Annotated in this window: 60 protein-coding genes, 3 tRNA genes and 1 pseudogene (2 of these 64 only partly in view); 19 read left to right on the top strand and 45 right to left on the bottom strand. The window is 71.4% G+C overall.

Annotated features, from left to right (window positions below):
• The 4 genes from ACZ68L_RS12770 to ACZ68L_RS12755 form a co-directional block, all read right to left on the bottom strand.
• Nucleotides 1-328 carry the 5' portion of a hypothetical protein gene (locus tag ACZ68L_RS12770; protein ID WP_469576575.1) on the bottom strand. It extends 50 nt beyond the left edge of the window, so 328 of the gene's 378 nt are visible here — the first part of the coding sequence; it begins with the start codon at nucleotides 326-328; its stop codon lies beyond the left edge, outside the window.
• A gap of 79 nt (nucleotides 329-407) precedes the next feature.
• Nucleotides 408-1,154: a hypothetical protein gene (locus ACZ68L_RS12765; protein WP_469576573.1), complete on the bottom strand. Its 747-nt coding sequence runs from the start codon at nucleotides 1,152-1,154 to the stop codon at nucleotides 408-410.
• Between the two features lie 64 nt (nucleotides 1,155-1,218).
• Nucleotides 1,219-2,103 carry a hypothetical protein gene (locus tag ACZ68L_RS12760; protein WP_469576571.1) on the bottom strand — a complete coding sequence of 295 codons (885 nt, stop codon included), beginning with the start codon at nucleotides 2,101-2,103 and terminating at the stop codon, nucleotides 1,219-1,221.
• A 146-nt stretch (nucleotides 2,104-2,249) separates the two neighbouring features.
• The gene (locus tag ACZ68L_RS12755) at nucleotides 2,250-2,528 is read right to left on the bottom strand and encodes a hypothetical protein (RefSeq protein ID WP_469576569.1); all 279 of its coding nucleotides are present in this window, start codon (nucleotides 2,526-2,528) and stop codon (nucleotides 2,250-2,252) included.
• A 12-nt stretch (nucleotides 2,529-2,540) separates the two neighbouring features.
• Between ACZ68L_RS12755 and ACZ68L_RS12750 the strand changes: the two genes are divergently transcribed.
• Complete coding sequence (locus ACZ68L_RS12750; RefSeq protein WP_469576567.1) at nucleotides 2,541-2,885, top strand: PRC-barrel domain-containing protein; 345 nt, start codon at nucleotides 2,541-2,543, stop codon at nucleotides 2,883-2,885.
• 221 nt (nucleotides 2,886-3,106) lie between these two features.
• Here ACZ68L_RS12750 and ACZ68L_RS12745 read toward each other — a convergent pair whose 3' ends face one another.
• The 19 genes from ACZ68L_RS12745 to ACZ68L_RS12655 form a co-directional block, all read right to left on the bottom strand.
• A complete protein-coding gene (locus ACZ68L_RS12745; RefSeq protein ID WP_469576564.1) occupies nucleotides 3,107-3,274 on the bottom strand; it encodes a hypothetical protein in 168 nt (55 codons plus the stop codon).
• 41 nt (nucleotides 3,275-3,315) lie between these two features.
• Nucleotides 3,316-3,603 carry a hypothetical protein gene (locus ACZ68L_RS12740; RefSeq protein WP_469576563.1) on the bottom strand — a complete coding sequence of 96 codons (288 nt, stop codon included), beginning with the start codon at nucleotides 3,601-3,603 and terminating at the stop codon, nucleotides 3,316-3,318.
• Nucleotides 3,604-3,748: 145 nt separating this feature from the next.
• The gene (locus tag ACZ68L_RS12735) at nucleotides 3,749-3,940 is read right to left on the bottom strand and encodes a hypothetical protein (RefSeq protein ID WP_403961365.1); all 192 of its coding nucleotides are present in this window, start codon (nucleotides 3,938-3,940) and stop codon (nucleotides 3,749-3,751) included.
• Complete coding sequence (locus ACZ68L_RS12730; protein ID WP_469576560.1) at nucleotides 3,937-4,152, bottom strand: hypothetical protein; 216 nt, start codon at nucleotides 4,150-4,152, stop codon at nucleotides 3,937-3,939. Before ACZ68L_RS12730 ends, ACZ68L_RS12735 begins: the two co-directional genes overlap by 4 nt.
• A 79-nt stretch (nucleotides 4,153-4,231) precedes the next feature.
• Nucleotides 4,232-4,573, bottom strand: a complete 342-nt coding sequence (locus ACZ68L_RS12725) for a helix-turn-helix domain-containing protein (protein ID WP_469576558.1) — start codon at nucleotides 4,571-4,573, stop codon at nucleotides 4,232-4,234.
• Nucleotides 4,574-4,664: 91 nt separating this feature from the next.
• The gene (locus tag ACZ68L_RS12720) at nucleotides 4,665-5,195 is read right to left on the bottom strand and encodes a single-stranded DNA-binding protein (RefSeq protein WP_469576557.1); all 531 of its coding nucleotides are present in this window, start codon (nucleotides 5,193-5,195) and stop codon (nucleotides 4,665-4,667) included.
• A 103-nt stretch (nucleotides 5,196-5,298) separates the two neighbouring features.
• Complete coding sequence (locus tag ACZ68L_RS12715) at nucleotides 5,299-5,670, bottom strand: hypothetical protein (protein WP_469576556.1); 372 nt, start codon at nucleotides 5,668-5,670, stop codon at nucleotides 5,299-5,301.
• Entirely contained in the window at nucleotides 5,667-6,374 is a 708-nt protein-coding gene (locus ACZ68L_RS12710) for a zinc finger domain-containing protein (protein WP_469576554.1), read from the bottom strand. The genes ACZ68L_RS12715 and ACZ68L_RS12710 overlap by 4 nt, the downstream gene beginning before the upstream one ends.
• A gap of 6 nt (nucleotides 6,375-6,380) precedes the next feature.
• Complete coding sequence (locus tag ACZ68L_RS12705; protein WP_469576551.1) at nucleotides 6,381-7,199, bottom strand: helix-turn-helix domain-containing protein; 819 nt, start codon at nucleotides 7,197-7,199, stop codon at nucleotides 6,381-6,383.
• 12 nt (nucleotides 7,200-7,211) lie between these two features.
• Nucleotides 7,212-7,427, bottom strand: coding sequence for a hypothetical protein (locus ACZ68L_RS12700; protein WP_469576549.1), 216 nt, complete (start codon nucleotides 7,425-7,427; stop codon nucleotides 7,212-7,214).
• A gap of 38 nt (nucleotides 7,428-7,465) precedes the next feature.
• Complete coding sequence (locus tag ACZ68L_RS12695) at nucleotides 7,466-7,651, bottom strand: hypothetical protein (protein WP_469576548.1); 186 nt, start codon at nucleotides 7,649-7,651, stop codon at nucleotides 7,466-7,468.
• Complete coding sequence (locus ACZ68L_RS12690) at nucleotides 7,648-8,334, bottom strand: class I SAM-dependent methyltransferase (RefSeq protein ID WP_469576546.1); 687 nt, start codon at nucleotides 8,332-8,334, stop codon at nucleotides 7,648-7,650. The genes ACZ68L_RS12695 and ACZ68L_RS12690 overlap by 4 nt, the downstream gene beginning before the upstream one ends.
• Nucleotides 8,331-9,023: a hypothetical protein gene (locus ACZ68L_RS12685; protein ID WP_469576544.1), complete on the bottom strand. Its 693-nt coding sequence runs from the start codon at nucleotides 9,021-9,023 to the stop codon at nucleotides 8,331-8,333. Before ACZ68L_RS12685 ends, ACZ68L_RS12690 begins: the two co-directional genes overlap by 4 nt.
• On the bottom strand, nucleotides 9,020-9,691 hold the full coding sequence (locus tag ACZ68L_RS12680; RefSeq protein ID WP_469576543.1) for a hypothetical protein: 672 nt from the start codon (nucleotides 9,689-9,691) through the stop codon (nucleotides 9,020-9,022). Before ACZ68L_RS12680 ends, ACZ68L_RS12685 begins: the two co-directional genes overlap by 4 nt.
• Nucleotides 9,688-10,878: a Rad52/Rad22 family DNA repair protein gene (locus ACZ68L_RS12675; RefSeq protein WP_469576541.1), complete on the bottom strand. Its 1,191-nt coding sequence runs from the start codon at nucleotides 10,876-10,878 to the stop codon at nucleotides 9,688-9,690. Before ACZ68L_RS12675 ends, ACZ68L_RS12680 begins: the two co-directional genes overlap by 4 nt.
• Complete coding sequence (locus ACZ68L_RS12670) at nucleotides 10,875-11,108, bottom strand: hypothetical protein (protein WP_469576540.1); 234 nt, start codon at nucleotides 11,106-11,108, stop codon at nucleotides 10,875-10,877. The genes ACZ68L_RS12675 and ACZ68L_RS12670 overlap by 4 nt, the downstream gene beginning before the upstream one ends.
• Entirely contained in the window at nucleotides 11,105-11,437 is a 333-nt protein-coding gene (locus tag ACZ68L_RS12665; protein WP_469576539.1) for a hypothetical protein, read from the bottom strand. The genes ACZ68L_RS12670 and ACZ68L_RS12665 overlap by 4 nt, the downstream gene beginning before the upstream one ends.
• 74 nt (nucleotides 11,438-11,511) lie before the next feature.
• Nucleotides 11,512-11,739: a hypothetical protein gene (locus ACZ68L_RS12660; protein ID WP_469576537.1), complete on the bottom strand. Its 228-nt coding sequence runs from the start codon at nucleotides 11,737-11,739 to the stop codon at nucleotides 11,512-11,514.
• Nucleotides 11,736-11,948 carry a helix-turn-helix domain-containing protein gene (locus ACZ68L_RS12655; RefSeq protein ID WP_469576535.1) on the bottom strand — a complete coding sequence of 71 codons (213 nt, stop codon included), beginning with the start codon at nucleotides 11,946-11,948 and terminating at the stop codon, nucleotides 11,736-11,738. The genes ACZ68L_RS12660 and ACZ68L_RS12655 overlap by 4 nt, the downstream gene beginning before the upstream one ends.
• 339 nt (nucleotides 11,949-12,287) lie before the next feature.
• Here ACZ68L_RS12655 and ACZ68L_RS12650 point away from each other — a divergent pair, with 339 nt between their 5' ends.
• From ACZ68L_RS12650 to ACZ68L_RS12635, 4 genes are all read left to right on the top strand, one after another.
• Nucleotides 12,288-12,704 (top strand): helix-turn-helix domain-containing protein, encoded by a 417-nt coding sequence (locus ACZ68L_RS12650; protein ID WP_383751613.1) that lies wholly within the window; start codon nucleotides 12,288-12,290, stop codon nucleotides 12,702-12,704.
• Between the two features lie 16 nt (nucleotides 12,705-12,720).
• Nucleotides 12,721-13,104, top strand: coding sequence for a hypothetical protein (locus ACZ68L_RS12645; RefSeq protein ID WP_469576534.1), 384 nt, complete (start codon nucleotides 12,721-12,723; stop codon nucleotides 13,102-13,104).
• Nucleotides 13,105-13,211: 107 nt separating this feature from the next.
• A complete protein-coding gene (locus ACZ68L_RS12640; RefSeq protein ID WP_469576532.1) occupies nucleotides 13,212-14,954 on the top strand; it encodes a recombinase family protein in 1,743 nt (580 codons plus the stop codon).
• 76 nt (nucleotides 14,955-15,030) lie between these two features.
• Complete coding sequence (locus ACZ68L_RS12635) at nucleotides 15,031-16,677, top strand: long-chain fatty acid--CoA ligase (RefSeq protein ID WP_469576531.1); 1,647 nt, start codon at nucleotides 15,031-15,033, stop codon at nucleotides 16,675-16,677.
• A 79-nt stretch (nucleotides 16,678-16,756) separates the two neighbouring features.
• Here the strand turns inward: ACZ68L_RS12635 and ACZ68L_RS12630 are convergent, their stop codons facing one another.
• Both ACZ68L_RS12630 and ACZ68L_RS12625 read right to left on the bottom strand, forming a co-directional pair.
• Nucleotides 16,757-20,887 carry a hybrid sensor histidine kinase/response regulator gene (locus tag ACZ68L_RS12630; protein WP_469576529.1) on the bottom strand — a complete coding sequence of 1,377 codons (4,131 nt, stop codon included), beginning with the start codon at nucleotides 20,885-20,887 and terminating at the stop codon, nucleotides 16,757-16,759.
• 213 nt (nucleotides 20,888-21,100) lie between these two features.
• Nucleotides 21,101-21,559, bottom strand: a complete 459-nt coding sequence (locus tag ACZ68L_RS12625) for an SSI family serine proteinase inhibitor (protein WP_469576528.1) — start codon at nucleotides 21,557-21,559, stop codon at nucleotides 21,101-21,103.
• A gap of 235 nt (nucleotides 21,560-21,794) precedes the next feature.
• On the opposite strand from ACZ68L_RS12625, the gene ACZ68L_RS12620 reads away from it, so the two are divergent.
• The 8 genes from ACZ68L_RS12620 to ACZ68L_RS12585 all read left to right on the top strand — a co-directional run bounded on the left by ACZ68L_RS12620 (nucleotide 21,795) and on the right by ACZ68L_RS12585 (nucleotide 30,243).
• Nucleotides 21,795-21,885: transfer RNA gene (locus tag ACZ68L_RS12620), tRNA-Ser, on the top strand.
• A 249-nt stretch (nucleotides 21,886-22,134) separates the two neighbouring features.
• A tRNA-Arg gene (locus tag ACZ68L_RS12615) sits at nucleotides 22,135-22,207 on the top strand.
• A gap of 79 nt (nucleotides 22,208-22,286) precedes the next feature.
• Nucleotides 22,287-23,168 carry a DUF2797 domain-containing protein gene (locus ACZ68L_RS12610; protein ID WP_469576526.1) on the top strand — a complete coding sequence of 294 codons (882 nt, stop codon included), beginning with the start codon at nucleotides 22,287-22,289 and terminating at the stop codon, nucleotides 23,166-23,168.
• A 34-nt stretch (nucleotides 23,169-23,202) separates the two neighbouring features.
• A complete protein-coding gene (locus ACZ68L_RS12605) occupies nucleotides 23,203-24,120 on the top strand; it encodes an amidohydrolase family protein (RefSeq protein WP_469576525.1) in 918 nt (305 codons plus the stop codon).
• 172 nt (nucleotides 24,121-24,292) lie between these two features.
• Nucleotides 24,293-25,030 carry a response regulator transcription factor gene (locus ACZ68L_RS12600; protein WP_469576524.1) on the top strand — a complete coding sequence of 246 codons (738 nt, stop codon included), beginning with the start codon at nucleotides 24,293-24,295 and terminating at the stop codon, nucleotides 25,028-25,030.
• A gap of 64 nt (nucleotides 25,031-25,094) precedes the next feature.
• Nucleotides 25,095-26,672: a sensor histidine kinase gene (locus ACZ68L_RS12595; RefSeq protein WP_469576891.1), complete on the top strand. Its 1,578-nt coding sequence runs from the start codon at nucleotides 25,095-25,097 to the stop codon at nucleotides 26,670-26,672.
• A gap of 26 nt (nucleotides 26,673-26,698) precedes the next feature.
• Nucleotides 26,699-28,048 (top strand): bifunctional glycosyltransferase family 2/GtrA family protein, encoded by a 1,350-nt coding sequence (locus ACZ68L_RS12590; protein WP_469576523.1) that lies wholly within the window; start codon nucleotides 26,699-26,701, stop codon nucleotides 28,046-28,048.
• Nucleotides 28,045-30,243, top strand: coding sequence for an ArnT family glycosyltransferase (locus ACZ68L_RS12585; RefSeq protein ID WP_469576522.1), 2,199 nt, complete (start codon nucleotides 28,045-28,047; stop codon nucleotides 30,241-30,243). The genes ACZ68L_RS12590 and ACZ68L_RS12585 overlap by 4 nt, the downstream gene beginning before the upstream one ends.
• Nucleotides 30,244-30,246: 3 nt before the next feature.
• On the opposite strand, the gene ACZ68L_RS12580 is transcribed toward ACZ68L_RS12585, so the two are convergent.
• Entirely contained in the window at nucleotides 30,247-31,104 is an 858-nt protein-coding gene (locus ACZ68L_RS12580; RefSeq protein WP_469576521.1) for an endonuclease/exonuclease/phosphatase family protein, read from the bottom strand.
• Nucleotides 31,105-31,285: 181 nt separating this feature from the next.
• Between ACZ68L_RS12580 and ACZ68L_RS12575 the strand changes: the two genes are divergently transcribed.
• Nucleotides 31,286-32,815 (top strand): MFS transporter, encoded by a 1,530-nt coding sequence (locus tag ACZ68L_RS12575; protein ID WP_469576520.1) that lies wholly within the window; start codon nucleotides 31,286-31,288, stop codon nucleotides 32,813-32,815.
• Nucleotides 32,816-32,907: 92 nt separating this feature from the next.
• The gene (locus tag ACZ68L_RS12570; protein WP_469576519.1) at nucleotides 32,908-33,666 is read left to right on the top strand and encodes a TetR/AcrR family transcriptional regulator; all 759 of its coding nucleotides are present in this window, start codon (nucleotides 32,908-32,910) and stop codon (nucleotides 33,664-33,666) included.
• A gap of 15 nt (nucleotides 33,667-33,681) precedes the next feature.
• Here ACZ68L_RS12570 and ACZ68L_RS12565 read toward each other — a convergent pair whose 3' ends face one another.
• The 5 genes from ACZ68L_RS12565 to ACZ68L_RS12545 form a co-directional block, all read right to left on the bottom strand.
• Complete coding sequence (locus ACZ68L_RS12565; protein WP_469576517.1) at nucleotides 33,682-34,644, bottom strand: NAD(P)-dependent oxidoreductase; 963 nt, start codon at nucleotides 34,642-34,644, stop codon at nucleotides 33,682-33,684.
• 25 nt (nucleotides 34,645-34,669) lie between these two features.
• Entirely contained in the window at nucleotides 34,670-35,140 is a 471-nt protein-coding gene (locus tag ACZ68L_RS12560; protein WP_469576516.1) for a PPOX class F420-dependent oxidoreductase, read from the bottom strand.
• Nucleotides 35,141-35,149: 9 nt separating this feature from the next.
• A complete protein-coding gene (locus tag ACZ68L_RS12555; protein WP_469576515.1) occupies nucleotides 35,150-35,965 on the bottom strand; it encodes a YceI family protein in 816 nt (271 codons plus the stop codon).
• 175 nt (nucleotides 35,966-36,140) lie between these two features.
• Nucleotides 36,141-38,546, bottom strand: coding sequence for an MFS transporter (locus tag ACZ68L_RS12550; RefSeq protein ID WP_469576890.1), 2,406 nt, complete (start codon nucleotides 38,544-38,546; stop codon nucleotides 36,141-36,143).
• Between the two features lie 104 nt (nucleotides 38,547-38,650).
• Nucleotides 38,651-39,172 (bottom strand): MarR family winged helix-turn-helix transcriptional regulator, encoded by a 522-nt coding sequence (locus ACZ68L_RS12545; RefSeq protein ID WP_469576514.1) that lies wholly within the window; start codon nucleotides 39,170-39,172, stop codon nucleotides 38,651-38,653.
• A gap of 459 nt (nucleotides 39,173-39,631) precedes the next feature.
• Between ACZ68L_RS12545 and ACZ68L_RS12540 the strand changes: the two genes are divergently transcribed.
• Nucleotides 39,632-39,841 (top strand): hypothetical protein, encoded by a 210-nt coding sequence (locus ACZ68L_RS12540; protein WP_469576513.1) that lies wholly within the window; start codon nucleotides 39,632-39,634, stop codon nucleotides 39,839-39,841.
• A gap of 47 nt (nucleotides 39,842-39,888) precedes the next feature.
• Here ACZ68L_RS12540 and ACZ68L_RS12535 read toward each other — a convergent pair whose 3' ends face one another.
• The 7 genes and pseudogenes from ACZ68L_RS12535 to ACZ68L_RS12505 all read right to left on the bottom strand — a co-directional run bounded on the left by ACZ68L_RS12535 (nucleotide 39,889) and on the right by ACZ68L_RS12505 (nucleotide 46,279).
• Entirely contained in the window at nucleotides 39,889-40,743 is an 855-nt protein-coding gene (locus tag ACZ68L_RS12535) for a hypothetical protein (RefSeq protein ID WP_469576512.1), read from the bottom strand.
• 73 nt (nucleotides 40,744-40,816) lie between these two features.
• Nucleotides 40,817-41,683 carry an RNA polymerase sigma factor SigF gene (locus ACZ68L_RS12530; RefSeq protein ID WP_351081700.1) on the bottom strand — a complete coding sequence of 289 codons (867 nt, stop codon included), beginning with the start codon at nucleotides 41,681-41,683 and terminating at the stop codon, nucleotides 40,817-40,819.
• A 236-nt stretch (nucleotides 41,684-41,919) separates the two neighbouring features.
• Complete coding sequence (locus ACZ68L_RS12525; RefSeq protein WP_469576511.1) at nucleotides 41,920-42,810, bottom strand: RNA polymerase sigma factor SigF; 891 nt, start codon at nucleotides 42,808-42,810, stop codon at nucleotides 41,920-41,922.
• A 197-nt stretch (nucleotides 42,811-43,007) separates the two neighbouring features.
• The gene (locus tag ACZ68L_RS12520) at nucleotides 43,008-43,301 is read right to left on the bottom strand and encodes a Dabb family protein (protein ID WP_361457577.1); all 294 of its coding nucleotides are present in this window, start codon (nucleotides 43,299-43,301) and stop codon (nucleotides 43,008-43,010) included.
• A gap of 10 nt (nucleotides 43,302-43,311) precedes the next feature.
• Entirely contained in the window at nucleotides 43,312-43,476 is a 165-nt protein-coding gene (locus ACZ68L_RS12515) for a hypothetical protein (RefSeq protein WP_469576509.1), read from the bottom strand.
• A 542-nt stretch (nucleotides 43,477-44,018) separates the two neighbouring features.
• Nucleotides 44,019-45,020: pseudogene (locus tag ACZ68L_RS12510) on the bottom strand (IS481 family transposase).
• Entirely contained in the window at nucleotides 45,017-46,279 is a 1,263-nt protein-coding gene (locus tag ACZ68L_RS12505; RefSeq protein ID WP_469576507.1) for a beta-ketoacyl-[acyl-carrier-protein] synthase family protein, read from the bottom strand. Before ACZ68L_RS12505 ends, ACZ68L_RS12510 begins: the two are co-directional and overlap by 4 nt.
• A gap of 65 nt (nucleotides 46,280-46,344) precedes the next feature.
• Between ACZ68L_RS12505 and ACZ68L_RS12500 the strand changes: the two genes are divergently transcribed.
• The gene (locus ACZ68L_RS12500; RefSeq protein WP_469576506.1) at nucleotides 46,345-46,962 is read left to right on the top strand and encodes a TetR/AcrR family transcriptional regulator C-terminal domain-containing protein; all 618 of its coding nucleotides are present in this window, start codon (nucleotides 46,345-46,347) and stop codon (nucleotides 46,960-46,962) included.
• A 351-nt stretch (nucleotides 46,963-47,313) separates the two neighbouring features.
• On the opposite strand, the gene ACZ68L_RS12495 is transcribed toward ACZ68L_RS12500, so the two are convergent.
• The 4 genes from ACZ68L_RS12495 to ACZ68L_RS12480 form a co-directional block, all read right to left on the bottom strand.
• Nucleotides 47,314-47,401 (bottom strand) — tRNA-Ser (locus tag ACZ68L_RS12495).
• 45 nt (nucleotides 47,402-47,446) lie between these two features.
• Entirely contained in the window at nucleotides 47,447-47,875 is a 429-nt protein-coding gene (gene tadA, locus ACZ68L_RS12490; protein ID WP_469576888.1) for a tRNA adenosine(34) deaminase TadA, read from the bottom strand.
• 81 nt (nucleotides 47,876-47,956) lie between these two features.
• Nucleotides 47,957-48,514 carry a tRNA adenosine deaminase-associated protein gene (locus ACZ68L_RS12485; RefSeq protein ID WP_469576886.1) on the bottom strand — a complete coding sequence of 186 codons (558 nt, stop codon included), beginning with the start codon at nucleotides 48,512-48,514 and terminating at the stop codon, nucleotides 47,957-47,959.
• Between the two features lie 187 nt (nucleotides 48,515-48,701).
• A complete protein-coding gene (locus tag ACZ68L_RS12480) occupies nucleotides 48,702-48,929 on the bottom strand; it encodes a hypothetical protein (protein ID WP_469576505.1) in 228 nt (75 codons plus the stop codon).
• A gap of 103 nt (nucleotides 48,930-49,032) precedes the next feature.
• On the opposite strand from ACZ68L_RS12480, the gene upp reads away from it, so the two are divergent.
• Nucleotides 49,033-49,668, top strand: coding sequence for a uracil phosphoribosyltransferase (upp, locus tag ACZ68L_RS12475; protein WP_093900065.1), 636 nt, complete (start codon nucleotides 49,033-49,035; stop codon nucleotides 49,666-49,668).
• A gap of 164 nt (nucleotides 49,669-49,832) precedes the next feature.
• Here upp and ACZ68L_RS12470 read toward each other — a convergent pair whose 3' ends face one another.
• The 3 genes from ACZ68L_RS12470 to ACZ68L_RS12460 all read right to left on the bottom strand — a co-directional run bounded on the left by ACZ68L_RS12470 (nucleotide 49,833) and on the right by ACZ68L_RS12460 (nucleotide 52,003).
• A complete protein-coding gene (locus ACZ68L_RS12470; RefSeq protein ID WP_469576884.1) occupies nucleotides 49,833-50,426 on the bottom strand; it encodes a LytR C-terminal domain-containing protein in 594 nt (197 codons plus the stop codon).
• Between the two features lie 167 nt (nucleotides 50,427-50,593).
• A complete protein-coding gene (locus ACZ68L_RS12465; RefSeq protein WP_072488263.1) occupies nucleotides 50,594-50,890 on the bottom strand; it encodes a type II toxin-antitoxin system VapB family antitoxin in 297 nt (98 codons plus the stop codon).
• Nucleotides 50,891-51,385: 495 nt separating this feature from the next.
• Complete coding sequence (locus ACZ68L_RS12460; RefSeq protein ID WP_469576504.1) at nucleotides 51,386-52,003, bottom strand: HhH-GPD-type base excision DNA repair protein; 618 nt, start codon at nucleotides 52,001-52,003, stop codon at nucleotides 51,386-51,388.
• Between the two features lie 178 nt (nucleotides 52,004-52,181).
• On the opposite strand from ACZ68L_RS12460, the gene ACZ68L_RS12455 reads away from it, so the two are divergent.
• Nucleotides 52,182-54,001, top strand: partial view of an SMI1/KNR4 family protein gene (locus tag ACZ68L_RS12455; RefSeq protein ID WP_469576503.1) — the 5' portion only. It continues 124 nt past the right edge of the window; the window shows 1,820 of its 1,944 coding nt (coding positions 1-1,820); its start codon is at nucleotides 52,182-52,184; the stop codon falls past the right edge of the window.

Here is a 54,001-nt window from a genome sequence, read left to right as displayed (position 1 = left end):
CGGGGCGCGGCGCCGTGCCGTTGGCGGACACGGGCGCCCGACCGCTGGTCAGGGCCGGTGTCGTTGTCGGACACTGCCGGAGTTGGTAGGCGAGCAGGTGCGGCGCGGTGCCGGGCGGGCAGACGCCATGCGCCCACCCGGTCCGGTACATGTCCGCCACGATGGCGACGGCGGTACGGATGGCGTCCGACGCGGTACCGCCGGCGGACATGATCACTGCGAAGTCGTCGCAGACGGCGGCGTCGGCGCGCACTGACGGCCGGGTGCCCGGCGTCGGGGGCTTGTGCCTCTTGGGGGTGTTCGGCTCGGTAGGGTTCGGCGTAGCCATGGCGGGGTTAGCTCCCGTGGTGGTTGGGGCCCGGTCGGTGATGTGCAGTCATCGGTCGGGCCTGCGGCGTCGATGGGGGTTACTGGTCTTCCGGGTCCGGCCACAGGACCGTAAGCACGGCCTTGTCGTCGGGCTGCTGCTTGCCCTGCTCCTCGGGCGGCGCCTCGACCCAAAGCAGCACGCGCAGGCGCGGCTCGGCCGTCGGGTCGGCGTGCTCGGGGTGGGCCGCGAGGTACTCGTCGAGGACATGGCGCGCAAGCAGCTCGGGCTCGGCGGTCGGGGCGACGGCGTCGCCGGACTCCCACGACTGCCACCCGGGCCCGGGCGCTCCGTCGCGGACGTCGAGCCGGTACTCGTACTCGGTGTGCGTGCGCAACACGCGGTAGACGTATCCCTCGGACACGTCGAGTTCCTCGGCGATGTCCCCCGGCGCGACGTTGGCCGTGTGCCGAGCGTGATAGATGATCTCGGACACGATCGGCTTGTAGCGGTTCTCCCACTCCTTCCGGGCGCGACCGGCCGCGCGCAGGCGGTCGAGGGCGGCCCCGGCGGCGTATCCCGACATGGCCGTACCGGCGTACTTCCCGCCGACGGCGCCCTCGGCGAGCATCCGTTCGACGTCCCGCTGCTGCGCCTTGGGAGTCACGGCGCCGGGCGATGCCTTGCGGGTGTACGTGGCCTGCTCCCGTTCCTGCTGCCAGCCGTCGAGCAGGTCGAGCACTCCGCGCAACACGTTCGCGGGCAGGCCCGGGGGCAAATCGTTGATGCGGCCGGCAAGATCCGCGCGCAACTCGGCGACGGTCGGCTCGGTCGGTTCGCTACTCATCTGCTGCTCTCTCTGGACGGGCCCCGCCCCCGCACGGGCGCGGGGGCGGGCGGAACGGTACCGGTCAGGCGAACAACGCGCCCTGTCCGGCGGGGGTGAGGTCGAACAGGGTGGCGCCCGGGTCCGTGCGGCCAATCCACGCGCCGCGCCACGTACCGGCGGTCGCCTCGGCTTCCGTGACCAGCCGCGCGGCATACAGGGCTTCCGCCTCGACGACGGTGTCGGCGTCGGCCTCGACCTGCTCGGCGTACTCGACGGCGTCGACGGCCCGGGCCGTGGTCTCGAACTGCTCGACGGCCTGCTCGACGGCCTGGTCGGCCGACTTCACCGTGCGGAACAGGTGGGAACCCTTGGGGTCCTGGTCGCAGGCGGCGCCGTGCGTGACACATTGCAGGGCAGCGGGCAGGGCAGGGCACGTGATGACGGTGTGGTGCCCGTGCCCGTCGACGGCCCACGCGTGGCGGAAACCGTGGGCAGAGGTGCGGATCTCGTCGAGGCTCCCCGCGGCGCGGGTCGAGCGGATAGTGCACTGTCCGCGCTCGCAGAGGTAGCGCGGGGCCTCGCACACGTACAGGTGGACGGTGTCAGGGTCGGCCTGCGGGGCGTCGAGCAGTCCCTCGGCGGCCTGCTCGAACGCGTTCCGGGCGATGACCGGCTGCTGCTCCTCGGAGGGCTCGACGTGTGCGGGGCGCGGCGCCGGGGCGGCCAGGATGACGCGCACGCCGTAGCGGGCGGCCCGCTCGATGCACTTCCGGCACGTCGCCTCTCCGTCGACGTCGCCGCGCTCCAGCTCGTAAAACTCGTACGAGGGGCGGCAAAGGGCGTCGCCGGCTTCGCGGCGCAGGCGGCCGTCGAGGGGGGCGTCGAGGACCAGGTGCCGGGCGAGCTTTGCCTGCTTGGTGCCCTGGTTCGGGTGGGAGGACTGGCGGACGCGGGCGGTGATCTCCATGGGGTTAGCTCCCGTGGTTGTGGTGGGTGCCGGTGTGCAGCCGGCGGGGTGAACAAGGATCACTGTACTAGGTTCTGAACTAGGTTCACAAGGGGGTCGAGCAAAGGGCCCGGGATCAACTCCGGGCCCTGTTCGACGCGTTGGGGTTATGCGGCCCGGGGGGTACCGGCGTCCGGGGCCCCGGGGGTGAGCAGCAGGGGTAGGCAGGCCGGCCACTCCCACACGCGACGGCCGCGGGCGTCCCTGCCGGTGTCCGCCCCGCACGCCTCCCCCGTCCGGCAGGTGACGGTCGGGGGGTCGGCCGGCGCCGCACGGATGACCAGGGCGCCCCCGCACGACGGGCACGGGGTCGGCAGGGTGCGGCTCCCGGTGATCGCGTCCGCGGCGACGATGCGGGCGACGCGCTGCTCGCACGTCCGGGCCACCCGTGCGGCTTCGTGCAGTGCCCACTCGGGGAGCGGGGCGAACGGGGCGGCGACCAGGGCGTCGCCGAGCAGCTCGGGCTCGGTGTCCTCGTTGAGCACGCGCCCCTCGACGTACACAGCAGCCCAGTGCAGACCGTGCGCGCGGGATCCGGTGGCGGTGCGTGCGTCCGGTGCGCCCGGGTCGGGGAACGTCCAGCGGCGGACGTCGTCGGGGCCGGCGTGCTGCACGGCCGCGGCGAGGGTGTCGGCGAGGTCGAACACCTGCTGCTCGACGAACAGGGCGACATCGAGGGCGTCCAAGTTGGCGGGGGCGGGGTGCTGGCGCAGGGTGAGCGGCGCCCGGTCCTCGACCAGTAGGGCCCCCTCGTCCGCGGCCCCGATATTCAGGAACGCCCGGGTCTCGGCCGGCGGCCACGTCGAGGGGGCGGGCGGCGTCTCGACGGCGGCGAGCAGGGCGCCCCACTGCTCCCGGATGGTGCGCAGGCGCTCGGCGGTACGGATGGCGACGGGGTGCTGCACGGCTGGTGTCTCCTCGGTGGTGCGGCGGGGCGCGGCCTGCTTGGTGCGCCCCGCGGTGCTCATTCGGCGGCGGGCGTCTGCTGCTGGTGGATGCGGTGCGAGGCGACCAGGGAGCAGCGCCGGCAACGGCGGTGACGGCGGGGTGTCCATGACGGGACGACGTCGACGGGCTCGGCCTGGTGGGGCTGCTCCTGCTCGGCGTCGCATCCGGGGCATGAGTCCTGCATGAGCACGTACCGATGTGCGCACAGGACGTGCGGGCGGGCGGTCACTGCTGCTCGGCGAGGGCCTGCTCGGCGACGGCCGCGCGCTCCTCGGCCTCGACGATGGCCTGTTCGGCGGCGGCGACGCGCTGCTGCTCCCGGCGTACGGCGGCCTGTTGTCCGCCGGACTCCCGGCGGTACCGGTCGCCCTCGGCTATCTCGGTGGTGACCAGGGCGCGCAGCAGCTCGGCCTCGGCCGGGGCGGTGCGGGCATACCGGGCGAGCAGGTTGTCGACCTGCGCGCGCCGGGCGAGGCGGGCCTGCTCCCGTGCGGCGCGGGTGGTGCGGCTCATCGTGCGGCCTTCCTGGTGGCGAGGGCGGTACAGGTGGGGCAGGTGGGCGAGCAGGCGCCGCGCGTGTCGGCAGGGTGGCGCCTGCTCGGTCGAGGGGGCCGGAAGGTGGCGGGGCGGACGATGCCGAGCAGTCGGTCGAGGGCTCTCACGGTGTGGTGTCCCGGGCGGTCGAGCAGGCCGTGCAGCCGGACGGGCACGGGCGGCGGGGGTGGGCGAGCAGGGCGCGCAGTTCGCGGTCGAGGTGGTCGGGCCGGCGGCACACTCGGGCGCAGGTCTGCACGATGCCCGGGGAGAACACGACGACCAGGGCGACCAGGGCGACGCCGGCCGGGCTCATCGGGTGACCACTGCTGCGCGCGGCACGTCGTAGAACGCGAGCAGCTCCCCCTCGACGACGCGCAGCTCGGCGTCGGCGACGGGGCGGTCGGCGCGGGTGAGTTCGGCGCGCACGGTGTCGACCAGGGCGGCGACGTCGAGCAGGGACGCGGGGAGCGGCAGGGCGTGCTCGGTGCGGGTGAGGTGGACGGTACGGCGGGTCGGGCTGCTCACTGCTGCGCCTTTCGGTGGTGGGGTGGGGAAGGGGCGGGGCCGGCGCCGCGGTGGCGCCGGCCCGGTCGAGCGGGGGCTGCTACGCCTTGCGCGGGCCCTCGACTCCGCAGGCCGCGCAGATGAAACCGGCCGGCGGCTGGTCGGTGCACTGCGCGCAGGTGTCGAGCGGAACGAGCAGGGCGACGGGCTCGACGTCGAACAGGTACGCGGCGGCCTCGATGTCGTCGGCGGTCCACGCGCGGCCCCCGGCGCGTTCGAGGGCGTACCAGGTCTGCGCGCTCACGGCGCGGCCGGTGACGGTCTCCCACTCCTGTCCGGCCTGCTCCTGCGTCCAGCGCTTACGGCGGCGCAGGATGCGGACGTTGGCGCTGATCACGTCGGCGAGGGGGAGCGGCGAGGCGGCGAGGGTCTGCACGGTCATGGTTTCCGGGTCCGTTCGGGAAGGTGCGGAAGGTGGGAAGGGGCGCCGCCCCCTGTGCGCGGGAGCGGCATCGACCGGTCGCGGGCGAGGGTCAGTACGGGGGCTCGTCTCCGTATCCCTGCGCGGGGTACGGCTGCTGCGCGTACTGGGGCTGCTGGGGCTGCTGGGGCCTCTGTGAGGGGCGCTGCTGCTGCGCGGTGTTCCACGGGTCGTCGGCCGGCTGCTGGCGCTGCTGCTGGCCGTTGCTGCCGTTCTGGCCGGTGGTCTTGGTGACGGTGGCGGTGGCGCGGAGCAGGGACGGGCCGACTTCCTCGACGTCCAGCTCGACGACCGTGCGCTTTACGCCCTCGCGGTCTTCGTAGCTGCGCTGCTTGAGTCGGCCCTGCACGATGACGCGGGATCCGCGGGCGAGGGACGCGGCGACGTTCTCGCCGAGGGTGCGCCACGCCGAGCAGGTCAGAAAGAGGCTGTCCCCGTCTTTCCACTCGTTCGCCTGCTTGTCGAACACTCGGGGGGTGGATGCGACGCGGAACGCTGCGACGGCCGCGCCGCTCGGCGTGTACCGCAGCTCGGGGTCGTCGACCAGGTTTCCAACAACGGTGATGACGGTTTCGCCGGACAACGGCACTCCTCTTTCGAGCGTGAAACGAAAAGCGGGAAAACGAATCGTACGTGAAATCTACCGGGCATGGGAATGCGTTGTCGTCCCGGATCGGGAGGGGGGTCTACCGGATCCCGCGGCGGTTGACGACGTGCCGGCAGGTGCGACGGCCGCGGCTGTCCCTGCTGGTCGGGGCCTGCCGCATGAGCCGCTCGTACAGGTCGAGGTCGTCGTCGAGGTGGTCCTCGACAGGCGCAGGCGGGGCGACGGGCGCCGGCTTGGGCTCGACCTTCGGGGCCGGCACGGGCGGCCCGTACGTACGGACGTGGCGCCACTGCCAACTACCGACGTCCTGCTCGACGGTGGCCGTGGCGCCGGCCGCGGCCCACTTGCGGGCGAGGGCGACGACGCGGGCGCGGTCGGTCTTCTCGTACCGGCTCTCGGGTGCGGGCGCCGGCCATACGGCGATCACCCGGAACGTGCGCGGACGGCTCATGCGGCGGACTCCTGACGGTTGGTGTCGTACGCGAGGGCGGCGGCGGCCTCGATACGGCTCGGGTGGGCGGTCTTCATCGGACGGTGTGAGGTGGCGCCGCCGCGCGGGACGACGCGGCGGGCGCGGCAGGACTCGTTCACGGCCGCGCCGCACCATCCGCACGGAACGGCGAGGACGTCGGGCAGTCCCTCGGCGACCAACTGCTCGCGCCGGGCCTTGGCGGGCCGGAAGGGGGCGAGGTCTTGCCGGACGTGCGCAGGGATGCACGAACCGATCGCGCGCAGGCGGGCCTCGACCGCGGGGTCGACCTTGGCCTCGGCGGCGGTGATGGCGCGCTGCTCGTTCGGCGGGCGCTGTCCGGCGAGGACGGCGTGACGGGTGCCGAGCAGCTCGGCCCGCCACGTCTCGACGTCGTCGGGGTCGGCGGTCGGCACGGGGTCGGTGTGCCGGGCTAGGCGGTCCGCGCTGTGCTTTGCCCACTGGCGGGCGACGTCCACGGGCAGAATCGGGTACGGCGAGCTGACGACGTGCGCCCGGATCGCGTTCCGGGCGTCCCACCCGTATTCGGTGGCGAGGGGGACGTCGCCGAGCAACTCCTGCCACTGGTCGAGCTGGTCGCCCAACTCGCCCGGGTCGGTGCGCATCGTGCGGGGGTCGAGGCGGCCCATGTAGGCGAGCAGGCCGGCTATTTCGCGGCGTTCCATGGGGTGTTATTCCGTTCCGGTCGGGGCGTCGTCGAGCAGGGCGAGCAGGGCGGCGGTGTGGGCGTCGGCGCGGGTCATGCCGGGCGCGGGGGCGGCGGGGGATCCGCCGGGCAGGGCGTAGAGGTTCGGGCGGCCCGGGGCGGGGGTGCGCTCCCGGGTGATCCACGAACGCCAGTCCGCGGACCATCCGGCGGCGGCTCGGGGCGCAGCAGCAGCTCGGTACGCGCGCCACTTCTCGTCGGCGGCGCGCAGGCCGGCCTCGCCGAGTCGGTCGAGGTGTCCCTCGCGCTGGGCCCATGCGAGGGCGTCGTCGTCGACCTGCCACTCGGCGGCGGGGGAGAGAGCAGCAGCTCTCTTACCGTTCACCTTCGGTTCTCTTCTGTTCTGGGGGTCGGATTCCGGTCCTGCGCCGGGTCGGATTCCGGTCCCCCCCGGGGCCGTATTCCGGTCCCCCGGGTCGGATTCCGGTCCCCCCTCGGACGGGGCGGCCGGGTCGGATTCCGGTCCCCCGGGGGTCGGATTCCGGTCCCCCTCGGCGGGCTGCTCGGCGAGGAATCGAGCGGCGGCCGGCAGGTGGTAGTACGTCTCTCCGCGCGGTCCTTTGCGGCCGGGGAGCAGCAGCAGCTCGTCGCCGGCGAGCAGCTTGTCGAGGGCGTCGCGCACGGCCGTACGGGACGCGTTCGCGCGCTTCATCAGGGCGGGGACGGACGCGTACGCCATGCAACGCCGGTCGACGCACCGGTCGGCGATCAGGGCGAGGACCATGCGGGCGGTGCCCTTGCTGCTGCTGTGGTCCCACACCCATTCGCGGGCGTCGTAACTCATCGGGTCGTACTCCTACAGGTCAAAGTCGAGGGCGAGCTGCTCGGCGCGGGGGCGGCAGTCGTACGGGTCGAGCAGGCCGGGGCGGTGCGGGTGGTGTCCGCGGGGCGGCCGGCGGTCGAGGGCGCACTCGACGACTTCGCGGGGCGTCATCCGTCGGCCGTTCGGCCGGGTGATGGCGAGGGGGTGCGGCGTCGGGTCGAGCAGGTCGCCCCCCGGCGTGCGGATCACGGGGTGTCCGCACGCCGGGCAGGGGATCGTCGGCGGTATCAGGGCGGGCCGTCCTCGACGGCCTGGTGCTCGACGACGCGCGGCCGTGTGGGCGCCCCGGGCTCCGGCTTCCGGGCGACGGCCGACGGGGTGTGGAGCGGGCACCGGTAGCCCTGGACGTACCGGCGGGCGCCGGGGATCTGGCAGTACCGGCGGCGGTCGCCGATCCAGTGCGTGCACTTCACGCGGCGGCCTCGCACTTCTCGGCGAGGATCTCGACCGCGGCCTGCTCGCCGAGGAACTGCGTGTACGCCGGCGGGATGGCCTCGCGCAGTCCGTCACGCGACGCCCACGGCATCGCCATGATTTCCCGGGCGAGGTCGACGCCCACGAAGTTCCCGACAACGTGCATGTACTCGCCCTCGCGCACGGTGCGGCCCATCTTGGCGAGGGGCGCGACGTGCCGCGGGTGCAACCGTGTACCCAACGGCAGGGACGACTCGAACAGGCGGTGCCGGTAGGTGCGCAGGCCGAACATCCGGCCGCACAGCAGCAGCGGGTCGAGCAGCTCGTGCCGGGCGCCCTCGACGTTCTCAAGGATGTACGGGCGGCCCGTGGACTGCATGGCCTCGCGGGTGGGGCCGATCAGGTCCGGGTGTTCATTGCCCCTGAGCTGCTGCGCCCGGGTGTACCGCTGGCAGGGCGGCGAACCGGCGAGCAGGTCGAACTCGGCGCCGTGCGCCCGGATGTACTCGACGGCGTCGCCCTGGATGAACGGGAACGGGTACCGCGGCTGCTCGCCCTGGTCGACGCCGACAACGTCGTATCCGGCGAGGTAGTACCCCATGCTCGCCCCGCCCTGGCAGCAGTACGTATCGAGGACACGCAAGCCATTCCAGGGGCGTTCGGGCAGGTCAAAGGCGGTCATGCGGCGATCACCTCCGCGACCAGGGCGAGGGCGTCGACCTGCCCCGGGCACGCGGCCGGCTGCTCGGCGGACGGTCGCGGCTTCCTGCGCGCGCGCCGGGGCGCGGCCGTGACCGTGTCGGGGTACGGCTGGTCGTCACCCCCGATGCCGAGCTGCACGGCCGGCGGCGGGAGCAGCAGCGGCCACTCGACGCGGTCGAGGGCCTGCCGGTTCTTCGCCGGCACGGGGGCGAGGGGCTCGTCGAGCCAGTCGTGCCCCATGGCGAGCAGCGCGTACGCGTCGGCCTGGTTGTCGTCGCGCAGGGCGACGCCGTACCGCGGGCCGACGGCCTCGACGACGGCCTGCTTTCCGGCGCGGCCGTCGCCGGTCGCGTACTTCGCGCGGGCGGTCGGGGTGACGACGGCGACGGGGATGTCGAGGGCGGCGAGGCGGTCGACGACCAGCCACCACAGGCCGGCCCGGTCCCATGTTCCGGCCCCCTTCGAGCCGTAGCTCGGTCCCTCGACGACGGCGAGGTCGCACGGGGCGACGGCCTCGACGATGCGGTCGGCGAGGCGGTGCAGCCGCGTACGGCGCATCGCGTACGTGTCGGTCCGCTTGCCCTTGCTGCCGAGGGTCTGCGCCCAACCGGCGCCGGCGATGCCGGTACCGGTCAGGGACAGGTCGAGTCCGCGAACAATGCGGCTCATGCTGCGGCCTCGCTCTCGTCGGCCGCGGCCGGGGCTGGCGCCGCGGTGGGTGCCGGCGGGGCGAGGGCGGGCAACACGATCGGGGCGAGGATGCCGGCCCGCCACGCGTCGGCGACCAGTTCGCGGCCGGCGCGCTTCACCTTCGACGCCCGGGTGAAGTTCACGGAGTGCGTACGGGCGCGGCTCGGCTTGATCTCCACGCCGGGCACGTCGAACAGTTCGCCGCTCTCGGCGTCGTGCACCTGCGCAACGCCGGCGGCCGTCATCTGTTCGAGCAGCAGCGTGACGAACCGCGGCTGCACACCCTTGACCAAACGGGCCGGCACGGGCCGGACCAATTTGGTTATGGCCTCGCTCGGGAACTGCTTGTGCGCCCACTCGACGAACGCCTGCTCGTCGATGATCTTCGCGGCCTTCTCGCCCCCGGACAGGCGGACGTCGCCCACCTTGGTCCCGTCCGGCAGGGTCGCCTCGAACTTCGTACCGCCGGTCGTCTTCTGCTGCTCGTCGAGCATCGCCTGCACGTCCGCGCGGGCGGCCTTGTACGCCGTGTCGACCTGGTCGAGCAGGGCCTTAAGAACGGCCTCTTTCGTTGTCGCAGCCTTGACCTGCGCCGCGGTGAACTTCGGCGCCTCGACGGCCTGCTCGGTGCTCTCCTCGGCGCTCACGCGGCGGCCCCCTCGGCGGCGGCGCGCAGGTCGGCGGTAAGGCCGGCGAGCTGCTCGACCGTGCAGTCGGCGGCCTTGCAACCGGCCTCGGCCGTAGCGATGTCGTCGAGGTGCGACGGTTCGAGGGCGAGGGCCTTACCGGCGGCGAGCAGCTCGGCGAGGGCGACGGCGTGCTGCTGCCGCGCGGCGTCCGCTTCCGGGTCCGGCACGGTCGGAACGGACGGGACGGCTGTGGGGCGCGAGGGCGCAGGCTTCGGCGCGGACGACGCGCGCGGCGCCTGCTGCTTCGGGGCCTGCTGCTGTGCGGCCTGCTCCTTCTGTTGCGCGACGGCGTCGAGCGACGCGAGGTACTCGGCCGGGGCGCCCTCGGCGACGGCCGCGGCGCGCACCTGGTCGAACCGCTCGCGTGACTCGGCGGCCTGCGCGTCGGCGAGGTAGTCGCGCGACGGCCCACCCTGCGCGGCCGACTGCTGATCCGGCACGGCCCGCGGTCCCTGCCGCGGGGGCGCCTGCTTCTGCTGCTGCGCGGCCGGCTGCTCCCACGGCCCACCCTCGGCGCGCTTGCTGCGCTGCACCTGCTGTTCGGCGGCCGGGGCCTGCTCCTCGACGACGGGGGACGGCTCGGGCTTCACCGGCGCGTCGTCGGGCACGGCCGGCACGTCGGCGTCGTCGGCCGGCTTCGGGTGTGCGGCCGACCAGATGCCGACGGCCTGCCGGCTTCCGTCGTTGTAGAGGGACAGGCCGAACGCGTCGCCCAAGTTGTGGGCGCATCGCTTCAACGCCTGTGAAAGGGCGGTCTTCATGGCCATGTCGTGGGCGTCGCCGAGGGACGGCTGATTGCGACTGTCCCCCATGGCGGCGTCGTCGTACGCGGTGAGGGTCCGGCCGTCGGTCGTCTTCACCGTGAGGCGCACCTGCGCCCGGTAGATGACGGTCCAGCGGCCGGGGTTGATCTCTCGTTCGGCAACGCAGACCAGTTCGAGCGTCTCGTCGGACCATCCGCCGAACCCGAACACGCGGTTGAGCCAACGGCGGACGTCCCACGCTTCGAGGTGCGACTGCCTGTTCAGTGTCTGCACGCGAGAGGGGTTGATCGGGGCAAGCAGGGTCTTGACCTGCTCGACGGTGAGGTCGGCAGGGCCGGCGGTGGCGGCCGGGGTGTTGCGGTGCAGGGGTATGACGGTCACGCGGGGACTCCGTTCGTGCTGGGCAGGTCGAGGACGTCGAGCAGGTCCTCGCGTGCGCGGTCGAGGCCGGCGGCGGCCGACTCGCGCCCGTAGTCGGTGGCGGCGGGCGAGTGCCGCATGTGGTCGGCGTGCGCCCGGGCGGCGGCGAGGTCGAGCAGCAGGTGCTCGACCGCGGCCGGCTCGTCGGCGAACGCCTCGGCGAGGGCGTCGAGGAAGGTCTCGGCGGTCATCGGGCGTCCGCCGGCGCGTCGAGGGTGACGCGGTGCAGTCGGCCGGCGCGGACGTCGTACCGGTACTCGTCGTTCTGCCACTGCGCGCGGGGGTAGGCGCGGCGCAGGACGTCGTACGCGGCGCGGTGCTGGTCGGCATCGGCGGCGAGCGGCAGGTGCAGGACGTCGGCGAGGTGGACGCGGACGGCAACGCGGGGGCCGCGCGGTCCGGCCTCGGTGTAAACGGGCGTCGTCTGCACGGTGTCGGTGTCGGGGGCGACGGCGCGCAGGCGACGGGCGACCATGACGGCGCGGACGGCCTCGGCGGCGGAGTGACGGGTACGGTTCATGACGGGGCCTCTCGTGACGGATACGGGGGTCTCTCTCGCCGCCCCGGTCGCACCCGGGGCGGTTTTCTCGTGGGTCAGGCGGCGCGTGCGGCCGGGACCATCGACGCGGGGGCCTGCTCGGCGCGGGCCTCGCGGTGCAGCCGGCGCAGGATCAGTTCGATTTCGTCGGCGCTGCGGAAGCTCCCGACGGCGGCCTGCTCGGCGGCCTGCCGGATCGGCAGGCGATCACGACGGGCGCGTGCCTGGTCGAGGACCCTGCGGGCATTGGCGAGGGCCTGCGGGCGAGGGGTGACGGTGTTCACGCGGCGGTTTCCTCTCGCATCAGGGCGGCAGGGGTGAGGCCGTATGTCCGCTCGATCGCGGCGAGTCCGGACGGCCCGGGGGCGTGGCGGCCGGTGGCCCACCGATAGACGGCGAGGTACGGCACACCCATGCGCCGCGCCATGTCGGCGGGCGTCTGGTCGCCCTTGGCGAGCGCGGCGGCGACCAGGGCGGCGGGGGCGAAAGACATGACAGTTCCTTTCACGAAACGATCCGTTGCTGTCTCGTTCGTGAAAGAAACGTACCACCTAAATTTCACGCATGAAATCGGTTCACGGTACAACCTTCCGAGGGTGGATCGGGTCGCAGAATCGGGCGCAACCGCCTGGACCTGGGCAGCGTCCTACCGGACAGTGTTGGTTCCGTTACGGGAGTGACAGGAAGAGAGCCCGGGTCGTATGCTCGGCTCGAAGGCTTGTTCGAGTTCGAGCTAGCCAGGCACGGCCGCGCGACGGGACGGGGGAGGGGTGGACTATGCCAAAACCCGGTTACTGTCGTGCGGATCTTTCGCGCGCGATATCTTTCACGCATGACACAAGATGCGCCGCAGCAGCACACGCCCGAAACCTTCGCTGCATGGCTCCGCGAAATGCTGACCAGGCGGGGTTATCCCGAGCGCGGCGGACAGAAGCAGTTCGCCCGAGACGCCGGCCTCAGTGCCCCGACCGTCTCGCGCCTCTTGCGCGCTGAGGGACTCCCGGACACACGGACTCTCGAAGCGCTCGCCGCAGGTCTCCGCGTCGGCCTACCGGAAGTTCTCGTTCGTGCCGGCGTGGTCAAGCAGGACGACCTCGCCGCCCTACGACCTATCAAGCCCAACCCCATTACGTCGAGAGAGGCCGCGGCCGAACTCGGCATCACAAGTCCCGAAGGTATCGAGGCGTTCGAACGGATGGTGAACGGGCTTCGGGCCGTCGAGACGGACGAACGCAGCACAAACGGATAGCAAGGAGCCGCACCACATGCACATCACGCGCGACCAGGTCGCCGCAGCAGTCGCCTACGCCGTATTCGTCACGGGCCTTGTCCTGGTAGTGGTCGCGTCCGCCACCGGTGACCGCCCCCGCATGGCGGACATTGGCGCCGGCGTCGCCCTCGCGGGCCTGCCGTTCGTGATCCTGGCCCGGGTGCGGCGCCAAAACCACATGACCACCGAAGACAAGGAAGCCATTCGCCGAGAGGGGTACCGGCTTGCACTCGACCACGCCGCCCGGGGCCTGCTCACCCTCCCACCGCAGCCGGGCAACGGCGCGAGCGCCACCACCCACACCGCGACTGTGCACCACCTGTACGCCGCGCACTCGAACCTCGCCGACGTCACCAACGACCGGCGCCAGGCTCGCTAACTCGCGCCATCCGACAAGGAGATGCCACGCCACACAGGGCGCCCACGCGCTATCGCGGGGGGTAGCGCAACCCGCGCGCCCACAACCAAGGGAGGGGAAGCACCTTGATGCGTGCACCAGTCCTCGAACGCGAGGACCAGGCCGACACCGACCAGGACGGGAACGACCCGTCGCTGTGGTACATCGACGTCCCCGACGACCTGTCGGGCCTCGAACCGTACATCGGGTATATCCGGGTCTCGACCTGGAAAGAGGAGAAGATCTCTCCTCAGATCCAGAAAGCAGCCATCGACGATTGGGCCCGCCGCACCCGGCGACGCATCACTCGATGGGTCGTAGACCTCGACAAGACCGGGCGCAACTTCAAGCGCAAGGTCATGAAGGCCATTCAGGGCGTCGAGCAGGGCGAGGCGCGCGGCATAGCCGTCTGGAAGTACAGCCGGTTCGGACGCAACCGCGACGGCATCGCCGTCAACCTCAAGCGAGTTGAGTCCGTCGGCGGACAGCTCGAATCCGCCACGGAGCAGATCGACGCTCGAACCGCACTGGGCAAGCTGCAACGCGGAATCCTGTTCGAGTTCGCGGCCTACGAGAGCGACCGGGCCGGCGAACAGTGGAAGGAGACACACCAGCTACGGCGCGAGGCCAAGCTGCCCGCCACCGGCCGCGCGCGCTTCGGGTACATCTGGCACCCGCGCCGGGTCCTGCTCCCCAACGGAAGCTGGACCACACAGAAAGAGTGGTACGAGGTCGACCCCGAAGTCGGCCCCATCGTCGCCGAGTTGTACCGCCGGTACTCCGCTGGTGACGGCTTTCCCCAACTCTGCGCATGGCTCAGCGCGCAGGGGTACAAGACCACCCGCCAATCCGTATGGCGCACAGAGACGTTGAAGCGGTTCATGGACAGCGGCTTTGCCGCCGGCCTGCTCCGATTCCACGACCCCAAGTGCACCTGCGACAACCGACTGACGAACGGAGGCTGCAAAAACCACTTCCTGACCGATGGGGCCCATGAGGAGTGCATCAGCCTCGACCTGTGGCAGCAGTACCAGGACCGACGCGTACAGGTCAGGGCAACCGCGATCAGGGCCCGACAGGCGACGTACACCCTTACCGGAACCACCCGCTGTGGTCTCTGCCGTGGGGGAACGTCGATCAATGCTCTACACACCACCCGAGAGGGCGAGCGGATCAGCGTCCCGGGCTACGCCTACCGGTGCAACACCCGGTCGCAGTCGGGGGGCGTGCTGTGCGCCGGCATGTTCATCCAGCGGACCAAGGTAGAGGAGAAGGTATTCGAGTTCATCGTCAACAACTCCGCCGAGATTGACCGGGTGCCCCCGACGGAGCAGGAGCAGCTCGACGCCGAGGCGGAGCGCGCCCGACTTGCCACGCATCGCGTGAAGCTCGAAGCCGAGCACGCGAAGTACGAGGCCGGTCTAAAGCGGCTTGCCGTCGACAACGCGGTGAACCCGGAAAAGTACCCCGAGGGCGTGTACGAAGGGGCCCGGGATGAGCTGGTCAAGAAGCGGGACAAGGTCACGGCGAACCTCGCCAAGCTCGCCCCCACCGAGGACACAGGCCCCACCGTCGAGATGTTCCGGCCGATCATGGTTGGACTCGTCGAGGAGTGGGACACCGTACTCACGGTCGAGCGAAACGCGATCCTTCGGCAACTCGTCCGCCGGGTGGTGCTCACCAGCCACGGAGAAGGCGCCGACAACGTGACCGTAGAGATTCACCCCGTGTGGGAGCCCGACCCGTGGGAGCCCGAAGACACGGACGATGACGACGACGACCCGTTCGGCACTCTGGACCGTGCAACGCCGGAATTGGTCGACGTCAGGTAGTGACATACCGCTAGGTATGCAAGCAGAATCACCGGGATTACCCTCGCGTAACGGCGCGCTGATTGGGGAGGCCCCGGTGTACAGCACGATGCAAGACGTACCGCTACTGATCTCGCGGATTCTGGCCCACGGGTCAACGATCCACGGGCGGTCGACAGTGACCACCTGGACAGGCGACGGCGAACCACACCGCCGGACCTTCGCCGAGATCGGCGCCCGCGCTGCACAGCTCGCCCACGCCCTGCGTGACCTCGGAGTTGAAGAGGGACATGCAACAGGAACGTTGATGTGGAACAACGCCGAGCACATCGAGGCGTATCTCGCGATCCCCTCGATGGGCGCGGTGCTCCACACGCTCAACCTCCGGCTTCCCGCCGATCAGCTGATCTGGATCGTCGAGCACGCCGACGACAAGGCCGTCATCGTCAACGGCTCCCTGCTGCCGCTGCTCGCGCCCGTTCTTCCCCATCTGACGTCGATCGAGCACGTGATCGTCACCGGGCCGGGCGACCGTTCCGTCCTGGCCGGCGCGACGGCGCGGGTGCACGAGTACGAGGAGCTGCTCGCCGGCCGCCCGACCAGCTACGACTGGCCCGAGCTGGACGAACGCCAGGCCGCCGCCATGTGCTACACCTCAGGCACCACCGGTGACCCCAAGGGCGTCGTCTACTCCCACCGCTCCGTCTACCTGCACTCCATGCAGGTCAACATGTCCGAGTCGATGGGCCTGACCGACAAGGACACCACGCTGGTGGTCGTCCCCCAGTTCCATGTGAACGCCTGGGGGCTGCCGCACGCGACGTTCATGTCCGGCGTCAACATGCTCATGCCCGACCGGTTCCTGCAGCCCGCCCCGCTCGCCGATATGATCGAGCGCGAGAGGCCGACCCACGCCGCCGCCGTCCCCACCATCTGGCAGGGGCTGCTCGCCGAGGTCACCGCCAACCCGCGCGACCTCACCTCCATGGCCCGCGTCACCATCGGCGGCGCCGCCTGTCCGCCCTCCCTCATGGAGGCGTACGACAAGCTCGGTGTCCGTCTCTGCCACGCCTGGGGCATGACGGAGACCTCTCCGCTCGGCACCATGGCCAACCCGCCCGCCGGGCTGACCGAGGAGCAGGAGCGGCCCTACCGCGTCACCCAGGGCCGCTTCCCGGCCGGTGTCGAGGCGCGCCTGGTCGGCCCCGGCGGCGAGCACCTGCCGTGGGACAACGAGTCGGCCGGTGAGCTGGAGGTGCGCGGCCCCTGGATCGCCGGGGCCTACTACGGGGGAGCGGACGGCGAGGCCCTGCGCCCCGAGGACAAGTTCAGCGAGGACGGCTGGCTGAAGACCGGCGACGTGGGTGTGATCAGCGAGGACGGCTTCCTCACCCTCACCGACCGGGCCAAGGACGTGATCAAGTCCGGCGGCGAATGGATCTCCAGCGTCGAGCTGGAGAACGCCCTCATGGCACACCCGGACGTGGCCGAGGCGGCGGTCGTCGCCGTCCCGGACGAGAAGTGGGGCGAGCGCCCGCTCGCCACCGTCGTGCTCAAGGACGGCGCCATCGCGGACTACGAGGCGCTGAAGGCCTTCCTCGCCGAGTCGGGCATCGCCAAGTGGCAGCTGCCGGAGCGCTGGACGATCATTCCCGCGGTGCCGAAGACGAGCGTCGGCAAGTTCGACAAGAAGGTGATCCGCAAACAGTACGCGGAGGGCGAGCTGGACGTCACCCGGCTCTGACCCCGGCCGGCCGGGACGCGACGAGGGCGGTACGGGGGAATCCCGTACCGCCCTCGTCGTACTCCCGGCCGGCCGCCGGTCAGTTCGTGCCGATCTTCGCGAGCAGGTCGACGATGCGCGACTGCACCTCGTCGCTCGTGGAGCGCTCGGCCAGGAAGAGGACGGACTCGCCCGAGCTGAGCTTCGGCAGCTCCGACCCGGTCATGTCGGCGGAGGTGTAGACGACCAGCGGGGTCCGGTTCAACTGCCCGTTGGCGCGCAGCCAGTCGACGATCCCGGCCCGGCGGCGACGCACCTGCATCAGGTCCATCACCACCAGATTGGGCCGCATCCGGGTGGCGAGCGTCACCGCCTCGTTGTCGGTGGAGGCCCTGGCCACCTGCATGCCGCGGCGTTCCAGCGTCTCCGTCAGCGCCAGCGCGATCTCCTCGTGCTCCTCGATCAACAGCACCCGGGGCGGATGCTGTTCGCTGTCGCGCGGGGCGAGCGCCTTGAGGAGCACGGCCGGGTCGGCACCGTACGCGGCTTCCCGCGACGCCTGCCCCAGACCGGCCGTCACCAGCACCGGGACCTCGGCGGCCACCGCCGCCTGACGCAGCGACTGCAGCGCCTTGCGGGTGATGGGACCGGTGAGCGGGTCGACGAAGAGCGCGGCGGGGAACGCCGCTATCTGGGCGTCGACCTCCTCGCGCGAGTGCACGATCACCGGCCGGTAGCCCCGGTCGCTCAGCGCCTGCTGGGTGGAGACGTCGGGAGCGGGCCAGACGAGCAGTCGGCGCGGGTTGTCCAACGGCTCGGGGGGCAGCTCGTCGTCGACCGGCTGCGGCGACGGACGGTTGGCGACCTCGACCGCGCCGCCCGGACCGTCCAGCGGCTCCGGCCCCTCGGCGCCCTCGTCGGGTGCGCCTATGGCGTACGCGCGTCCTTCGGCCTCCGGAGCGGAGAGCAGCTGCCCCGGGGCGGAGCCGGCCGATGCGCCCGGCGCGGGGCCGGACGGGGACGGGGCGGGCTGGGACGGCGCGGGATGCGGCAGCGCCGTCTGCGGGGCGCGCTCGCTCTCCGGCGGAGCGGCGAGCTTGCGGCGCCGCCCGGCGCCGCCGCCGAGCGTCTGGTTCTGCTGGTGGGCGATGTGCTGGGCGAACGGCACACCCTGCCCGAGCGTCCGGACGCTGAACGCGCGTCCCTGCGTCGAGTCCGACGAACCGCCGGGCAGCGGCGCCTCCGCGGGCAGCGGCTGCCTGCGCGCGTCCGGTCCGGGCACGTCGGTCCGCGGGCGGCTCTCCACGACATCGGTGCCGCCGGTGGACTCGGAGGTGCCCGTGACGGCAGTGGTGCCGGTGGTGTGCGTGGTCTGGCCGGCCGCGGGCCGGTCCGGACCGTCGCCGTCCCGGCCGTCGGGCAGATCGACGCCCTGCTCGCCGGGGTGGCCGGCGGGCCGTTCGTCGGCCGCCCCGGCCTGCTGCGGCTGCTGTGCGCTACGCGGTACGGCCTGCTGCTCCACCGGCTGCCCGACGGCCTCTCCGGGCTGCTGGGGGCCGTCGGCGTGCCGCGCCCGGCGCCGCCCGGTCGGTACGGGGTGCGCCTGGGGCGGTGTGTGGTCGTCGTCCGGCGTGACGCCCACGGCGTCGTGGCGTCCGGGCAGCGAGGCGTCCACGTCGGCGGCCGCGGACGGGGTCCGGTCGGCCTCCGCGGGCGGGAGGGCGAACGCGGTGCGGGGCCCGGACTGCTCGGGCTGAGCGGACCGCTCCTGCGCGGCCGCCAGTGCCCGCCGCGCCCGCCGCCCGCCCGGCTGCGGCACCGGAGCCGGGCCGTCACCGACGGGCGAGAGGCCCTCGGGTGCGGGTGCGGAAGCGGACGGGGAAACGGAAGCGGACGGGGAAACGGAAGCGGACGGGGAAACGGAAGCGGACGGGGAAACGGGAGCGGAAGGGGAACCGGAAGTCGGCAGGGCCAGCTGGTTCTCGCCGCCCTGACGTGCCCGGTGCCCACCCGCCGGCACCGGCGACGGCACCTCGGCCGGCACACCCTGAGGCGGCACGGCCTGCCCGCGCTGCGGACGGCCACCACCTCCCTGCGCGCCCTCCGCCGCGGTCACCACCGCACCCTCGGACGGCACCGGGGCCGCGGGCAGCGCCAACGCCTGTCCCGGCCCCTGCTGCCCGACTGCGCCCTCCCCGGGCCGCTGCCCCTGCCCCTGCGCGGGCGACTGGGTCAGCTGAGCCGGAAGGGCATGCCGATCACCGGTCTCGGCCGGACTCGGCCGCCCCCGCCTGCGCCCCGACCCCTCGCTCTGCTGGGCGGGAATGATGTCGTTCGCGCTCTGCGTACCCCGCGTCTCCTGCGAGCCCTGTGCCGCGGGTTCACGACGCGCCCGTCGCCGCCCCGTCGGCTCGGCCGCCCCGGTGTCACCGTCCCCGGAAGCCCCGGCCGCCGCTCCGGAACCACCCACAGGGCTCTCCAGGAACGCGTCCGTGGACGACCGCCGCGCGCGTCGCCGCCCGCCACCGGGCGCGCCCTGACCGGCCATCGGCTCCGGCTCGGGTGCGGGCTCCGGCTCGGGCGCCGGTGGCATCACCGTGCCCGAACCCGCGCCCAACGGCACTTCGAGGACGTAGGCGCTGCCGCTCATCCCCGGCACCTCGTGCGTCTGGAGCACACCGCCGTGCGCCCGGACGATCCCGCGCACGATCGGCTCGTGCACCGGGTCTCCCCCGGCGAACGGTCCACGCACCTCGATCCGTACGACCTCACCGCGCTGCGCCGCCGCGACGACGACCGTCGAGTCGACGTAGCCACCGCCCGGCACCACGCGGGCCTTGCCGGTCGAGTCGACGCCGGCGACGTCCGCGACCAGATGGGCGAGCGCGGTCACGAGCCGGGCCGCGTCCACCTCGGCCTCGATCGGCGGCGCGTGCACCGCGAACTGGGCGCGTCCGGGACCGATCAGCTCGACGGCCGCGTCGATTCCGGCCGTCACGACCGAGTCGAGCAGCACGTTCGTCTTGACCAGCTCCTCCGCACCGGCGTCCAGGCGCTGGTAGCCGAGCACATTGTCGACGAGGGTGGTCATCCGCGCGTAGCCCGCGGCCAGGTGGTGCAGGATCTGGTTGGCCTCCGGCCACAGCTGGCCGGCCGGGTCGGCGGCGAGCGTGGAGAGTTCGCCGCGCAGCTCCTCCAGCGGCCCGCGCAGCGACTCGCCGAGCACGGCGGTGAGCTGGGTGTGCCGGGCCGTCAGCGCCGCCAGCCGCTCGGCCTGCTCCTCCAGTTCGGCCGAGTACCGCTCGGCCCGGTCGGCCAGCTCCGTGCTGTGCCGTTCCGTCAGCCCGGCGATCTCGTCGGCGTGGCTCGCGGTCAGCCCGGTGACCTCGGCCCCGTGCTGCTCGCGAAGCTCCTCGTACGGCCTGCGGTCGGTGAACGTCATGACCGCGCCGACCAGCTGGTCCCCGTCCCGGACCGGCGCGGTGGTCAGGTCGACCGGTACCTGAGCACCGCTCTTGGACCACAGGACCTGCCCGCGCACCCGGTGCTTGCGGCCGGACCGGAGGGTGTCGGCGAGCGGCGACTCCTCGTACGGGAACGGCTCGCCCTCCGCCCGCGAGTGCAGGATCAGCGGATGCAGCTCCTGCCCGCCCAGGTCGCTGGCGCGGAAGCCGAGGATCTGCGCGGCGGCGGGGTTGACCAGGACGACCCGGCCGTCCGTGTCCGTCCCGACGACGCCCTCGGCCGCGGCCCGCAGGATCATCTCGGTCTGCCGCTGCGAACGGGCCAGTTCGGCCTCCGTGTCGACGGTGCCCGACAGATCCCGCACGACGAGCATCAGCAGCTCGTCACCCGTGTAGCTGCCGCCGTAGCCGCTCTGGAAGTCGTTGTACGCGGCCTGACCGTCCTCCAGGCTGGCGCTGGTGACCTCGACCGGGTACTCGTTGCCGTCGGTCCGCCGTGCGGTCATCCGCGTCGGCTTGGTACGGCCGCGGTCGTCGGCGGATTCGGGCCGGCGCATGGACCCGGGGATCAGCTTGGAGTCGAACTCCGGAAGCAGGTCGAGGAGCCCGCGTCCGACGAGCGCCGTGCCCGGCGTCTCGAACATTTCCAGGGCGATGGTGTTGGCGTTGACGACCGTGCCGTTGCAGTTGACGAGCAGCAGCCCGTCGGGGAGTGCATCGAGTATGGCTGCGAGGCGAGCAGTGCCTCGGGATGGCCTGCTGCTCACGACGACGCTTCCTCCCTGGTTACCGCACCTTGCCGACAGCGGGCCCCATCTTGCCTCGCGGGCCGCAGGCTGTCACGGAAGGAGTCTAAAGGCAGGGAAGGGGCGTGGGACGGCGGATGCGGGGGAGCTCTCACCAAGGTTCTGTGCATACGGTGTACGACTCCAGCCCGTCAGGTGTCGTTCGGGATGACCTGGGAAGGGATGCGGTCCCGCTCATCGGACGTTGGGGAGCACCGGCCGCAGACCGTTCCAGCGCGCGATCGCACAGCCGTTGGTCCGGTCGACGACCGTGTCGATGTTCCTCCCCCGCCAGCTCCCGGTGATCCGGGCGGTCGCGGGCCCACCGGACTGCTGGGTGCACATCGCGTCCCGGGGGACCGGGGCGAACGGGTCCGCGCCCTCGGCCGCCAGCTCGTCCAGTCGGTCGCAGGCCTGCCGCGCCGCCGGGTGGCTGCCGCCCGCGGGCCCGCACTCCAGCTCGAAGAACCCCTCGGCCGCGGGGTCACCCGCGCCCGAGACCGTCACCGTCAGCCGGGTGCGGCCGTCGTCCCCGTGCAGCAGCGGCAGCGGCAGCGGCAGCGGAAGAGGCGCGGCGGCCGCGGTCGCGGCCGGCACGGCGGCGGACAGCGCGGCGAGGGACACGACGGCGGTGAGGGCGAGGCGGCGCAGCATGTGGGCTCCTGTGCTCGTGCACTTCGACGGGAGGGACGGGACAGCCGGTGGAACGAAGGAACGGCGGAGGACGGCGCCTCCGTCATCACTAACGCTCCGCACGCCACGGCGTTGCGCAACCGCGGGTGCTTTGCCCTCGCGCCCGCCTCCCTAGTACCGTAGGTCGCGATTGGTGGCACGACGCTCGACTGTGTCATCATCTGCACGCACCACTCGCGCTCGCGCGGGGTGTGCTGGAGGCGTCGCCTAGTCCGGTCTATGGCGCCGCACTGCTAATGCGGTTTGGGTCTTAAAGCCCATCGAGGGTTCAAATCCCTCCGCCTCCGCTTTCCCACCGAAGCCCCGTGCCACTGGCACGGGGCTTCGGCCGTATCCAGACCCGAGCGGTCCGGATGTGGTCCCGGGATGGTGTGCGGCTCGTTCGGGCGCTCGGTCCGGCCATCGCCCGCGATGCCGCCAGACACGTCGTTTTCGCAGGTCAGAGGTGGTGTGGCTAAAGGATTTCGCGCTACGGCGCAGGTCATGTAATGTTGTTCCCGCAACGCCGACCAGGCAGAAAAGCCCGGAACGCACAAGCACTCGTAGCTTAACGGATAGAGCATCTGACTACGGATCAGAAGGTTGCAGGTTCGAATCCTGCCGAGTGCACAGCAAGCAAGAGGCCCCCGGAGAAATCCGGGGGCCTCTTGGCATTTCCCCGACCGCATCGGAATCCGGGAGTTCGCGCATGGGTTGGCAGTGCACCGGGCTTCGGTGGCCGGACGCGCGGGGGCTGCCCGTGCTGGGGTGGCGGCGGGGCGGGGCCGTACGGGTGAGCGCGCCGGCCTATGGGACGGAGCTCGGGTTCCGGGCCGTGGGGCGGCGGGGCTGTGTCGGGGCGCGCGGGAACGCGTGTCCGGTGGGGGCCGTGGTGTCGGGGCGGAGTACCGGGGCCCGGTGCCCGGAGTGTGCGCGGCTGGACCGGGCGCACTCGGTGGCCGCCGACACGATCGCGGACGACCCCCGGACGTACCGCGTGTATCTCGCCTGGTTCGGGCCGGGGATGGTGAAGGTCGGGATCACCGCGGAGGAGCGGGAGGCGGCGCGGCTGCGGGAGCAGGGGGCCGTGGTGTTCAGCTGGCTGGGACGGGGGCCGTTGATGGCGGCGCGGCGGACCGAGGAGCTGCTGCGGTCGGCGCTCGGGGTGCCGGACCGGATTCCGTACGCCGGGAAGCGGGCCGTGCGCGCGGCGCTGCCGGGGGCGGCGGAGCGGCGTGCCGAGGTGGCGGAGCTCTACGGGCGGGCCGTGGCGCTGGAGGGGGCCGGGTGGCCGGATTCGCTGGAGAGGTTGCCGTTCGAAGCGGTCGATCACGCCGGGGTCTTCGGGCTGGACGGCGCGGTCGAGGTGGCGTGGGCGGTCACCGAGTTGGTGGACGGCGGCGTGGTCGGCGGACGGCTGGTGGCGGCGGCCGGGCCCGATCTGCATCTGGACACGGTGACGCACGGGGCCGTGGTGCTGGACACCCGGCTGATGACCGGGTGGGAGCTGGCGGGCGCCGATCCGGGGGCCGGGGTGGATGTGCCGGTGGCCGACATCGGGGGCGGTGGAGTGCAGGGCGGGCTGTTCTGAGATCGTCGGGGGCGGACGGTGAGAGGGGTGCGAAGTGAGTGGTGACACCGACGACGTCGCGCGGTTCCGGGAACGGCTGGGGCTGCCCGGCATCATCGACGTCCATACGCACTTCATGCCGGAGCGGGTGCTGCGCAAGGTCTGGGCGTACTTCGACTCCGCCGGGCCGCTGACCGGGATGGAATGGCCGATCGAGTACCGGCACGACGAGGACGAGCGCCTCGCGCTGCTGCGGTCGTTCGGTGTGCTCCGGTTCACCTCGATGCTCTATCCGCACAAGGCCGGGATGGCGGCCTGGCTGAACGGCTGGGCGGCCGACTTCGCACGCCGGGTGCCGGACTGTCTGCACACCGCGACCTTCTTCCCCGAGGACGGCGTGGAGCGGTACGTGCGCGAGGCCGTGGAGGCCGGGGCGCGGATCTTCAAGTCGCACCTGCAGGTCGGCGCGTACGACCCCAACGACCCGCTGCTGGACCCGGTGTGGGGGCTGCTGGCGGAGGCCGGGATCCCGGTGGTGACGCACTGCGGCTCCGGGCCCGCGCCCGGCAAGCACACGGGGCCCGAACCCGTCGGCCGGCTGCTCGCGCGGCATCCGCGGCTGAGACTGGTCGTGGCGCACATGGGGATGCCGGAGTACGCGGAGTTCCTGGCGCTGGCGGAGACGTACCCCGAGGTGCGGCTCGACACGACGATGGCGTTCACGGACTTCACGGAGGGCCACGCCCCGTTCCCGGTGGCCGAGCGGGGACGGCTCGCCGCGCTCGGGGACCGGATCCTGCTGGGGACGGACTTCCCGAACATCCCGTATCCATACGCGCATCAACTGCACGCCCTGGAACGGCTGGAACTGGGGGACGACTGGCTGCGCGCGGTCTGTCACGGGAACGCGAGCGCGTTGTTCGCAGTGGACCGGCCGCCCGTGGACCGGCTGCCCTTGGAGGGGCGCTTGTGAACGGGCGCTCGTGAAGGGCTGCTTGCGACGGGCTGTTTGCGAAGGGGCGTTCGTGACGGGCCGGTCGCGAAGAGGCCGGTCGCGAAGGGCCGCTCCCTGACGGGTCGCTTTTCTCAGGGAATTCACAGAATCGGGAAAGGACCCTCTCAGAGGCGCCTCACAGGGTTGAGGCATGACGACGACCTCGCCCCTGGGGCGTACCGAACTACTGAGGGCGGACCGCACTCCCGTCCGTGTGCTGGTGGTGGACGACGAGGCTCCGCTCGCCGAGCTGCTCTCCATGGCCCTGCGCTACGAGGGCTGGGAGGTGCGCAGCGCCGGGGACGGTGCCGGTGCCGTCCGGATGGCGCGCGACTTCCGGCCCGACGTGGTGATCCTCGACGTGATGCTGCCCGACACGGACGGGTTCGCCGTGCTCGGCAGACTGAGGCGGGAGCTGTCCGAGGTCCCGGTGCTCTTCCTGACCGCGCGCGACGCGGTGGAGGACCGGATCGCCGGGCTCACCGCGGGCGGCGACGACTACGTCACCAAGCCGTTCAGCCTGGAGGAGGTCGTGGCGCGGCTGCGCGGTCTGATCCGGCGCTCCGGTACGGCGGCCGTGCGCAGCGAGTCGACGCTCGTCGTCGGCGATCTGGTCCTCGACGAGGACAGCCACGAGGTGAGCCGGGGCGGGACGTCCATCCACCTCACCGCGACCGAGTTCGAGCTGCTGCGCTTCCTGATGCGCAATCCGCGGCGGGTGCTGAGCAAGGCACAGATCCTCGACCGGGTGTGGAACTACGACTTCGGCGGGCAGGCGAACGTCGTCGAGCTGTACATCTCGTACCTGCGCAAGAAGATCGACGCGGGACGGTCGTCGATGATCCACACCCGGCGCGGGGCGGGATATCTCATCAAGCCCGGTGAGTAGACCGCTGCACGGCCCGGTCCACGGCCCGGTCCACGGCCCGCTGCACGGCCCGGTCCACGGACCCGTGCGTGGGCGCGTGGGCCGGCGGCGGGGGCCGTGGACGCTGCGGACCCGGCTCGTCGTCTCGGCGGTGACGCTGATCGCCGTGGTGGCCGCGGTCATCGGCTCGGTCACCACCATCGCCTACCGCAGCTACATGTACGGCAAGCTCGACGACCAGCTGAACGCCGTCGCCATGCGGGCCGGGAAGCCGCCCGGTGGCGGGGCGGGACCGATGCCGGGCGGCGCGCCGAAGAGCGACGACCCGCTGGCCTTCGTCGACGCGCGCGGGCTGCCCGTCGGAGCCTTCGGGGCCGTCGTGGCGGACGGTTCGGTCACCGAGTCGCGGGTGGTCGCGGAGAGCTCCACCACGCCGGATCCGGGGGCCGAGGACAACGGGCAGCCGATGACCGGGGCCCAGCAGAGCGCCCTGGAGGCGGCGGACATCCCGGCCGGGGACCGGGCGCGGAGCATCGATCTGCCCGGTCTCGGCTCCAACCGGGTGCAGGCCGTCGCGGGTCCGCACGGGACGACGATCCTCGTCGGCATCCCCGCCGCCGAGGTGCGCTCCGCCCTCACCACGCTGATCCTCGTCGAGGTCTGTGTCACCGGCGCCGGTCTGATCGCTGCCGCGATCGCGGGCGTCGCCATGGTCGGTGTCGCGCTGCGCCCGCTGCGCAGGATCGCCGCGACCGCGACCCGGGTCGCCGAACTCCCCCTGCACAGCGGCGAGGTGGCGCCCCTGGAACGGGTCCCGGAGGCCGAGGCCGACCCCCGGACGGAGGTCGGTCAGGTGGGCGCGGCGCTCAACCGGATGCTGGGCCACGTCGGTTCGGCGCTGGAGGCGCGGCAGGAGAGCGAGACGCGGGTACGTCAGTTCGTCGCGGACGCCAGCCACGAGCTGCGCACCCCGCTGGCCTCGATCCGGGGATACGCCGAACTGACCCGGCGCGGCCATGAGGAGACCGGCCCCGACACCCGGCACGCCCTGGGGCGGATCGAGTCCGAGGCGGAGCGGATGACGGGCATGGTGGAGGATCTGCTGCTGCTCGCCCGCCTGGACGCCGGGCGCCCGCTCAGCCGCGAGAGCACCGACCTCTCCCCGGTCGTCGTCGACGCGGTCAGCGATGCCCGCGCCGCCGGGCAGCGGGGGCACCGCTGGCGCCTCGACCTGCCGGACGAGCCGGTGACCGTGCACGGCGATCCGACCCGGCTCCATCAGGTGCTGGTCAATCTGTTGGCGAACGCCCGTACCCACACCCCGCCCGGCACGACCGTCACCGTACGGGTGCGTGCCGCGGCCGGCCGGTCCCCGGTGACGCTGGAGGTCCAGGACGACGGGCCCGGCATTCCGCCCCAGCTGCTGCCGCACGTCTTCGAACGGTTCGCGCGCGGCGACGCCTCGCGCTCCCGCCACGCGGGCTCCACCGGGCTCGGGCTCGCCATCGTGCAGGCCGTCGTCACCGCGCACGGCGGCCGGGTGGAGGTGTCCTCGGTCCCGGGGCGCACGGTGTTCGCGGTCCATCTGCCCGCGGAGCCTGGAGCCGGGTCCCCGGCCGCGCCGCACTCACAGCGGGAGGACAGGCTCAGCACACCGGCGTGACAGCGGAGTTGACGAATGTCGACGGCATGCGAACCGACACTCCCTGGAGCGCCCTGCCGGCCCGGGACCATCTCCTGGCCGGAGCGGTCGATGCGGCGGGTGACCCCGTACTCGACGTGGTGGTACCCGTCTACAACGAGGAGAAGGACCTCGAACCGTGTGTGCTGCGCCTGCACGACCATCTGGCGCGCACCTTCCCGTACGCCTTCCGGATCACCGTCGCGGACAACGCGAGCACCGACCGTACGCCGCAGGTGGCGGCCGGACTCGCGGCGGCGCTGCCCCGGGTGCGGTCGTACCGGCTGGAGGAGAAGGGCCGGGGACGGGCGCTGCGCACGGTCTGGTCGCACTCGGACGCCCCGGTCCTGGCGTACATGGACGTCGATCTCTCCACCGACCTGAACGCGCTGCTGCCGCTGGTCGCACCGCTGATCTCGGGCCACTCCGATCTGGCGATCGGCTCGCGGCTGGCCCGTAGCTCGCGGGTGGTGCGCGGATCGAAGCGGGAGTTCGTCTCGCGGGCCTACAACCTCATCCTCCGCTCCTCGCTGGCCGCCCGGTTCAGCGACGCGCAGTGCGGGTTCAAGGCCATCCGGCGGGACGTCGCGCAGCGGCTGCTGCCGATGGTGGAGGACACGGGGTGGTTCTTCGACACCGAGATGCTGGTGCTCGCCGAGCGGGCCGGGCTGCGCATCCATGAGGTGCCGGTCGACTGGGTCGACGATCCCGACTCCACCGTCCACATCGTGCGGACGGCGACGGAGGACCTGAAAGGCGTGTGGCGGGTGGGACGGGCGCTGGCGGTCGGCGCACTGCCGCTGGACCGGCTGGCCAGGCCCTTCGGGGACGATCCGCGCGACCGCGCGCTGAGCGGAGTGCCGGGCGGACTGGCCCGGCAGCTGGTCGGGTTCTGTGTCGTCGGCGCGCTCTCCACGCTCTTCTATCTCGTCCTGTACTCGCTCTTCCGGCTGGGCGCCGGACCGCAGATCGCCGGCGGCGCGCTGCTGGTGTCGGCCGTCGCCAATACGGCGGCCAACCGGAGGCTCACCTTCGGCGTACGCGGCCGGGGCGGAGCCGTACGCCACCAGGCACAGGGCCTGGTCGTCTTCGCCATCGGTCTCGCCCTGACCAGCGGCTCGCTGGCCGCGCTGGGAGCGGCGTCCGCATCGCCGTCGCACGGCACGGAACTCGCCGTACTGATCGCGGCGAACCTCGCGGCGACGGTGCTGCGGTTCCTGCTCTTCCGCGCCTGGGTCTTCCCGGAGCGCGCCGCCGCAAGCCCCGCGGCCACTGCGGCCCCCGTAGCCCCCGGAGCCTCCGTGGGGCCTGCCGCGCACGCCGACGACACCCATCACGAACGGGGGAACGCCCGATGACCACGCTGCGTCCCGACCGCCTTCCGGCCCCGCCCAAGGCCCCGACGCTCCCGCCCGCGGCACCGGCCGCCGGCCACGCCCGCCCGAACAGGCCCCTGGCGCACCGCGTGTGGCGCGGCAGGCCCGAGGACCCGCGCTGGGCGCGGCCCGCCTTCCTGGCGATGCTGCTGGTCATCGCGCTCGCCTACCTGTGGAACCTCAGCGCCTCCGGGTACGCCAACTCCTTCTACTCCGCGGCCGTCCAGGCGGGCAGCCGGAGCTGGAAGGCCTTCTTCTTCGGCTCGTTGGACGCCGCGAACGCGATCACGGTCGACAAGCCCCCGGCCGCGCTCTGGCCGATGGCTCTGTCGGTGCGCGTCTTCGGCCTGAACTCGTGGGCGATCCTGGTCCCGCAGGTGCTGATGGGGGTGGCCACGGCCGGGGTGCTGTACGCGGCCGTACGCCGGCGTTTCAGCGCCGCCGCCGGGCTGATCGCGATGGTGGTGTTCGCCCTCACGCCTGTCACCGCGCTGATGTTCCGTTTCAACAATCCGGACGCGCTGCTGGCGCTGCTGATGACCGTCACCGTCTACTGCGTGCTGCGCGCGCTGGAGCACGGCCGGACCAGGTGGCTGGTGTGGGCGGGTGTCGCGGTGGGTTTCGCGTTCCTGTCGAAGACCCTGCAGGCGTTCCTGATCCTGCCGCCGCTGGCCGTGCTGTACGCGGTGTTCGCACCGGTCCCCGTACGCAGGAGGCTCGGCCAACTCGGGCTCTCGGCACTGGCGACGGTCGTCGCGGGCGGCTGGTGGGTGGCGATCGTCGAACTCTGGCCGGCGTCGTCGCGTCCGTACATCGGCGGTTCGCAGAACAACTCCTTCCTGGAGCTGACCTTCGGCTACAACGGCCTCGGCCGGATCAACGGCGACGAGACGGGCAGCGTCGGGGGAGGCGGCGGCGGGGCCGGCGGTCAGTGGGGGGAGACCGGCATCGGCCGGATGTTCAACTCCGAGATCGGCGGCCAGATCTCCTGGCTGCTGCCCGCCGCGCTGATCCTGCTCGTCGCGGGGGTCTGGCTGACCTGGCGGGCAGGGGGGCACCTCCCCGGCATTAAGCGCTGGGGGAGCACCGACACCGCCCGTGCGGCGTTCCTCGCCTGGGGCGGTTCGCTGCTGATGACGGCGCTCGTCTTCAGCTTCATGGCCGGCATCTTCCACCAGTACTACACGGTGGCGCTGGCGCCGTACCTCGCGGCGCTCGTCGGCATGGGCACCACGGTCCTGTGGGAGGAACGGTCCAGGTGGTGGGCGCGCGGGGCGCTCGGTGTCACGGTCGTGGTGACCGCGCTCTGGTCGTACGTCCTGCTGGGGCGGACGCCGGATCACCTGCCGTGGCTGCGCTGGGCCGTCCTCGTCGCCGGTGCGGCGGGGGCGGCGGGCCTGCTGTTCGCCACGCGTCTCGGGCGCCGACCGGCGCTCGTGGCGGTGGGGGTGGGCTTCGTGGCATCGCTGGCGGGGCCGACGGCGTACACCCTCTCCACGCTGAACACCGGGCATCAGGGTTCGATCGTCACGGCCGGTCCGTCCGGGGCCAGTTCGATGGGCGGCCCCGGAGGCGGCGGCCGGGGCGGCCCCGGCGGAGGCGCCGCCGGCGGAATGCGGCTCCCCGGTACGGGCAGTCAGCAGGGCGGCCCCATGGGGCAGCCCCCGACCGGTGGTCAGGGCGGCCGTCCCCCGGGGCAGCAGGGCCAGGGCGGCAACCAGCGGGACGGTCAGCAGCCGGGGGCCGCGCCCGGCACCGCACCCGGCGGCATGGGCGAACGCGGTGCTCCCGGAGGCGACGGCATGGGCGGTCTGCTCAACGGCTCGTCCGTCAGCCCCGCGGCCGAGAAGCTGCTGGAGAAGAACGCCGGCGACTACACCTGGGTCGCCGCCGCCATCGGCTCACAGAACGCGGCGAGCTACCAACTCGCCACCGGCGAGCCGGTGATGGCGATCGGCGGCTTCAACGGCAGTGACCCGTCCCCGACGCTCTCCCAGTTCAAGAAGTACGTCGAGGACGGCAGGATCCACTACTTCGTCGCGGGCGGAACGGGCGGGGGCGGCGGCAACAGCGGCACCTCGTCCCAGATCTCCTCCTGGGTGGAGAAGAACTTCAAGGAGGTGACGGTCGCCAGCGCCACCTTCTACGATCTGACCCGGCCGAAGAGCGGCGCATAGGGCTCAGCGCCGCAGCAGCAGATCCGCGACGACCGGGCGGTGGTCCGAGGCGAGTGTCTCGGCCACCGCCGCGTCGCGCACCCGTACCGAATCCTTCGACACCGCCACGTAGTCGATTCGCTGCACCGGGTCCTGCGCCGGGTACGTCGGCCCGCCGGGCTCGATGTCCGTCAGCTCCTGCCACAGCGGGGCGAGTTCGGGTGCGGTCGGCGCCGCGTTGAAGTCGCCGAGCAGGATCTGCCGCACCCGCTGCCGGCCGGGGGCCTCGTCCTCGGCCATGATCCGGCGGGTGTCGGCGACCTGTGCGGTCCGTACGGACGGGTCGGCGCGGTAGTCGAGGTGCGTCACGTACACATGCACGGGCAGCCCCTTCACCCGCAGGACCACCTCGCCGAAGCCGGGCGCCGGGGCCGGTACCGGGTTCGGGTCCTGGGTGGAGAGCCGGGTGATCTCGTGGTTCTCGGCGCTCACGATCCGGTATCTGGACAGCACCGCGACCCCGAACTCGCGCCGGGGCGCACCGGGGGTCACCGGATCGAGGCGGTAGATCGGGGCGAACGAGACCCGCATGTGCAGCCGCTCGGCCAGCTCTCCCGCCAGATCGCGCCACTCGCTGCGGGTGCCCCAGTGGGCGTCGACCTCCTGCAGCCCGATCACATCGGCGTCCAGCGACCGCAGTTCGGCGATCTGCCGGTCGAGGTCGAAGACGTTGTCCATGCCGGCGCCCGCATGGATGTTGTACGTGGCCACGCGCAGCGGCACCGTGTGCTCCTGCCCGGCGGCCGATGCGGGAGGCGCGAGGGCGGTCCCCAGCAGGCCCGCTGCGATGAGCACTTCCACCGTACGACGACGCAGTGACATACCACTCCAGTCCTTGTCGGATCAGCGGCGAGCACGGTATCGCGCGGAAATGAGTTGTACACCGTACAGGGGCAGCTATACGGTGTACGTCTCTTACTCGTACACCGTATAAGACCGACCGGCACATGGGGTGCGACGCCGCCGCCCATGTGCCGGTCGGTCCAAGGCATCAGGAGTCCGCATGACGGCGACCGCCGCCGAGCAGAGTCACCTCTCGCCACCGAGCCATCCGCAACGCTGGCTGATCCTCGGTGTCATCTGCCTCGCCCAGCTCACCGTGCTGCTCGACAACACCGTTCTCAACGTCGCGATCCCCTCCCTCACCCGGGAGCTGGACGCCTCCACCGCCGATGTGCAGTGGATGATCAATGCCTATTCGCTGGTCCAGTCGGGCCTGCTGCTGACGGCCGGCAGCTCCGCCGACCGTTACGGCCGCAAGAAGATGCTGGTCGCGGGGCTCGCCCTGTTCGGCGTCGGTTCGCTGGTGGCCGGACTGGCCCAGTCCTCCGCGCAGCTGATCGCCGCCCGTGCGGGCATGGGCATCGGCGGTGCGCTGCTGATGACGACGACCCTGGCCGTCGTCGTGCAGATCTTCGACGACTCCGAGCGGGTCAAGGCGATCGGCATCTGGTCGACCGTCAGCTCGCTCGGCTTCGCCGTCGGACCGCTGGTCGGCGGAGTGATGCTCGACCACTTCTGGTGGGGCGCGATCTTCCTGATCAACATTCCCGTCGCGGTCATCGGCCTCGCGGCCGTCGTCCGGCTCGTACCGGAGTCCAGGACCCCCAGCAGCGAGCGCCCCGACCTGCTCGGCGCGCTGCTCTCCACCATCGGTATGGCATCCGTCGTGTACGCGATCATCTCCGGCCCCGAGCACGGCTGGACGTCGGGCCGGGTGCTGCTGACCGCCTTGGTCGGAGTCGCCGTCCTCAGCGGATTCGTGCTGTGGGAGCTGCACATCCCGTACCCGATGCTGGACATGCACTTCTTCCGGAACCAGAAGTTCATCGGGGCCGTCGCGGGCGCGATCCTGGTCGCCTTCGGGATGGGCGGCTCGCTGTTCCTGCTCACCCAGCAGCTGCAGTTCGTCCTCGGCTACGGACCGCTGGAGGCCGGTCTGCGTACGGCTCCGCTGGCGCTGAGCGTCGTCGCCCTGAACCTCACCGGGCTGGGCGCCAGGCTGGTGCCCAAGCTGGGTACGCCGGTCACCATCGCGGCCGGGATGAGCCTGCTGGCCGCCGGACTCGCCGCGATCGCGCTGCTCGGCGGCAACGGCTACGGCGGCATGCTGCTCGGCCTGGTCGTGATGGGCGCGGGCATCGCACTCGCCATGCCCGCCATGGCCAACGCGATCATGAGCGCCATTCCGCCGGAGAAGGCGGGCGTGGGCGCCGGGGTCAACGGCACGCTCGCCGAATTCGGCAACGGGCTCGGGGTCGCCGTGCTCGGCGCGGTGCTCAATTCCCGGTTCGCGGCGCTCGTGCCGGCGGCCGTCGGGGCGGCCTCGCTGCCCGCCGCGCTGGCCTCGGCCACCGATGCCGGCGAGCGGGTACGGATCACGGACGCCTTCGCCTCGGGACTGGAGACCAGCCAGCTCGTCGGGGCGGTGGCGGTGCTGGCCGGAGGCCTGCTGGCCGCGGTGCTTCTGCGCCGTGCCGAGCGGGCAGAATCCGCGCGGGCGGCCTCGGCCGGGGTCGAGGCCGCGGCATAGCATCGAGGCGGGACGTATCGGATCGTATGAATCCGCTTCATGCGTACGTGTACGCGTCCGATCCGTCCCTCCGGCAAGACGAGGAGAGTGCCATGGTGTCCGCGGCCGATCGTGTGAAGAACCCTGCCAGGACCAGTGTGTGGCTGGATCAGCGGACACCGTCGCGCGCCCGCAAACCGGACCAGCCGGCCGGTCTGGACCGGGAGAGGATCACCGCGGCGTCGGTCCGGCTGCTGGACGCCGAGGGCCTCGCCAAGTTCTCCATGCGCCGGCTCGCCGCCGAGCTGGACGTCACCGCGATGTCCCTCTACTGGTACGTGGACACCAAGGACGATCTGCTGGAGCTGGCCCTCGACTCGGTCTACCGCGAGATAGCGCCCCCTCGGGAGGACGCGCACTGGCACGACCGGCTGCGCGAACTGGCGACCGCCTACCGGCACCTGCTGATCCGGCACGTCTGGGTGTCGCCGCTCGCCGGGCACTTCCTCAACATGGGCCCGCACTCGATGCTGTTCTCGTACGCCATCCAGGACGTGATCCGGGCGACGGGCCTGCCGCTGCACCAGCAGACGGGGGCGCTCTCCGCGGTCTTCCAGTTCGTGTACGGATTCGGCACCATCGAGGGCCACTTCGTGCAGCGCAGTGCCGACTCGGGGATCAGCCAGGACGAGTTCTTCCGGCAGGCGCTGGGCGCCATCCGGAGCCAGCCGCAGCTCAGCCGGATCGTGGAGTCCTCGCAGGACCTGATGGAAGCCCGCGGCGGCGACACGGTCGAGGAGATGCGCGAGCGGGACTTCACCTTCGCCCTGGACCTGCTGATCGCCGGTATCGAGACGATGCGGGACCGCTGAGACCTCGCCCGTCGCTCAGTACCCGCGCCCCACATCCACGGCCGTGTCCGGGACCCGCCCCTGCGCCACCGCGTCCCAGCACGCCGCGAAGTCCGTGACGATGTCCTCGTCCGCGGTGATGCCCGCGGAGTGCGAGGTGATCACCGTGCGGGGCAGCCGCCAGCAGGGGTCGCCCGGCGCGGCGGGCTCCTCGGGCAGTACGTCGAGCACCGCGCGCCCCACCGCACCGGAGCGCAGCGCGGTCTCCAGCGCCCGCATGTCCACCGTTCTGCCCCGGCCGACATTGATGAACGTGGCGCCGCCCATGCCCGCGAACCGGTCCGGGCCGAAGAAGCCGTCCGTCGCGGTGGTCAGTGGCAGCGTGGAGACCACCCACCGCGCGGAGGCGAGCGGCCCCGCGTCCTCGCCGGCCCCGACGACCCGGTCGAAGCCCGCCACCGCCGTGCGCGCCCCACGTGCCACGCCCACGGTCCGGATGCCGCATCCCCGCAGCAGAGCGGCGACGGCCGAGCCGATGCGGCCGGTGCCGTAGATCAGGGCCGTCCGGCCGGCCGCGAGTTCGGAGGGGATGCGGTGCCACTCGGCCCGTGCGTGCTGGGCGGCGAACTCGGGGACGGACTGACAGTCGGCGAGCACCCAGGCCAGCACGTACTGCGCGATGCGTTCGCCCATGCGGCCCACCGTCCGGGTGAGCAGCGCGCCGGAAGGCCACGGTCCGGCGGCCAGCAGGGCGTCCGTACCGGCGTTCACGCTGTGGAACCACAACAGCGACCCGCTCCGCAGCGCGTCCGGCAGTGTGGCGCCGACATAGACGAAGGGCTCGTGCGGCGCCGTGCCGGAAGAACCCCGGTGTACGGGGCGGCCGGTGATCCGCTCCAGTTCGCGGACGACAGAGGCGTCCACCGTCGGCGCGGCCAGCAGCCGGGCCCGCGCGAGCGGGCCCGGCGCCGGAACCCGCTCATGCGTCGGGGAGGGCACGGGGAAAGTCGTCCGGGAACGGCCGTCAGCCGCCGGACGCCAGGTGGGCGGGGAAGCCGCCGGTGGCGATCGGACCCCACCGCTCCGGAGTGATCCGGATGATCGACTTCCCCTGCTTCACCATCGCCGCCCGGTACTCGTCCCAGTCCGGGTGCTCCCCGGAGATGTTCCGGAAGTACTCGACGAGCGGCTCGACCGAATCCGGTGAGTCGATCACCTCGGCCGAACCGTCGATCTGCACCCACGGCCCGTTCCACTCGTCCGACAGGACGATCACGCTGACGCGCTCGTCCCGTTTCGCGTTGCGGGTCTTGGCCCGTTCGGGGTAGGTCGAGACGACGATCCGGCCGGAGTCGTCGACACCACAGGTCAGCGGGGAGCCCTGGGGGCGGCCGTCGGACCGGGTGGTCAGCAGGATCGCCCGGTGCCTGGGCCGTACGAAGGCCAGCAACTCGTCGCGTTCCACAGCGGTGTTCGTCGCGATGTTCGGTGCCATGTCCGCAGACTACGACGGCAGGGACTCACCCTGCACGGCCTGGATGTCGAGCTCCACCCGCAGCGTCGTACCGATCGCCGCGATGCCGGCCTGCACCACCTGGTTGTAGTTCATGGCGAAGTCCTCGCGGCGCAGCTCCGCCGTGGCGTTGAACGCCGCACGCACCCCGCCCCACGGGTCCGGGCCCGTCCCGAGGTAGCTCAGGTCCAGGTCGACCGGGCGCACGACACCGCGCATCGTCAGCTCGCCGTGGACCTGCCAGCGGTCCGGGCCCGCCGGGGTCAGTGCGTCGGAGCGGTACGTGATCTCCGGGAACCGGTCGGTGTCCAGGAAGTCCGGCGAGCGCAGGTGCTTGTCGCGCATGGCATTGCCGGTTTCGATGCTGGCCGCGTCGATGACCGCGTCGACCCTGGACCGCTCGGCGTCCTCGGCGATCTCGATCCGGCCGCTGAACTCGGTGAACCGGCCGTGCACGCTGGAGATCCCCAGGTGCTGCGCGACCGCGGCCACCGAGGAGTGTGCCGGGTCCAGCGACCAGGCGCCCGGCGGCGGCAGCTCCACACCGCCCTGGCGGGCCAGCACCACCGTGCCGGCCTCGACCCGCCCGCTCGCCGTGACGAGGGCGGTGGAGGCGGCGGGGGCGTACCCGACCGCCGTGACGATCACCGTGTACGCGCCGGCCTGCAGGGGAGTGTCGGTCCGCACCGCCCCGTCCTCGTCGGCGGTGGCCCGCAGCACCTGCGTGCCGGTCATGTCGGTGACCGTCACGACCGCGTGCTGAACCGCCCAGCCGTCCCGCGTCCGTACCTGTGCGCGAAGTCCCATCCCGTTTTCTCTCCTTGCTCAATGACTCAATGAGTCGGGCCCCGGGGCGGGGACGGCAGGCCGTCCCCTGCCTGCCGTCCTCGCCACCGGGGCCCATTTCCACCGGCCGGTACAGCGTCTCCGCTCGGGACGCCGACCCGCCAGGGGTCTGTGATCACGACCTCGACCGAGGTCGTTACTCGCCGGGGTGGGCGAGCTCGATGTCGTGGCCGTCGACCCCGCGACCGGCCACGGTCAGCGCGCCGGCCACCGGCGGGTAGCCGGTCGCGATGACCGAGTACTCGCCCGCGCCCAGGTCGGCGAAGGCGTACGCCCCGTCCTCCCCGGTCGTCGAGGTGGCGACCACATTGCCCGCCGCGTCGACCAGCGTGACCCGGGCGTCCGGCAGCGGCCGACGGCCGGCTCCGGCCCGTACGACACCCTGGACCAGCGCACCGGACTGCAGTGCGGCCTCGATCCGGGTGACGCCCTGGCCGCCGATCTCCACCGGCAGCGCCAGCGGACGGTAGCCGGCGGCGTTCACCGCGACGGTCACCGAACCGGGGACCAGCTCACCGAAGGTGAACTCGCCCGCCTCACCGGACTTGCCGGTGGCCAGCACATCGCCGCGCACATCGGTCACGATGACCATCGCGCCCTCGACCGGGGCAGCGGTCTCGGCGGTCCGCACGGTCCCGGCCAGGCCGCTCGTACCGGAGAGCAGGATGTCGTACGCGAGCGGCTCGTCACCGACGACCACCGTGGACGCCTGCGGCTGGAAGCCGTCGGCGGACGCGATCAGGACGTAGCTGCCGGAGCCCGGCGCGTCCAGGCCGTAGCTGCCGTCGGCCTGGGCGACGGAGCGCCCCAGCTGCCGGCCGGCCAGCGAGATCAGCGTGACGGCGGCGCGGGCGACGGGTGCGCCCTCGGCGCCCCGCACCACACCGTGCACGGCCGTGCCCTGCAGGGTGGCGACCGGGGCCTGAAGCGTGTCGACCGCGGTGCCCCCGGCCGTTCCCTCGGCGACGTGCGCCACAGCGGCGGCCGGAGCTGCGACCGGCTCCTGGGCGGGGACCTCGGCCGTGGCCGGGGCGGCGTTCGCGGAGCTCGTCCTCAGAGGGACCTCCTTGATGAAGATCGTGACCAGGAAGGCGATCAGCGCGGCCGGGGCGGCGTACAGGAAGACATCGCCGACACCGTGCCCGTAGGCGCTCTCCATGACGGTACGGAACGGGGCGGGCAGCGCGTCCAGGTTGGGGATGCCCCCGCCGCCGGTGCCGCCGTGGCCCATGGCCTGGCCCTTGGGGCCGAGCTCCGCGAGACCGTCCTTGACGTAGTGGGTGACGCGGTTCGCCATGACGGCGCCCAGCGCCGAGACGCCGATCGCACCACCGAGGGAGCGGAAGAAGCTGACGACGGAGCTGGCCGAGCCGAGGTCGGACGCGGCGACCTGGTTCTGCGTGGCGAGCACCAGGTTCTGCATCATCATGCCGATGCCGAGACCCATCAGGGCCATGAAGATCGCGATGTGCCAGTAGGCCGTGTCGTACCGGATGGTGCCCAGCATCCCGAGCCCGGCGGTGACCAGGAAGCCACCGCTGACCAGCCAGGCCTTCCAGCGGCCGGTCCTGGTGATGATCTGGCCGGAGACCGTCGAGGCGATGAACAGACCCGTGATCATCGGGATCGTCATGACACCGGACATCGTCGGCGTCTTGCCCCGCGCCAGCTGGAAGTACTGGCTGAAGAAGACGGTGCCCGCGAACATCGCGATACCGACGAACAGCGAGGCCAGCGAGGCCAGCGTGATGGTGCGGTTGCGGAAGAGGCGCAGCGGGATGATCGGCTCGCTGGCCCGGGACTCGGTGAAGACGAAGAGCAGCGCGAGGATCACGGAGCCCGCGAGCATCACGCCGGTCTGCCAGGAGAGCCAGTCGTACTTGTCGCCCGCGAAGGTCACCCAGAGGAGCAGCAGCGAGACGGCGGCGCTGATGAAGAACGCGCCGGTCCAGTCGACCTTGACCTCACGCTTGACGACCGGGAGCTTCAGGGTCTTCTGGAGCACGATCAGCGCGATGACCGCGAACGGCACACCGACGTAGAAGCACCAGCGCCAGCCCATCCAGCTGGTGTCCGTGATGACACCGCCGAGCAGCGGGCCGCCGACGGTGGCGACGGCGAAGACCGCGCCGAGGTAGCCGCTGTAACGACCGCGCTCACGCGGGGCGATCATCGCGGCCAGCACGATCTGGGAGAGGGCGGAGAGACCGCCGACGCCGATGCCCTGGACGACACGGCAGGCGATCAGCATGCCGCTGCTGGTCGACATACCGGCGACGATCGAGCCCGCGACGTAGATGATGAGGGCTATCTGGACCAGCAGCTTCTTGCTGAACAGGTCGGAGAGCTTGCCCCACAGAGGGGTCGTCGCGGTCATCGCCAGCAGCGAGGCCGTGACGACCCAGGTGTAGGCGCTCTGGCCGCCGCCGAGGTCGGAGATGATTTCCGGCAGAGCGTTGGAGACGACCGTCGACGACAGGATCGCGACAAACATGCCGAGCAGCAGCCCGGCCAGTGCTTCCATGATCTGCCGGTGTGTCATCGGCGCGCCGGACGAGGAATCGGCTGATCCCCCGTGCTTGGCGTGGCCGCCCCGCACACCGGTCGGTGTGGTCGTAGCCATTGAGTTCCTTGTCTTTGCTTCTGTTACACGGGTGTACGGGTGTGCGAGTCGTCGTCGCTGTCGGCGTGCCGGGGGCGGCAGTCGCCGCTGTGCTTTCCGGGAGCGCACCCTCCGGGGCCGCGACAGGCGAAGCTGTCGCGCAGCCGGGCCAACAGCGCGTTGAGCTGTCCGACCTCGTCGTCGGACCAGTCGGAGAGGTTGTGGACGAACATTTCGGTGGTCCGACGGTTCAGCTCACTGAGCACGTCGTCTCCGGCGGGGGTCAGCCGCAGGATGCGGGACCGCTTGTCGGCCGGGTCCGAGGACCGTTCGATCCAGCCGTGTTCCGCCACATGGGCCACATGACGGCTGGTCACCGACATGTCGACGTCCAATAGTTCGGCCAGTCTGCTGATGCGCATCTCGCCGTGCTGATGGAGAAGAGCCAGCACGGCGGCGGAGCCGGCAGGACATTCGGCGGGCAGGATGCGGGCGAGACCCCGCTTGACGGCCCCGACGGCGCTGAGCTGCCGGGCCAGTTCTTCGTACTGACTCCGTGCGGCCACGGGACCCCCAGACATCTCACCGGTTCATCTTGTTGCTTAGGGCAACCATAGAGTCGTTGGTTGCTGCAGGCAAACGAAAAGGGCCTTGCATAAGTAAAGGAACGCAAAAGGCTGCGTAGGGCCCGAGTCAAAGGCCCAGCGTGTGGGGTGCGGGTCGTGACGGGTGTGGTTCGCGCCACAGGTGGGGCGGCGGGGTGTCCGTTTCGAGGTGTGCGCCGGGCGGCCGGTCCACCATCTCCGGGTGCCCGCTCCCCGCGACCGCGGGACGCCTGTTCCGTATATACGGGTGCGGGGCTTCCGCCTGTGAGGGTGCCGGGCTTTCACCTGTACAGGTGCGAGGCTTCCGCCTGTGAGGGTGCGCGGCGTCCTCCCCTCCTTCGTCGGCCGCCGGCTCCGGTCCGGACCCTTCAGCGACCCGGGGGTTGGGCCCCAACGCCGAGTTCGCTAGGGTCCTGGCCCATGGCACACAACCCCCATGCCCCGCAGGGCCCCGAGGGCAACCACGACCCGGCCGGCAGCACCCAGATGTTCCGCGCCTTCGTCGACGACGGCGAGCCGCAGCGTCGGCAGCAGCCGGCCACCTCGTCCGGACCGAGGACCGGGCTGATCGTCACCGTCGTCGCGGTGATCGTCGTCCTCGCGGCGGTCGCCTGGCTCGCGCTCGGCTGACCCGGCGCACCAGCTCCTCCCTCACCCGTACCTTCCGCTTCCACCCGTCACTTCAATACGGCGGTGACGTCCCGGGTCTCGACATGCATGCCCAGGGGCACCCGCCAGGCGTCCACGCAGACGGTGTACGTCTTCGTCCGGGCCGCTCCCGCGCCGATCGGCGCGGGCAGCGGCGCCGACGACTCGACGGTCGCCCAGTCGATCCCCAGCCCACCGATGATGTGCGTGGCGAAGGTGACGGTCCCCGCGTCCGCCGGTGATCCGCCGGTGTTGCGGAACGTGACAGTCACCTTCTCGCACCAGCGCTCGGACGCGGCCGCCCGCTCGGGGGCGCCCGCCATCAGCACGGCAGGCCCCGCGGGCGCGGTGGGCCCGGGTGCCGACGGGGTCGCGGGGTCCGTGGGGCCGCTGCCCGGCCCGCCCGATCCGGACGCACCGCCGCCGCCGTCACCGCTGCCTGTACCGCCCGTGCCGGAGCTGGATGTGCCAGGAGCGCCGGGTGGCCGGGCGGACCCGCCGCTCGCGCCGCCGGTCCGTCCGGCGCCGTCGCTCCCGGTCGTGCCTCCGGAGCCGTCTCTGCCGGGTGCACCGCTGGAGCCGTCACCGCCGGGAGAGGCGCCCGGCGCGGGCCCGCCGCCGTCGGCCCGGCCTCCGGTGCCACCGCCGGCCCCCGTGCTCGTGTCGTCCCGGTCCAGCGGTACCAGGGTCACCTTCCCCGACGGTGCCACCGCACCCGTCGGAGCCTTCCGAGGGCCCGCGTCCGCCGCGCCGACCGCCACATAGCCGTCGTCGTCGGCCGTCCCGCCGCAGGCGGCCAGCGCGCCGCCCAGACACAGCACGACCGCCGAGGCGGCGATCACGGTGCCCCGGCGGCCGGTCGAGTCGCGTATCTGACGTCGCATCGCGCCAGTGTGGCTGACGGTCCGTCAAATCGGAACCCATGCGTCGGCGTCGCGGTGCGGCGGTCCATGGCGGTCAGTCGGCGATGAGCCCTTCCCTGAGCTGGGCGAGCGTACGGGTCAGCAGGCGCGAGACGTGCATCTGCGAGATGCCGACCTCCTCGCCGATCTGCGACTGGGTCATGTTGGCGAAGAACCGCAGCATGATGATCTGGCGCTCGCGCGGCGGAAGCTTGGCCAGCAGTGGCTTGAGCGATTCGCGGTACTCCACGCCCTCCAGCGCCGAGTCCTCGTACCCCAGCCGGTCCGCGAGGGAGCCCTCGCCGCCGTCGTCCTCGGGCGAGGGCGAGTCCAGCGAGGAGGCGGTGTACGCGTTGCCGACGGCCAGGCCGTCGACCACGTCCTCCTCGGAGACACCGAGCGCCTTGGCCAGTTCGGGCACGGTCGGCGAGCGGTCGAGCTTCTGGGCGAGCTCGTCGCTGGTCTTGGTCAGCGCGAGCCGCAGCTCCTGGAGGCGGCGCGGAACACGCACCGACCACGAGGTGTCGCGGAAGAAGCGCTTGATCTCCCCGACGACCGTCGGCATCGCGAACGTGGGGAATTCGACGCCCCGTTCGCAGTCGAACCGGTCGATCGCCTTGATCAGGCCGATCGTGCCGACCTGGACGATGTCCTCCATCGGCTCGTTGCGGCTGCGGAACCGCGCCGCGGCGTAACGCACCAGCGGGAGGTTGAGCTCGATGAGTGTGTCCCGTACGTAGGCACGCTCCGGGCTGTCCGTTCCGTCGGGGCCCGGTGCGGGTCCCAGTGCGGCGAGCCGCAGGAACAGGGAGCGGGACAGAGTGCGGGTGTCGATGGCTTCCGGCGAGCTGGTGAGCGCAACGGGTGCGGGCGCGCTCTTCGTGAGCGTGAGCACCTTCGAGCTGCCCTGTTCTGCGGACATGCCACCCCCTTGAGGTCGCGGACGGTCGCGTTGAGCCGCGACCATCGGAGGAACGCAGCCTCCACCTGAATACCGGAGGCGAGGCCACGGCAAACGCGGTTCCCGCAGAATGTCACATGTCGGCAACACGCTGTAGTGACATGTCGACAAGTCTTGGTGGCGTCTGCGCAGTTAACGGGGGGTGTGGGGCAATTGCGGTCGCGCGGTACGAACTTCGAGTGCCTTACCCGATCCGGTTAGGCCTCGATCCTGTTTGCGGATCGAAGTCGGGCGAAGCTACGGGCCAGCAGCCTTGACACATGCATCTGGGAGACACCCAGTTCGGCACTGATCTGTGACTGCGTCAGGTTGCTGTAGTAGCGCAGCAGCAGAATGCGCTGCTCGCGTTCGGGTAGTTGTACGAGCAGATGCCGGACCAGATCGCGGTGCTCGACCCCGGCGAGGGCCGGGTCCTCGTAGCCGAGTCGGTCCAGCAGTCCGGGCAGTCCGTCGCCCTCCTGGGCGGCCTCCAGCGAGGTCGCGTGGTAGGAGCGGCCGGCCTCGATGCAGGCCAGTACCTCGTCCTCGGAGATCTTCAGCCGTTCGGCGATCTCCGCGGTGGTGGGTGAGCGGCCGTGAGCGGTCGTCAGGTCCTCGGTGGCGCCGGTGACCTGGACCCAGAGCTCGTGCAGCCGGCGCGGTACGTGGACGGTCCGTACGTTGTCCCTGAAGTACCGCTTGATCTCGCCGACGACGGTGGGCATCGCGAAGGTCGGGAACTGGACACCGCGTTCCGGGTCGAACCGGTCGATGGCGTTGATCAGCCCGATCGTGCCGACCTGGACGACGTCCTCCATCGGCTCGTTGCGGCTGCGGAAACGTGCCGCGGCGTACCGCACCAGGGGGAGGTTCGCCTCGATCAGCGCCGCCCGCACCCGGCCGTGCTCAGGGGTTCCCGGCTCCAGGTTCTTGAGCTGTCCGAACAGGACCTGGGTGAGCGCCCTGGTGTCCGCGCCCCTGGTCCTGGCGGGCGCGGTGGTGTCGTCGGGGGTCTCGGCCGGGACCGTCTCCACGTTCTCGGCGGCCGGGACGGCCGGGACGGCCGGGACGGTCTGGGGAGGCACTTGAGGCGCTGTACTGGCCGGCACGATGACGCCACCCCTCTGCGGTCAACTTCGGTCAACTCATCCTTCAAAAGCGGTCATAGCATCACAAGACATGTCCACTGTGTGCAAGCACCGTATAGCGTCGTGTTGGGGTCAACTTGGTTTAAACACTAAAAAAAGCCCCTCACCGCAATGGTGAGGGGCTTGGGTGACCGGTTGGATCAGGCCGGTCGGGCGGATCAGAACGGATAGTCGGCGATCACCCAGGTGGCGAACTCGCGCCACTGACCGGCGGCGGCCTGATGGGCCGGATGCTCCAGGTAGCGCTTCAGGGCATCCTCGTCGGAGACCGCGGAGTTGATGGCGAAGTCGTACGCGATCGGCCGGTCGGTGATGTTCCAGGCGCACTCCCAGAACTCCAGCTCCGGGACCTGCCCCTCCAGCTCCTGGAAGGCCCTCGCCCCGGCGACGACCCGCGGGTCGTCCCGCTCGACGCCGTCGTTCAGCTTGAACAGGACCAGATGGCGGATCATGGGGTAACTCCTACTTCACGAGCTCGGACATGAAGTCGCCGACGCTCTGCGCGGCACTCGAAACGCCCTCGAACCCTATCTGGACAAGCTGCGCCGCCCGCTCTGGGGACGCGATGATCGTGTACAGCACGAAGACGACTATCACGTAGAGAGCTATCTTCCTCGCTTGCACCATCAGCCCCTGCCTCCCCTTGGATCCCCGTGCAGTCGGGCGATTCTATCCGTACGCATGGCCGTATCCCTCTGGTGTATCCGACTACTCACACCGTCTTTAAGGACCAACGGCCCGATGATCGGGGTCCTTCGTCCATCCGCGGGACTTCCCCGAGGCCGCAGGATGGATGGCGAGCCCCGCGGATCAGTCAGGAGCCGACGGGGCGAGGGACAGGTCCTCACTGTGGGTCCTCGCCGCGAGCTTCCCCCCTGATCGCGGCGAGGGCTTGAGCGGCCTGTTCTCATCGGGGGAAGCGGCTTGTCCCCCCGATGCCGCTTCCCCCGACCTGATCGTTCACCGTGTCGTGGCGTGGCCCGCCGCGGGGACTCCGGCATCGTGGCAGCGCACAGCCATGCCCGCCCGCCTCCCGCCGTGGTCGGAGCGGTCCGGCCGAGGGAGGGCGGTCCAGGGGGCCGGATCATCCCCGTGTACGCGGGAACCACGGCTGCCGTTCCAGTCAATCGGCCAGTGACCGGGGACCACCCCCGCAGGGGCGGGGACCACTAGTTGTAGGAGGCCAGGACATTACCGACGCCTTGGCGTAGCCGCGACGCAGGAGGTTCTCCGTCAGCGGCGCTGTGGGGGCGGTGGAAGTTGTAGTGGATGTTCCAGATCGCGAGTGCTTCTCGACGCTGGTCTTCGGATAGCCATGTGCGGGCGTAGAGGAACTCCTCGGCAAGGATGCGGTTGTATCTCTCCACCTTCCCGTTGTGTCGAGGCGTGTACGGGGTGATCCGCTGGTGGCGTGCCCCGAGCAGGGCCCGGGCGAATGCGTCAGCGCGGTAGCAGGCGCCGTTGTCGGTCACGACTCGCTCGATGTGGGTGATGCCGTGGGCAGCGAACCAGACTCGCGCCCGGTGAAGAAACGCGACGGCAGTGGCCGCCTTCTCGTCAGGGAGCTCTTCGGTGTAGGCGAGCCTGGAGTACCCGTCGATGGCGGAATGGAGGTACACGTAGCCGCCACGCTCGCTCTTGCCCTTGCGGCGCTGAACTGCCTTTGCCTGTTGACTTCCGAGACCGTGGATACGCCAGCCACCACCGTCGGGGATCCGGCCGGCCTTCTTCACGTCGACGTGCACCATGTGGCCGGGCCGTCGAGCAGTGATCGTCTGCGGCTCTCAGTTGGTCTCGCCGTTGGGGTCGATGAACTTCCGTCGGTTCAGACCGAGGGCGGCCAGGTGGCGGGTGACCGTACGGCGCGAGATCAGAATCCCGTCGACGGCGAGCTCGTGGACGATGCGGGTGGCCGACCACTTGTGGGCACGCCGCATCTCCTCGATACGTGTGACCACGTCGACTGGTGTCGCACTCGGCTGATGGCGCGGCGTCGAGCTGCGATCGACCAACCCGAGTTCGCCGTGTCGCCGGTGCCGGTTCACCCACTTCGACGCCGTTGCTCGGGAAATCCCCATCTCTGCGGCTACGTGCGCGATCGGACGAGTCTTGCAACGCTCGATCAATCGGCGGCGACCCTCCACGGACAATGGTGCGGTCGCGTGGGTCATGATGTGGTCGAGGTGATACGGGACGCGTGGTGCCGTGCGCCGGTGACGATGAGTGAGACGTTCTGCCCACCGAAGCCGAAGGAGTTGCTGAGCACGGCTTCCTGGGGGACGTCCCGTCGCTCTGCGACGACATCGAGGTCGATGTCGGGACCGACACCGGCCGCGGTGAGGTTGCGGGTCGGCGGGATGACGCCGTGCTTCACACTGAGGACGGCGATGAGCGCCTCGATTGCGCCGGCGGCGCCAAAGAGATGGCCGAGCGCCGCCTTGGGAGCTGTCACGGTGGCGCGGCCGAAGACCTCCCCGATCGCGTGCGCCTCGGCGACGTCGCCGACCGGAGTTCCGGTGGCGTGGGCGTTGATGTGGCTGATCTGCTCGGGAGCCAAGCCGGCTTGCGCGAGGGCCTTCCGCATGGCCGAGATCTGACCGGAGCCGTCGGGAGCGGGCGCCGTGATGTGGTGAGCGTCGGCGGCGATGCCGGCGCCCGCGAGTACCGCGTGGACGCGCGCGCCTCGGGCGCTGGCGTGCTCGGCGCTTTCGAGCACCACGACAGCCGCGCCTTCACTGAGGACGAATCCGCTGCGGTCCGCAGCGAACGGCCGGGAGGCTGAGGCGGGCTCGGCGGTGTACCGCGACAGCGATTGTGCCTGGGCGAAGCCGGCGACGGTGACCGGGGTGATCGCGGCCTCGGTCCCACCCGCGATGACCACGTCCGCCTCGCCGGCACGGATGAGCCTGGCCCCCAGGGCGATCGCCTCAGCACCGGAAGAGCACGCCGAGACGGGCGTGTAGACCCCGGCCCGTGCGCCGTATTCGATACTGATCAGCGCTGCCGCCGCATTGGGCATGAGCATCGGGACCGTGCGTGGCGAGACGCGCCGTGTCCCGGCCGCCTCCAGTACGTCGTCTTCCTTCAGCAGCGTCCGGACGCCCCCGATGCCCGTGCCGATCGCTGATGCGAGCCGGTCCGGGTCCACCCGCGGGGCACCGGCATCGGCCCAGGCTTCGGCCGCCGCGGTGAAGGCTGCCTGCTGTGAACGGTCGAGCCGCCTGGCCTGCACCGGCAGCAGCGACTCGGCGGGGTCGATCGCCATCGTCCCCGCGACGGTGTCGGGAAGGCCGGCGTCCTCGTGGCCGGGCAGGACGCCGCCGCGGATGCCGGACTCGCCGGCAAGCAGGGCGTCCCAGGTGGACTCCACGTCTCCACCGAGTGGCGTGATCGCGCCGAGTCCGGTCACGACGACTTCAGTCCGGTGCATGCCCTTGGGCCTTTCTTGTATGCGATACAAACGAACAGGCTTGTTGTATCACATACAATTTGGGTGTGGCGAAGAAGCGAACCGAAGCTCGATCAACGTCGGCTCGGTCGCGTGACCGCGGCCGCGCGACGAGGCGTCGGCTGATTGAGGCAACTGCACGACTCTGCAAGGAGCGGCCCGGCGCTGAGGTGAGCGTCGCGGAGATAGCGAACGCGGCAGGCGTCTTCCCCAACCAGGTCACCTACTACTTCGGCTCCAAGGACTCGCTGCTCGTGCACGCCGCCTTTCTTGGCTTGCTGCACGACGCCCGACGGATTGAGCGCATCGGCCGCCAAGCCCCCGATGCGGCGGCATTTCGACGCAACATCGCCCGCGCCGTACTGGCCATGCCCTCGCTCCCATCGGTCGCACGAGCACTGGCCGCCGGGATCTCCAAGCCCGAACTCGCCCCCGTGGTCGACCGGCACCTCCAGTTGCTGTTCCGACAATCCGAGCGCTTCATGAGCCAGCTCATCGACAGTCGCGGCTGGAGGACCCGTCGACCGCTCAGCGTGGAGGTCAGGACGTTCTGGAGCACCGCGCTCGGCGCAGTGCTGCTCGTCCGCGCCGGGGCACACGGCACTGTCGCCGACCTCGACCTCGCCGGAGCATTGACCATCCATAACGAACCCGAGCGCGGCTAGCTCAGTCGAATGGGCCTGCGGCGGAGACGTGCGCGGTTCCCGCGCGACGGTGGCCTTGTCGCGGTCGGCGTGGTCGCCGTCGCCGACGCAACTCCACTGATGCGGCTAAAGCAAGGCGTCAAGAACCTGCTTGCCAGCAACAACTAGTGGTCGATGGCGTACGACACTCTGGAGTAGGGGCCACCCCCGCACGCGCGGGGACCACGCGGTCTCCATGTAGTCCGCGTAACTGTCTTCGGGACCACCCCCGCACGAGTGGGGATCAAGGGCCGGCGTCGTTCCGGCGCGGCAGTCCTGATGATGCGCGAACGCCCTCCCGGTCTGCGTTTCCGCAGTCCGGGAGGGCGTCGATGGCGGTAGCGGAGGGATTTGAACCCTCGGTGAGTTTCCCCACACTCGCTTTCGAGGCGAGCTCCTTCGGCCGCTCGGACACGCTACCGAGAGAGAGCTTAGACCATCCCGGGGCATGGACAGAAATCCAATGTCAGAGCTCGCGGAAGAACGCCGTCAGCCGGGCGGCGCAGACGTCCTCCAGCACTCCGTGGATCACCTCGGGGCGGTGGTTGAGCCGGCGGTCGCGTACGACGTCCCAGAGCGAGCCCGCCGCGCCCGCCTTCTCGTCGAGTGCCCCGTAGACCACCCGGTCCACGCGGGACTGCACCAGTGCGCCCGCGCACATCGTGCAGGGCTCCAGGGTGACCACCAGGGTGCAGCCGGACAGCCGCCACCGGCCGAGCGCCGCTGCGGCCCGGCGGAGGGCGAGGATCTCGGCATGCGCGGTCGGGTCGCCGGTCGCCTCGCGTTCGTTGTGCCCCGTGGCGAGCAGGGCGCCGTCCGGGCCGAGGACGACGGCGCCGACCGGCACATCGCCGGCCCGCGCCGCCACGTCGGCCTCGGTCAGGGCGCGGCGCATGTGCGCCCGCCAGGGGTCTCTTACGGGATCGTGCGGTTCCGGCGGTCCTTGCGGGTGCGGTGGTTCGCTCACCCGCGGACCCTAACGGACGGTCTCCAGGACCTCGGCCGCGCCCAGCGCGTCCGCGATCTCCACCAGTGCGTCCGTGCGCAGCATCAGCAGCTCGGCCTCGGGAAGCCCGAGGTCGGCCAGGACCCCGGTGTCACCGATCGGGCCCGCCGGCACGGCGTCGGCGTCGAGTCCGTCGTCATCGTCGTTGTCGTTGTCGTTGTCGGGGGTCATGTCCGGCTCGCCGTCCTCCGTACCGTCGAGGCCGACGAGCTCTTCGAGGGCGGCAATGGTGTCTTCGGCCCCGGGTTCGCGGCCGAGCAGTTCGTCGGTGAGCAGGATCTCCCCGTACGAGGAGCGGGCGGCGGCGGTGGCGTCCGAGACGAAAATACGGGGGTCCTCCTCACCGTCCACCCGGACGACGCCGAACCAGGCGTCCTCCTGCTCGATGAAGACGAGCACCGTGTCCTCGTCCACCGAGGCCTCGCGGGCCAGATCCGTCAGGTCGGACAGGGTCTCCACATCGTCGAGTTCCGTGTCGCTCGCTTCCCACCCGTCTTCGGTGCGCGCGAGCAGTGCGGCGAAGTACACCGTGACTCTCCCACTGGTCATAGGGGTGTCGGTCCGGCGGGAGGGCAGTCGGTGGTCCGGCTGCCCTGCGTCCCGCCCATCGGAATCGTGGCAGAAACAAGGGCTTTGCGAGAGGAGTTCGGCCGTTGCGTCGGCCATCAGTTCTCCCGGACGCCGCCACCAGGGGGACACGGCACCGCCGTCCGACCTACCAGCGGAAGGTCCTCATCCGCATGGCCTGGCGCATCCGGGCCGCCCGGGCCCGGCGCGGCTGGACCCGGTCGCGGAGCGCCTTCGCCTCATGAAGCTCGCGCAGGAACTGGGCGCGCCGCCTGCGGCGCGCCGCTTCGGTCTCCTGCGGGTCCTGCGGGCCCTCCGCGGCCTGCGGGACCGGCGTGTCCGGCTGGTCCCGCTTCCGTTCCTGCCCGTCCGGCATCGGCTCATCACCCCAAGGCTGGGTCCGTATGCCATCACCTTCCCTCCGAACGTGCGGTTGATGCCAGCGCAGAGGTGCGAGCGGCCCGGTTACTGTTGAACCCATGCGGATCCACGTCGTCGACCACCCACTGGTCGCGCACAAACTCACCACCCTGCGCGACAGGCGCACCGACTCCCCGACCTTCCGGCGGCTCGCCGACGAGCTGGTCACCCTGCTCGCCTACGAGGCCACCCGGGATGTGCGCACCGAACAGGTCGACATCGAGACCCCGGTCACACCGACGACGGGGGTGAAGCTGTCGCACCCGCGGCCCCTGGTCGTGCCGATCCTGCGGGCCGGTCTCGGCATGCTCGACGGCATGGTGCGGCTGCTGCCGACCGCCGAGGTGGGCTTCCTGGGCATGATCCGAGACGAGGAGACGCTGCAGGCGTCCACGTACGCGACGCGGATGCCGGAGGACCTCTCGGGCCGCCAGGTGTACGTCCTGGACCCGATGCTGGCCACCGGCGGCACGCTGGTGGCGGCCATTCAGGAACTGATCAAGCGCGGTGCGGACGACGTCACCGCGGTCGTGCTGCTCGCGGCGCCCGAAGGCGTCGAGGTGATGGAGCGCGAGCTGGCGGGTACGCCGGTGACCGTCGTGACCGCCTCGGTCGACGAGCGGCTCAACGAGAACGGCTACATCGTCCCGGGACTCGGTGACGCGGGCGACCGGATGTACGGCACGGTCGACTAGGGTCTTTCGTCCGGATCGGGCCTGATCCGAACGAGATTCCCGGGAACTTCCGTACGGACGAGCCCGGCGTGGTCCGAACGAAGGATCACAGGTCCTGGCCGCCGCACAGGCTCCAGGGGCCGCGCGCGAGGTGCTGACGGCCGCCGGTCCGTTCCGGCAGCCCGTCAGCAGGACGGCGCGGGGGCCGGCTTCGCCAGGGCGGCGAGGGCCGCGGCGGCGGACTGCGGCGTGTTGAACGCCTTGAACTTCGTACCCAGAATCAGATCGACGTCCGCGGTCCTGCGGGCGTCGGTCTTCGAAACGGTCCCCTGCAGCTGCGTACCGAGGACCGGGAACGAGCCGTTCACGGCCGACGGAGCGCCCAGCAGCACCCCCGGACCGGCGACCTTCTTGTCGTACGCGGCCGGGGCGTTCCCCACTTCGCCGATGGTGAAGCCGCGCTTCTTCAGTTCGTCCGCGGCCTTCTTTGCGAGCCCGCTGCGCGGGGTCGCGTTGTAGACGTTGACGGTGATCTTCGCGGGCTTCGGCAGCGCCTTCGCGGGCGCTGACGGCTTGGCCGACGGGCAGTCCGTCTCGTGGTCGGCGGCGCTGGCCTGCCGGTCGCCGCCCGTGAAGACGTCGATGAGCTGCAGCGTGCCCCACCCGGCCAGCCCGAGGGCAACCACGGAAGCGGTGGCAGCGAGGATCAGTTTGCCGCGACGCCGGGGGCGGCGCATGCGCGGGTACTTGTCGCCCGTGATGCGGTAATTTCCGCCCATGCCGGGGGGAGTGAGCATGCTCATGGGCGCAGCGTAGTGCGACCCGGTGATGATGCCTACTAAATGATCAATGGATCGCACCCGTCCGAGTGCGAAAGCACCCGAACGAACCCGAAGAGGGTCCGCAGGGCTTGCCGTTCGTGCGACGAGCCTGCCACGACGCCCCGTCAGCCGAGTTCGAGCACCCGGGCGTGCAGTACCTGGCGCTGCTGAAGCGCGGCGCGGACCGCGCGGTGCAGTCCGTCCTCCAGATAGAGGTCGCCCTGCCACTTCACGACGTGCGCGAACAGGTCCCCGTAGAACGTCGAATCCTCGGCGAGGAGGGTTTCGAGGTCCAGGTTGCCCTTGGTGGTCACCAGCTGATCGAGGCGGACCGGGCGCGGCGCGACGTCCGCCCACTGCCGGGTGCTTTCCCGGCCGTGGTCGGGATACGGCCGCCCATTTCCGATGCGCTTGAAGATCACACGGAAAGCCTACCGGGCAAGAGCCTCCGGGCGCAGCCAAGGGGCGGGACTGTGATGCCGCAAGAACGCCATAAAATTGGGCATTTCGGAATGATGGCCTTGATGAGTGACAGCGACGGCACGGGCGGGGGCGCGGCTTCGGACACCGGCGACGGTACGGCCCGCCGCAGGCGGTAGTGCTCGGCAGCGGGGGAGGCGGCGGGGCGCGGGTGCGCGGGCGGCTTGCGGGCGTCCGGATGGGCGGGTTCGCGGGCGTCCGCGAGTGATCCGGGTGGGCGGGCGGCTTATGGGTGTCTTGTGGCGTGACGGTATCCCTGCAGTGGATGCATTGGGGTGCGTCGGAGCGCGCAGGGCGTGCGGAGGGGCGCGTGATGAGTGCGTGTGAGGGGAGGGAGCGGGAGGACAGGAGGTGGAGGGACAGGAGGTGGGGGGACAGGAGGTGGAGGCCAGGGGGCTGCGGGCGCGCGGTGAGGGCGTGTGGTGCGTGCGCTGCCGCTACGTGTCGGCTGCGCGTTTGGCCGTCCTGGCCGCCTGCTTGGCCTGCTGCTTGTACGCGCGGACCTCCGCGAGTGATTCCGGGCCGGTGATGTCGGCGACCGACCGGTGCGAGCCCGCCTCGCCGTACGGCCCGGCCGCCTCCCGCCAGCCCGTCGGCCGGACCCCGAACTGCTTGCCCAGCAGCGCCAGGAAGATCTGCGCCTTCTGCGTGCCGAACCCGGGCAGGGCGTTCAGCCGCTTGCGCAGCTCGGCCCCGGTGGAGACATCGCTCCACACCGCACTCGCGTCACCGTCGTACTCCGCCACGAGGTACTGGCACAACTGCTGGACCCGCTTGGCCATGGAGCCCGGATAGCGGTGCAGCGCGGGTTTGGCGGTGAAGAGTTCGGTGAACGCCTCCGGGGCGTAGGCCGCGATCTCATGGGCGTCCAGATCGTCTCCACCCATCCGTTCGGCCAGGGTGTACGGGCCGGAGAAGGCCCATTCCATCGGCACCTGCTGGTCCAGCAGCATGCCGACCAGAGCGGCGAGCGGGCTGCGTGCAAGGAGCTCGTCCGCCGCGGGCTCCTGGGCGATCCGCAGGGTGATGCCCTGGTCCTTGTTGCTCTTGGTCATGCCGTCGATCATCCCGACGGCGGCGGGGCCCGGCCACTCCACTGCCCGTCGATGCAGCCGTTTGCCGCCGATTTCGTTCGCGGAGGCGACGCGGGCAGACGACGCGAGGGGCGGCGGCGCGAGGGTCGGCGGGGGCGGCCGGGGGTGACTGTCAGTGGCGGCTGGCAGTCTCGGGGATGTGGACATCGACAACTGGAATTTCCTTCTGGAGAGTTGGAGCAGGCACTGGATCGCCGCCCGGGACCTGCTGGATCCCGAGGAAGCGGAGGAGGCGGCCGACGACGATGCGGTGGTCGCCGGATCGCTGGGGTTTCCGGCAGCGACCGAGAAGCAGATAGTCGCGCTGGAGCAGCGGCTGGGGCTGGTGCTGCCGCCTTCGTACCGGACGTTCCTCCAGGTCTCCAACGGATGGCGTCACGCGGGCAGTTCGGTCTATCTGATGGGTGTTGCGGAGCGCGTCGCGGTGCACGGCGACCCGATGGACCTGCAGAGGCTGTACGAGGAGAACCTGGATGAGAATTCCGGGCAGGCCGAGCGGTTGATGGCCGGCATGTGGGCCAGGTCGTTGCAGCTGTCGCACGACTCGGACATCACCGATGTCCTGCTCGACCCGGGGGATGTGGGCGAGGACGGCGAATGGGCCGTGTACGTCTACCGTGGCTGGTCCGGTGACTTCCCGGACCGCTTCCCATCGTTCGCGGAATTCATGAGGGCCATGTACCGGGACTTCCACCGCCGGCACGGCGACAACCCCGTGTTCGAGAACGAGGTGACGAGTGAGCTCGACGCTTCGGTGGAGCGGGCCCGGCTGGCCTGTCTGGCCGGGGGCGACATCGAGGAGCAGCTGGCGGTGCTGGACGAGGCCGAGGGGTACGGGAGGGGGCGGGCCCGGCGGCTGCGGGACCAGATCCATGCCATGTTCAGGCCGGCCGGTCATGTCGCGGCGGTCATGGACATGGACGACCCGCTGTACGTACGGGAGATCCTGCCGCTCGCCGCGCGGGAGCACCGCAGGATGGACCGGGACGACGACTGGTTCCTCGGAGCGCACGGCGAGGCGGGCCGGGCCGGGGCGGAGGCCGCGCTGCGGGAGGCCGGCGAGCGGTCGTTCCGGTACGAGCCACCTGGCCCGTTCGGCCGTGCCGTAGCCGAGGCCCGCGAGCTGGCGCGCTGGGGAGACACGGAGGGTGCCTGGCGGGTGCTGGCCGCCGCCGTGCCCGAGTGGGAGCCCTACGGCACCGAGCATGTCGCGCCCGTCGGCCTGATTGCCGATCCATTGCTGGGACCGGTCGTCACACCGGAGCGCGGGCGGCAGATCCTGACCACGCCACGTGCGGGCCAGGGCTCGGCCCGGCGGCCGGCGGCGGCCACCGGCAGCGGCACCGGTGCCGCTTCGGGCGTCCTGGACGCTGCCGGGGCGGACGGGCTGGGCTGGCTTGCCGGTACCGGTTCCGGTACGCGGCTGAACAGCTTCCGTTTCGTCCTGGTCCACGGCATACCACCGCAGGAACTCGCGCGGCGGATCGGTGAGGGGGCGCTGCTGGCCCCGAGCTCCGAGTACGAGCTGGGTGCGTGGGGTCGACGGAAGAGGCCGTTGAGGGATGGCGCGCACGCACGGATCGGCTCGTGCGGCGGAGGCTGGAGCTTCGCGTTCGAGACCGATCCCGAACCCTTCGTGGAGGACCGGCTGACCGGCCTGGATGCGCAGGCGTCGCTGGGCACCAGGGCGATATCGGTCTGGTGCCCGGGGACGCGTGTCCCCGTCGGTACCGGTACCGCCGCCCCCACGCAGACCTTTCGCTTCTCGCATGCCGAGGATGGTCAGGAGCTGTACGGATACACGGCCGGTGGTGATGTGCGCGCGACGAGAGGAATGCTGCCCGCACCGCTCGGTGCGCTTCCGTTCGGTGGGCCCTCGCTCGACGCCATCGCTGCGGTGTACGGGGTCTCGCTGCCCCGATTCGCCCTGCGCAGCGGTCGGTTGCACGCAGTGGCGGC

It is taken from the genome of Streptomyces sp. NPDC104309, from assembly GCF_055584025.1.
This window is presented reverse-complemented; position numbering and strand designations above follow the sequence as displayed.

Bases quoted from the DNA above. Each gene is read 5' to 3' on its own strand.
- ACZ68L_RS12765 (WP_469576573.1), bottom strand. From the start codon at position 1,154: ATGAGTAGCGAACCGACCGAGCCGACCGTCGCCGAGTTGCGCGCGGAT.
- ACZ68L_RS12760 (WP_469576571.1), bottom strand. From the start codon at position 2,103: ATGGAGATCACCGCCCGCGTCCGCCAGTCCTCCCACCCGAACCAGGGC.
- ACZ68L_RS12745 (WP_469576564.1), bottom strand. From the start codon at position 3,274: ATGCAGGACTCATGCCCCGGATGCGACGCCGAGCAGGAGCAGCCCCAC.
- ACZ68L_RS12740 (WP_469576563.1), bottom strand. From the start codon at position 3,603: ATGAGCCGCACCACCCGCGCCGCACGGGAGCAGGCCCGCCTCGCCCGG.
- ACZ68L_RS12735 (WP_403961365.1), bottom strand. From the start codon at position 3,940: ATGAGCCCGGCCGGCGTCGCCCTGGTCGCCCTGGTCGTCGTGTTCTCC.
- ACZ68L_RS12725 (WP_469576558.1), bottom strand. From the start codon at position 4,573: ATGACCGTGCAGACCCTCGCCGCCTCGCCGCTCCCCCTCGCCGACGTG.
- ACZ68L_RS12715 (WP_469576556.1), bottom strand. From the start codon at position 5,670: ATGAGCCGTCCGCGCACGTTCCGGGTGATCGCCGTATGGCCGGCGCCC.
- ACZ68L_RS12710 (WP_469576554.1), bottom strand. From the start codon at position 6,374: ATGGAACGCCGCGAAATAGCCGGCCTGCTCGCCTACATGGGCCGCCTC.
- ACZ68L_RS12705 (WP_469576551.1), bottom strand. From the start codon at position 7,199: ATGAGTTACGACGCCCGCGAATGGGTGTGGGACCACAGCAGCAGCAAG.
- ACZ68L_RS12690 (WP_469576546.1), bottom strand. From the start codon at position 8,334: ATGACCGCCTTTGACCTGCCCGAACGCCCCTGGAATGGCTTGCGTGTC.
- ACZ68L_RS12685 (WP_469576544.1), bottom strand. From the start codon at position 9,023: ATGAGCCGCATTGTTCGCGGACTCGACCTGTCCCTGACCGGTACCGGC.
- ACZ68L_RS12670 (WP_469576540.1), bottom strand. From the start codon at position 11,108: ATGACCGCCGAGACCTTCCTCGACGCCCTCGCCGAGGCGTTCGCCGAC.
- ACZ68L_RS12665 (WP_469576539.1), bottom strand. From the start codon at position 11,437: ATGAACCGTACCCGTCACTCCGCCGCCGAGGCCGTCCGCGCCGTCATG.
- ACZ68L_RS12655 (WP_469576535.1), bottom strand. From the start codon at position 11,948: ATGTCTTTCGCCCCCGCCGCCCTGGTCGCCGCCGCGCTCGCCAAGGGC.
- ACZ68L_RS12650 (WP_383751613.1), top strand. From the start codon at position 12,288: ATGACACAAGATGCGCCGCAGCAGCACACGCCCGAAACCTTCGCTGCA.
- ACZ68L_RS12645 (WP_469576534.1), top strand. From the start codon at position 12,721: ATGCACATCACGCGCGACCAGGTCGCCGCAGCAGTCGCCTACGCCGTA.
- ACZ68L_RS12640 (WP_469576532.1), top strand. From the start codon at position 13,212: ATGCGTGCACCAGTCCTCGAACGCGAGGACCAGGCCGACACCGACCAG.
- ACZ68L_RS12625 (WP_469576528.1), bottom strand. From the start codon at position 21,559: ATGCTGCGCCGCCTCGCCCTCACCGCCGTCGTGTCCCTCGCCGCGCTG.
- ACZ68L_RS12610 (WP_469576526.1), top strand. From the start codon at position 22,287: ATGGGTTGGCAGTGCACCGGGCTTCGGTGGCCGGACGCGCGGGGGCTG.
- ACZ68L_RS12600 (WP_469576524.1), top strand. From the start codon at position 24,293: ATGACGACGACCTCGCCCCTGGGGCGTACCGAACTACTGAGGGCGGAC.
- ACZ68L_RS12590 (WP_469576523.1), top strand. From the start codon at position 26,699: ATGCGAACCGACACTCCCTGGAGCGCCCTGCCGGCCCGGGACCATCTC.
- ACZ68L_RS12585 (WP_469576522.1), top strand. From the start codon at position 28,045: ATGACCACGCTGCGTCCCGACCGCCTTCCGGCCCCGCCCAAGGCCCCG.
- ACZ68L_RS12580 (WP_469576521.1), bottom strand. From the start codon at position 31,104: ATGTCACTGCGTCGTCGTACGGTGGAAGTGCTCATCGCAGCGGGCCTG.
- ACZ68L_RS12575 (WP_469576520.1), top strand. From the start codon at position 31,286: ATGACGGCGACCGCCGCCGAGCAGAGTCACCTCTCGCCACCGAGCCAT.
- ACZ68L_RS12570 (WP_469576519.1), top strand. From the start codon at position 32,908: ATGGTGTCCGCGGCCGATCGTGTGAAGAACCCTGCCAGGACCAGTGTG.
- ACZ68L_RS12560 (WP_469576516.1), bottom strand. From the start codon at position 35,140: ATGGCACCGAACATCGCGACGAACACCGCTGTGGAACGCGACGAGTTG.
- ACZ68L_RS12555 (WP_469576515.1), bottom strand. From the start codon at position 35,965: ATGGGACTTCGCGCACAGGTACGGACGCGGGACGGCTGGGCGGTTCAG.
- ACZ68L_RS12550 (WP_469576890.1), bottom strand. From the start codon at position 38,546: ATGACACACCGGCAGATCATGGAAGCACTGGCCGGGCTGCTGCTCGGC.
- ACZ68L_RS12540 (WP_469576513.1), top strand. From the start codon at position 39,632: ATGGCACACAACCCCCATGCCCCGCAGGGCCCCGAGGGCAACCACGAC.
- ACZ68L_RS12535 (WP_469576512.1), bottom strand. From the start codon at position 40,743: ATGCGACGTCAGATACGCGACTCGACCGGCCGCCGGGGCACCGTGATC.
- ACZ68L_RS12530 (WP_351081700.1), bottom strand. From the start codon at position 41,683: ATGTCCGCAGAACAGGGCAGCTCGAAGGTGCTCACGCTCACGAAGAGC.
- ACZ68L_RS12520 (WP_361457577.1), bottom strand. From the start codon at position 43,301: ATGATCCGCCATCTGGTCCTGTTCAAGCTGAACGACGGCGTCGAGCGG.
- ACZ68L_RS12515 (WP_469576509.1), bottom strand. From the start codon at position 43,476: ATGGTGCAAGCGAGGAAGATAGCTCTCTACGTGATAGTCGTCTTCGTG.
- ACZ68L_RS12505 (WP_469576507.1), bottom strand. From the start codon at position 46,279: ATGCACCGGACTGAAGTCGTCGTGACCGGACTCGGCGCGATCACGCCA.
- tadA (WP_469576888.1), bottom strand. From the start codon at position 47,875: ATGCGCCGCGCCCTGACCGAGGCCGACGTGGCGGCGCGGGCCGGCGAT.
- ACZ68L_RS12480 (WP_469576505.1), bottom strand. From the start codon at position 48,929: ATGCCGGACGGGCAGGAACGGAAGCGGGACCAGCCGGACACGCCGGTC.
- upp (WP_093900065.1), top strand. From the start codon at position 49,033: ATGCGGATCCACGTCGTCGACCACCCACTGGTCGCGCACAAACTCACC.
- ACZ68L_RS12470 (WP_469576884.1), bottom strand. From the start codon at position 50,426: ATGGGCGGAAATTACCGCATCACGGGCGACAAGTACCCGCGCATGCGC.
- ACZ68L_RS12460 (WP_469576504.1), bottom strand. From the start codon at position 52,003: ATGACCAAGAGCAACAAGGACCAGGGCATCACCCTGCGGATCGCCCAG.